Source organism: Treponema sp. R80B11-R83G3 (assembly GCF_054786115.1).
Window position 1 is genome coordinate 1 of record NZ_BDHF01000002.1, and the last position, 53386, is coordinate 53386.

Annotated in this window: 36 protein-coding genes, 1 other RNA gene and 1 pseudogene; 14 read left to right on the plus strand and 24 right to left on the minus strand. The window is 42.1% G+C overall.

What is annotated here, in order from left to right:
- Positions 1-392 precede the first annotated feature (392 nt).
- Positions 393-975: RNase P RNA component class A (gene rnpB, locus ACYVRH_RS00500), an RNA gene on the minus strand.
- Between the two features lie 314 nt (positions 976-1289).
- Here rnpB and ACYVRH_RS00505 point away from each other — a divergent pair.
- The 7 genes from ACYVRH_RS00505 to ACYVRH_RS00535 are packed head-to-tail and all read left to right on the plus strand — an operon-like array spanning position 1290 to position 10189.
- The gene (locus tag ACYVRH_RS00505; RefSeq protein ID WP_461254973.1) at positions 1290-2147 is read left to right on the plus strand and encodes a tetratricopeptide repeat protein; all 858 of its coding nucleotides are present in this window, start codon (positions 1290-1292) and stop codon (positions 2145-2147) included.
- Positions 2148-2158: 11 nt separating this feature from the next.
- Positions 2159-3187, plus strand: a complete 1029-nt coding sequence (locus tag ACYVRH_RS00510) for a rod shape-determining protein (RefSeq protein WP_461254974.1) — start codon at positions 2159-2161, stop codon at positions 3185-3187.
- Between the two features lie 4 nt (positions 3188-3191).
- Positions 3192-4103 carry a rod shape-determining protein MreC gene (mreC, locus tag ACYVRH_RS00515; protein ID WP_461254975.1) on the plus strand — a complete coding sequence of 304 codons (912 nt, stop codon included), beginning with the start codon at positions 3192-3194 and terminating at the stop codon, positions 4101-4103.
- Positions 4096-4596, plus strand: coding sequence for a rod shape-determining protein MreD (mreD, locus tag ACYVRH_RS00520; protein ID WP_461254976.1), 501 nt, complete (start codon positions 4096-4098; stop codon positions 4594-4596). The genes mreC and mreD overlap by 8 nt, the downstream gene beginning before the upstream one ends.
- Before the next feature lies 1 nt (position 4597).
- Positions 4598-6475, plus strand: coding sequence for a penicillin-binding protein 2 (gene mrdA / locus ACYVRH_RS00525; RefSeq protein ID WP_461254977.1), 1878 nt, complete (start codon positions 4598-4600; stop codon positions 6473-6475).
- A gap of 4 nt (positions 6476-6479) precedes the next feature.
- On the plus strand, positions 6480-7790 hold the full coding sequence (rodA, locus tag ACYVRH_RS00530; RefSeq protein WP_461254978.1) for a rod shape-determining protein RodA: 1311 nt from the start codon (positions 6480-6482) through the stop codon (positions 7788-7790).
- A complete protein-coding gene (locus ACYVRH_RS00535) occupies positions 7790-10189 on the plus strand; it encodes a TIGR03936 family radical SAM-associated protein (RefSeq protein WP_461254979.1) in 2400 nt (799 codons plus the stop codon). The genes rodA and ACYVRH_RS00535 overlap by 1 nt, the downstream gene beginning before the upstream one ends.
- Positions 10190-10329: 140 nt before the next feature.
- On the opposite strand, the gene ACYVRH_RS00540 is transcribed toward ACYVRH_RS00535, so the two are convergent.
- From ACYVRH_RS00540 to recA, 8 genes and pseudogenes are all read right to left on the minus strand, one after another.
- Entirely contained in the window at positions 10330-11067 is a 738-nt protein-coding gene (locus tag ACYVRH_RS00540; RefSeq protein WP_461254980.1) for a hypothetical protein, read from the minus strand.
- Complete coding sequence (locus ACYVRH_RS00545; protein ID WP_461254981.1) at positions 11064-11735, minus strand: tetratricopeptide repeat protein; 672 nt, start codon at positions 11733-11735, stop codon at positions 11064-11066. Before ACYVRH_RS00545 ends, ACYVRH_RS00540 begins: the two co-directional genes overlap by 4 nt.
- Entirely contained in the window at positions 11735-13249 is a 1515-nt protein-coding gene (locus ACYVRH_RS00550; RefSeq protein ID WP_461254982.1) for a sigma-54-dependent Fis family transcriptional regulator, read from the minus strand. Before ACYVRH_RS00550 ends, ACYVRH_RS00545 begins: the two co-directional genes overlap by 1 nt.
- Positions 13250-13257: 8 nt before the next feature.
- Positions 13258-15672, minus strand: a pseudogene (gene rpsA / locus ACYVRH_RS00555) (30S ribosomal protein S1).
- Positions 15666-16409 (minus strand): pseudouridine synthase, encoded by a 744-nt coding sequence (locus tag ACYVRH_RS00560; protein WP_461254983.1) that lies wholly within the window; start codon positions 16407-16409, stop codon positions 15666-15668. Before ACYVRH_RS00560 ends, rpsA begins: the two are co-directional and overlap by 7 nt.
- Positions 16375-16929, minus strand: coding sequence for an SMC-Scp complex subunit ScpB (gene scpB, locus ACYVRH_RS00565; protein WP_461254984.1), 555 nt, complete (start codon positions 16927-16929; stop codon positions 16375-16377). The genes ACYVRH_RS00560 and scpB overlap by 35 nt, the downstream gene beginning before the upstream one ends.
- A gap of 20 nt (positions 16930-16949) precedes the next feature.
- Positions 16950-17687, minus strand: a complete 738-nt coding sequence (locus ACYVRH_RS00570; protein WP_461254985.1) for a segregation and condensation protein A — start codon at positions 17685-17687, stop codon at positions 16950-16952.
- Between the two features lie 141 nt (positions 17688-17828).
- Positions 17829-18965, minus strand: coding sequence for a recombinase RecA (gene recA, locus ACYVRH_RS00575; RefSeq protein WP_461254986.1), 1137 nt, complete (start codon positions 18963-18965; stop codon positions 17829-17831).
- Between the two features lie 166 nt (positions 18966-19131).
- Here recA and prs point away from each other — a divergent pair, with 166 nt between their 5' ends.
- A complete protein-coding gene (prs, locus tag ACYVRH_RS00580) occupies positions 19132-20217 on the plus strand; it encodes a ribose-phosphate diphosphokinase (RefSeq protein ID WP_461254987.1) in 1086 nt (361 codons plus the stop codon).
- Positions 20218-20267: 50 nt separating this feature from the next.
- Here the strand turns inward: prs and dtd are convergent, their stop codons facing one another.
- From dtd to rpe, 5 genes are all read right to left on the minus strand, one after another.
- Positions 20268-20729 (minus strand): D-aminoacyl-tRNA deacylase, encoded by a 462-nt coding sequence (gene dtd / locus ACYVRH_RS00585; RefSeq protein ID WP_461254988.1) that lies wholly within the window; start codon positions 20727-20729, stop codon positions 20268-20270.
- A gap of 109 nt (positions 20730-20838) precedes the next feature.
- Positions 20839-21945: a tetratricopeptide repeat protein gene (locus ACYVRH_RS00590; RefSeq protein WP_461254989.1), complete on the minus strand. Its 1107-nt coding sequence runs from the start codon at positions 21943-21945 to the stop codon at positions 20839-20841.
- Positions 21946-21956: 11 nt separating this feature from the next.
- The gene (locus ACYVRH_RS00595; protein ID WP_461254990.1) at positions 21957-23153 is read right to left on the minus strand and encodes a hypothetical protein; all 1197 of its coding nucleotides are present in this window, start codon (positions 23151-23153) and stop codon (positions 21957-21959) included.
- Positions 23153-24097: a tetratricopeptide repeat protein gene (locus tag ACYVRH_RS00600; protein ID WP_461254991.1), complete on the minus strand. Its 945-nt coding sequence runs from the start codon at positions 24095-24097 to the stop codon at positions 23153-23155. Before ACYVRH_RS00600 ends, ACYVRH_RS00595 begins: the two co-directional genes overlap by 1 nt.
- A gap of 215 nt (positions 24098-24312) precedes the next feature.
- Positions 24313-24963 (minus strand): ribulose-phosphate 3-epimerase, encoded by a 651-nt coding sequence (gene rpe, locus ACYVRH_RS00605; RefSeq protein WP_461254992.1) that lies wholly within the window; start codon positions 24961-24963, stop codon positions 24313-24315.
- Between the two features lie 71 nt (positions 24964-25034).
- Between rpe and ACYVRH_RS00610 the strand changes: the two genes are divergently transcribed.
- From ACYVRH_RS00610 to ACYVRH_RS00625, 4 genes are read left to right on the plus strand one after another with little or no spacing between them, the layout of a single operon-like run.
- Positions 25035-25970, plus strand: a complete 936-nt coding sequence (locus ACYVRH_RS00610) for a hypothetical protein (protein ID WP_461254993.1) — start codon at positions 25035-25037, stop codon at positions 25968-25970.
- Between the two features lie 17 nt (positions 25971-25987).
- Positions 25988-28765, plus strand: coding sequence for a transcription elongation factor GreA (greA, locus tag ACYVRH_RS00615; protein ID WP_461254994.1), 2778 nt, complete (start codon positions 25988-25990; stop codon positions 28763-28765).
- A 27-nt stretch (positions 28766-28792) separates the two neighbouring features.
- Positions 28793-30415: a hypothetical protein gene (locus ACYVRH_RS00620; protein ID WP_461254995.1), complete on the plus strand. Its 1623-nt coding sequence runs from the start codon at positions 28793-28795 to the stop codon at positions 30413-30415.
- A gap of 4 nt (positions 30416-30419) precedes the next feature.
- Positions 30420-31760, plus strand: a complete 1341-nt coding sequence (locus ACYVRH_RS00625; RefSeq protein ID WP_461254996.1) for a dihydroorotase — start codon at positions 30420-30422, stop codon at positions 31758-31760.
- 209 nt (positions 31761-31969) lie between these two features.
- On the opposite strand, the gene ACYVRH_RS00630 is transcribed toward ACYVRH_RS00625, so the two are convergent.
- The 8 genes from ACYVRH_RS00630 to ACYVRH_RS00665 all read right to left on the minus strand — a co-directional run bounded on the left by ACYVRH_RS00630 (position 31970) and on the right by ACYVRH_RS00665 (position 49329).
- On the minus strand, positions 31970-32686 hold the full coding sequence (locus ACYVRH_RS00630; protein ID WP_461254997.1) for a double zinc ribbon domain-containing protein: 717 nt from the start codon (positions 32684-32686) through the stop codon (positions 31970-31972).
- A gap of 711 nt (positions 32687-33397) precedes the next feature.
- A complete protein-coding gene (locus ACYVRH_RS00635) occupies positions 33398-34537 on the minus strand; it encodes a GLUG motif-containing protein (RefSeq protein WP_461254998.1) in 1140 nt (379 codons plus the stop codon).
- A 74-nt stretch (positions 34538-34611) separates the two neighbouring features.
- Complete coding sequence (locus tag ACYVRH_RS00640) at positions 34612-37425, minus strand: hypothetical protein (RefSeq protein ID WP_461254999.1); 2814 nt, start codon at positions 37423-37425, stop codon at positions 34612-34614.
- A gap of 190 nt (positions 37426-37615) precedes the next feature.
- The gene (locus ACYVRH_RS00645) at positions 37616-38908 is read right to left on the minus strand and encodes a uracil-xanthine permease family protein (protein ID WP_461255000.1); all 1293 of its coding nucleotides are present in this window, start codon (positions 38906-38908) and stop codon (positions 37616-37618) included.
- A 60-nt stretch (positions 38909-38968) separates the two neighbouring features.
- Entirely contained in the window at positions 38969-41692 is a 2724-nt protein-coding gene (gene mutS / locus ACYVRH_RS00650; RefSeq protein ID WP_461255001.1) for a DNA mismatch repair protein MutS, read from the minus strand.
- Between the two features lie 6 nt (positions 41693-41698).
- Positions 41699-42229 carry an OmpH/Skp family outer membrane protein gene (locus ACYVRH_RS00655; protein ID WP_461255002.1) on the minus strand — a complete coding sequence of 177 codons (531 nt, stop codon included), beginning with the start codon at positions 42227-42229 and terminating at the stop codon, positions 41699-41701.
- Between the two features lie 33 nt (positions 42230-42262).
- Complete coding sequence (gene bamA, locus ACYVRH_RS00660; RefSeq protein WP_461255003.1) at positions 42263-44806, minus strand: outer membrane protein assembly factor BamA; 2544 nt, start codon at positions 44804-44806, stop codon at positions 42263-42265.
- An 8-nt stretch (positions 44807-44814) separates the two neighbouring features.
- Positions 44815-49329, minus strand: coding sequence for a hypothetical protein (locus ACYVRH_RS00665; RefSeq protein WP_461255004.1), 4515 nt, complete (start codon positions 49327-49329; stop codon positions 44815-44817).
- A 235-nt stretch (positions 49330-49564) separates the two neighbouring features.
- On the opposite strand from ACYVRH_RS00665, the gene tmk reads away from it, so the two are divergent.
- Together tmk and ACYVRH_RS00675 are read left to right on the plus strand one after the other, a co-directional pair.
- Positions 49565-50191, plus strand: a complete 627-nt coding sequence (tmk, locus tag ACYVRH_RS00670; RefSeq protein WP_461255005.1) for a dTMP kinase — start codon at positions 49565-49567, stop codon at positions 50189-50191.
- Entirely contained in the window at positions 50191-50820 is a 630-nt protein-coding gene (locus ACYVRH_RS00675; protein WP_461255006.1) for a hypothetical protein, read from the plus strand. Before tmk ends, ACYVRH_RS00675 begins: the two co-directional genes overlap by 1 nt.
- Before the next feature lie 19 nt (positions 50821-50839).
- Here ACYVRH_RS00675 and ACYVRH_RS00680 read toward each other — a convergent pair whose 3' ends face one another.
- Entirely contained in the window at positions 50840-52636 is a 1797-nt protein-coding gene (locus ACYVRH_RS00680) for an extracellular solute-binding protein (RefSeq protein WP_461255007.1), read from the minus strand.
- Between the two features lie 163 nt (positions 52637-52799).
- A partial coding sequence (locus ACYVRH_RS00685; RefSeq protein ID WP_461255008.1) for a BRCT domain-containing protein occupies positions 52800-53386 on the minus strand: 587 nt, incomplete at its 5' end.

Here is a 53386-nt window from a genome sequence, read left to right on the forward strand (position 1 = left end):
AATAAACAGTTACGAGAACACAATCAAAGAGCAAGAGAACTTACTGGCGGACTTACGGAAACAACTAACCGCAATGTCAGAAACCTACAAGAAGCAGTCGCAATTATCGGCGAGATACGCGCAAAGCTCAAAGTTCTGAAGGTAACTGTTACCGCTTTTTCGTAGTACGCTGTAACAACTAATACTTTACATAAATTATATCCAGAAGATTTCACACAAAGAACACAAAGAGGATTCAGGGGGTTTTTGTCCGTTATCTTATCGTGAAATTTCAAGATCAGCTTTGAAACAACTCCTAATCCCCTTTGTGTTCTTTGTACCTTCGTGATCTTTGTGTGAAATCTTCTAAAAAAAATCCAAATTAACAGTAATATATCTTGCTTTCACTAAGAAAAAAAAGCGATGAACCATAAGCCGGGTTCTGTACTCAAAAGCTCAAGCTTTTGAGGCTGCCATCTGTCTAAAAGAGCCGTTTTCGGCGCTTTTTTGCAGTCTACCCGCGCTTGACCGGCGGGCCGCCGGCGCGCATATTCGACTTTGCTCCTGATGAGGCTTGCCGTTTTCCAGTTTCGCCGGGAAACGGCGGGGAAGTTTTGCCTGCGGCAAAACTTCTGCCCATTACCCATAAAAACTGGAATCTTGCCGGCATTGTTGCCAATGCCGAGGTGGGCTTTTACCCCGCCTTTTCACCCTTATCTGACCACCTAAAATGCCAAAAACGCAAAATACTGAAAATATTAAGGTAACGATGATTTTTTAGTAATTTAATCATCATTTTCTCAGCATTTTAAGTGGTCAGACGGTATATTTTCTGTGGCGCTGTCTGTCCTGACCACCTGACCGCTTAAAATACCAATTTAATGAATAACTATCATTTTCTTAGCATTTTAAGCGATCAGGTGTTCAGTCCCGGGCGTTACCCGGCATCATGCCCTGCGGAGCCCGGACTTTCCTCCCGACTAACCTGACCACTTAAAATACAAAAACGCAAAAGATGAAAATATTAATGTAAATGATGATTTTTTAATATAATAAATCAACCATCATTTTCTTAGTATTTTAAGTGGTCAGGTGGTCAGGCGGCAGCCAGGTTCATCGCTAATAGAATATATCCCTTTTTTCGGTTAATTTCAAGCTAAATTTATCAGTTTTTATAAAATTCATTGACACTATATCGAAATTTCTGTAGAATTTCCGATAATAGAACAATGTTAGACAGTAATACTTGGTCCAATTATGGAAGACATATATACAGGCTCAAAAGACTTCGCTCGTTTGGAATCGCTTTTTTGTCCGTAGCAGTTATTATTATCTCTGTATTTGTAATTTTGCAATTTAAAAACAGCACAAAGAATGAAAGAAAAGAATTTTTACGCATATGGAATGAAGGCGATTATGAGCAGGCGTATAAACTCAGCAAGTTGGCATTAGAAGAAAAACCTTTAGATTATTTTTTGCTTACCATTAACGGTTTTTCCGCGTATCAAATGGGAATAGCGCAAATTAACAGCCAGAATACCCTTATCTTTATTAACGAATGCATATTCTCACTTAGAAAAGCGCTTCTTCAAAAAGAATCAAATAAAGACGGGAGGCTTTTTTACGTCCTTGGAAAAGCATACGCGTATAAAGGCGGCGAATATGCCGACCTTGCGGTAAAGTATCTGGAAAAAGCCAACAGCCTCTCTTATGACGCTTATGACATACATGAATATCTTGGCCTCGCGTATGCGTCTTACGGCGATTACCGCGGCAGCGTAAAAGCGTTTACCCAGGCTTTTGTACCGGGCAAACAGCCTTCTGATAATCTTTTATTGTCAATCTCGCGCTCCTATATCGCGATGGAAGACTACAATATCGCCATTGATTATCTTACGCGATGCAATGAATTTTCCGCAGATTCAAAATCAGTTATTGCATCACGCTTTATGTTAGCTGAAATTTCCAGAAACCGCTCCGATTATGACAGGGCGGAAAAACAGTATTTAAGCATTATAAATGACTTTGGCGAGAACGCGGAAGCCCATTATCAGTTAGGTGAACTTTATAGCCAGAGGGGCGATACGACAAGGGCGCGTTCGGAATGGAGAACGACTATTAGGCAGGATCCGGCTCACGCAAAGGCGAGAGCGCGGCTCAATATATAACGGAGGTAGCCATGTTAGGCGGCATATCATCAGATTTTGGCATTGATTTGGGAACTTGTAATACTCTTATTTACATTAAAGGAAAGGGCATAGTATTGGACGAACCTTCCGTGGTCGCGGTTGAGCGCGGCACAAAAAAAATTGTGGCGGTTGGCACCGACGCAAAGAGGATGCTTTGGAAAACTCCGGAGAATATTATAGCCATAAGGCCGATGAGAGACGGCGTAATCGCTGATATTGAATCAACGGAAAAAATGATCCGCTGTTTTATTGACCGCGTTTTTCCGCGTTACCGTTTTTTTAAACCCAGAATGGTTATAGGAGTGCCTTCCTGCATTACAGAGGTGGAAAGGCGCGCCGTGGAAGAAAGCGCGTATAAATCAGGCGCGAAGGAAGTTCGCGTAATAGAAGAAAGCCTCGCTGCGGCGATTGGCGCGGATATACCGATAAGGGAGCCGGCAGGGCACATGATTCTGGATATTGGCGGCGGAACTACGGAAATTTCAGTCATTTCACTGGGAGGCATGGTTGTTACAAACGCTATCCGCATAGGCGGCGATGAATTTGACGAATCTATAATTAAACATATTCGCAGCGTTCATAACTTGATAATCGGGGAACAAATGGCTGAAAAGCTAAAAATAGAGATTGGAAACGCGTCTCCTGAAAAAATGATTGATAAGATGGAAGTTAAAGGCAATGACGCGATTACCGGTCTTCCCCGCAGGCTGGAAATAGATTCAGTAGAAGTAAGGGAATCGCTTAAAGACCCCATCAATCAAATTATTGACGAGATAAAAATAGTGCTTGGAAAAACTCCGCCTGAGCTTGCCGCAGATATAGTAGATCGCGGAATTGTAATGACCGGAGGCGGCTCGCTTCTTAAAGGGCTTGACAAACTTATTCAAAAAGAAACGGGCGTTCCCGCGATAATAGCGGAAAACCCCCTGCTTTGCGTAGCCCTCGGAGCCGGCAAGTATTTTGATTATATAAAAGGCGCCGACCTTACCAAGAATATTTATGACAGATTAAACGGATAACGGCATGAATCGTGAATCCTTTGGTAATTCATCGCGAAGGAGCGGCAAATTACCGAGAGCGCAGATCAATTCTTCCGTATTTGTATTTGTAATTTTAATTATTATTTCAACATTATTGCTTTTAATTTCTAGCAGGAATTTTATTTTCGGGGTTAAAAACGCGGGATTGTCATTCTTTTCCGGAGTCAGGGGCGGAATTTATGAATTGTCATCGTTTGTTTCAAGGACGGTGCTGTCAATCAAAGAGCTTACAAATTTAAGAAAAGAACACGCGGATTTATTAAAACAACTTGACCGTTATCAGGAACTGGAACGGAGCAACGCTGAAATTTATCAGGAAAATAACAGATTAAAAGAACAGCTTGATTTTTCAAGAACGCTGCGGTACAGACGAATCCCGGCGCAAATATCGGGAAGGGATCCCCATAATCTTTTCTCTGCCCTTGTAATTAATAAAGGCGGCGCACATGGAGTTTCGAATAACATGACTGTCGTAGCGTGGCAAAACGGCACTCAGGCTTTAGTAGGAAAAGTAATACAAACAGGCGCTCTTGAAAGCCTTGTCATGCCCGTTTTTGACGTTAATTCCCTTGTATCATGCCGTTTTTCAGTATCGCGTTTTGAAGGAATTGTGGAAGGCCAGGGCAGTTCTGAAAATACTTTAATAATGAAGTTTGTCCCCCGCAGAGCAAGAGACGAAATAAATATCGGAGATATAGTCGTTACAAGCGGCATGGGCGGAATATATCCGCCCGGCATTAATTTAGGGCGCGTCAGCAGCATAAATATTCTTGAATATGAAACTACTTTGGAAGTGGATATTATTCCAATGATCGATTTCTCAAGGCTTGAGTATGTTTTTGTCATAGAAGCCGAAAGTCCTGATTTTGATTTTACGGGAACAATAGATGATTAGAAGTATTATTTGGACTGTAATTATATGCGTTGCCATGGCAATTTTACAATCAACATTGATCGCTAAAATCGCTATTTTAAACATTGTTCCCGATTTGGCCCTTTGTGTTCTGGTTTTTTCTTCTTATGTAAACGGAACAATGACTGGACAGATTTCAGGATTTTTGTCTGGATTGTTAATAGATTTTTTGTCAGTCGCTCCGATTGGCATGAGTTCCCTTATCCGCACGTTTATTGGCGCGTTAACGGGGCTTTTTAAAGACTCGTTATTTCTTGGTTATGTTATTATGCCGATTATTCTTTGCGCTACCGCGACTATCTTAAAGGCATTAATGATGTTTGTGCTTCATTTAATTATGGGATCGGCGATTCCCGCCTATTCATTTGTCAATACGGATTTTTGGATAGAGTTAGGGCTTAATTCAATATGCGCTCCATTGTTATTCTTAATATTAAGGAATTGCAAGTTTATGTTGATAGGCCGAGGTCAGTAAAATGCATGAAGATCAAGGAAATAGGATAAACGCTTTTAGAATTCTGCTTATTATAGTTTTTTGCGTATATTCCGTAAGGCTTTTTGGAATGCAGATTCTTTCCGGTGAAGTGTACCGTACAAGAGCGCAGGATATTTCCCGAAGGACATATTCCATCCCAACTCAGAGGGGGGAAATTTATGACCGTAAATATACCAGCCCTCTTGTCGTAAACAGGGATACTTTTGCCGTAAACATTACGCCTGCGGAAGTTCCGCGCGGCAGTATGGATGAAGTTATAAATTCAATTTCAATAATATTAAATCTGCCCTCTGATGAAATAAAGTTAAGGCTTCCCAGCCAGTATTTACAGCTTTATCAGCCCGTTGAAATAGCGTCTAACGTTCCGTTTTCAACAATTGCCGCGATTGCCGAAAGGAAAAACACGTTGCCCGGCATTTCATGGAATATCAAATCTGTGAGAAATTACGTAAATGTCGGAAGTCTTTCGCATATCCTAGGTTATGTTGGCGATATTACCCGCGATGAACTTACGTCTCTTTATAACCAGGGGTATCAACAGGGGGATGTAATAGGAAAATCCGGAATTGAAAAGCAATATGACCAGCTTTTGAAAGGCAAACCAGGCATGGAAACAAGAACCGTAGATTCAAGGGGCAGGCGGATTACGGGCAATGAGAATATAATCCGCGTTCCTCCCGAAATAGGAAGAAATCTTGTTTTAACAATTGACGCTTCATTGCAGACGCTTGTTGAAAAAGCGATAGGTTCCCAAATAGGGGCCGCCGTCGTCATGAAACCGTCAACGGGGGAAATTCTTGCCATGGTTTCTTACCCGTGGTATGATCCGAATGTTTTTACAACCGGGCTTAATTCCGTTTACCGCGCGTTAGTTGATGATCCGGCGAAACCGTTCATTAACCGCGCTATTCAATCCGGTTATCCTCCGGCTTCCACTTTTAAAATAATAATGACTTCCGCAATCCTCAATGAAAATCTGTATTCGCCGGATCAAACCGTAATGTGCAGAGGGGTAATGAGGTACGGCAACCGCGATTGGCATTGCCACCTGCGCTCAGGGCATGGCAGAATGAATTTAGCGACGGCTTTAAGCCAGTCATGTAACATTTACTTTATGACGGTTGGAAGGGATTATGTGGGGGCGGAAAGAATCGTGTCCTACGCGAAAAATTTTGGTTACGGTGAAATAACGGGAATAGATCTTCCCGGAGAATATTCAGGATTTATACCTACGCCGCAGTGGAAAGAACGCCGCTACCATGAAAAATGGGTGTTAGGCGACACTATGAATATGTCAATCGGGCAGGGGTATACTCTTGTAACTCCGCTTCAAATGAGCAATTTGGTCAGCATGATTGTTAATAATGGAAAAGCGTACAAACCTTATATTTTAAAAGAAGTGCGCGATCCTGCCACAAACGCTATCGAAAAAGTTATTTTACCGGAAGTGCTTCACGAAAGTAAAAATATAAGCCCCGCCGTTTATGAAACGGTTCGTCAGAATATGAGGTATGTAGTCAGCCAGGGGACGGCGCAATATCCTTTAAATATGAGAACCGTGCAGATTGCGGGAAAGTCAGGAACGGCGGAAATGGGGCTTGTAGACAGATGGCATTCTTGGTTTACGGCTTTTGCCCCGTATAACAGCGTTAATCCTGATGAGCAAATAGTAGTGACCGTAATTATTGAAGCGTCCATCTATCAGGTTTGGATGGCTTCCGCCGTAAGCGCGATTATTTTTCAAGGGTATTTCGCAAATCAGGATTACGAGACGGCGATACGCTCGCTTGGATTTCAGTATATGTTAAACCAGCAGGGAACTCAAGGAACACTGGGTACCCTAGGTACACAAGGATAAAAAATTGAGATTACGCAATATTCTTGAAATTGATTATTTTTTACTGCTTCCGGTAATTATTCTAATGGTGTTAGGCGTTCTTTTTATTTATTCATCAGGAATGACATCGGCTGGCGTGCAGGTTTCAAACGAGTATTACAAACAAATTATATGGGTGTCCGCAGGTTTGGTAACGGCTGTTCTGCTTTCATTGGTAAATTACCGAAGACTTTATAATTTATCGTTATATATATATTTGTTTTCACTGCTGCCGCTTGTCTATACATTATTGTTCGGCCATGATATTTATAATACTTCCCGCTGGCTTAGAATAGGTTCTTTCGGAATACAGATGTCGGAATTTGTAAAAATTTCCGTTATCATTATGCTTTCGCGTTTTCTTGCGGACACCGACCGCAACAAAGAGTCATTTTCCCGTTTCATTGTTTGCTGCATAATAACATTTATTCCAATGGGCATAGTCCTTCTTCAGCCTGATCTTGGAACCGCGTTGGTATATATAATGATTCTTATAACAATGATATTCATGGCCGGAGTGCCTATGCGTTATGTGTCATTTATGGTTTCATGCATCGCTTTAACGGGAGTCTTGATGGTTCTTCCCTTTTGGCAGACTTATATATTGCGTAAGACGCTCGCTTTTCTTACGGCATTGACGAACTTAAAAATAATTATTATATCAATTACATTTTTTGTTATAATCGCTTCCATCGCGCTTTTTGGATATTTAAAGTACAAAAAAAGGTACTTTTTCTGGCTTGTTTACATATCGGCTATTATTGTTTTCTCACTTGCCGCCTCATACGGCGCGCGCAAAGTGTTAAAAAATTATCAAATGATGCGCCTTATTGTTTTTCTTGATCCGAATGTTGACCCGCGCGGCGCGGGCTGGAATATAATCCAGTCTGTTACGGCAATTGGCTCCGGAGGAGTGATGGGCAGGGGCTTTTTACAGGGCACGCAAAGCCATTACCGCTTTCTGCCCGAACAAAGCACGGATTTTATTTTTTCCATATTCTCGGAAGAGGCTGGTTTTATCGGAGGAATATTTGTTTTCGCGCTATTCCTATTTATATGCTACAGATTGTTATTGACAATGAAGACGGTTATAGACCCTTTTGCCAAATATTTTTGCGCGGGTCTTGCCGGGATGATATTCTTTCATTTTATAATTAACGTTGGAATGACAATGGGAATTATGCCTATTACGGGCCTTCCGCTCTTATTTATGTCATACGGAGGTTCTTCCGTTATGACTTCTATGATAGGTATTGGAATTGTCTTGAGCATTTACATAAGAAGGTTTAACCGTTAATGCCTGCCGTAAGGTATGTTGACCCTATAAAGGAATTAGGCGGACTTCTTTTAAATGTGGAAAAACCAGAGCGTTATACAGGCGGCGAGTTTGGGCGGCTTGCAGCAAATAAAAAACTTTCAGATAACGATTTATGCGCTATAATAGCGTTCCCTGACCTTTATGAAATAGGGATGGGAAACCATGCCGTGCGGATTATTTACAACCACATGAACCGCGAAAATAATTTATTTTGCGACCGCGCTTTTGCGCCAGCGCCTGATTTTGAAAAATTGTTACGTGAAAAAAATATTCCTATTTACGGGCTTGACACGGGAATAAGCGCCGCTTCCGTAGATTTGCTTATGTTTACCCTAGGTTATGAGCTTGGTTTAAACGGCATACTTACAATTCTTGACGTTTCAAATATTCCGCTTCACTGTGAAAAGCGGAATAGTACTCATCCGATTGTAATCGCGGGTGGGCCGGCAGTTTCCAATCCATTGCCATACTCGCCTTTTATTGACGCTTTTTGGATAGGGGAGGCAGAAGATAATTTTTTTGATCTTGCATCTGAATTATCCGTATTAAAAAAAAGAGGGCAGGGCAGGGCAGGGCTCCTTGAAAAAATCGCCTCCCATCCCAATGTATGGGTTAAGGGGAAAAAAAATGCCCGGCGCGCGATTGCTACGGGTTTTTCACAAAGCGCGTATGTGTTTCCTGTTCCAAGCATGAAAATTACGCACCATCACGGTACAGTAGAAATTATGCGCGGCTGTCCCAATGGCTGCCGTTTCTGCCACGCCGGTTACTGGTACAGGCCGTACAGGCAAAAGGAAGAAGAACTTATCGCCTGTCAGGTAAACGAGATGGTGACAAAAGGCGGATGGCAGGAGATCAGCCTGTCTTCCCTTTCTTCGGGCGACTATGAAGGAATTACGGAATTAGTTGAAAATCTTAACGAGCGATTCAGAGGTTTGCACGTTTCATTCCAACTGCCCTCGCTTAAAGTCTCAGGTTTTTCACTTTCAATTTTAGAACAGATCGCCGTAACAAGGAAAAGCGGATTAACATTTGCCGTTGAAACGCCCAAAGAAGCATGGCAGGAGGCAATCAACAAGGAAGTGACAAAGGATTCAGTCGTTTCTATTATTCAAGAGGCAAAAAAGAACGGATGGAAAGGGGCGAAATTTTATTTTATGATAGGGCTTCCCGTGCCTGTTTTTGACAAAAAGGAAGAAGAGGAAATAGTTTCATTTATCGCCGATATTGGCAGAAGAACCAGAATGCACTTTAACATTAACGTAGGAATCTTTATCCCAAAACCGCATACCCCCTACCAATGGGCAACACAGCTTGACAGCGAAACGGCTATAGAAAAACTTAATTTTATCCGCTCAAAACTAAAACCTTTAGGGCATAAGGTAAGCATATCAGACGCCCTCATTTCACAAATAGAAGGCTTGTTAAGCAGGGGGGATGAAAGAGCGGGATTATTATGCGAACAGGCGTGGTCAGCCGGAAGCAGGCTTGATCCATGGAGCGAATTTATTAACAAAACGGAATGGCGCAGGGTACTGGAAGATAACCGCAGCGTCGTAGATTCAATTTTATCGGGAAAGAATAAACCGTTTCCTTGGGAAAATATTGATTCCCATATAACGCCTGAATACATTAGGCAGGAATTTGAAAAATCAGAAAACAGCCTTAGTACTTCCTCATGCAAGGAAAAATGCAATAATTGCGGAGTATCATCTAAAATAGCGCCATGTCCGCCAAAAAAGTTAGAAAATCAAATAAGCAAACCATACTCTTTTGTTAACCGCAAAAACACAGAAGTTAACGATAATTCTTTGCATAAAACCGACCCGTCAATATACAGGGTATTGTTCAGTTTCAGCAAAGAAGGGAGTGCGGTATTTCACGGACATTTAAGCCTTATAGAAATTTTTTCATTGTCATTCAGGAGAGCGGGAATTTCAGTAATGTATACAAAGGGCTTTAACCCCCTAATAAAAATGGAATTTGCGTCCCCGTTATCAATTGGCGTAAGCGCGGATTGTGAAATTGCCGCTGTGGATTTCACGGAAGAAATACCGATGGAACACTTTGTTACTGATTTAAACAGCAGTTTACCTCATGGGTTTTCCATTAAAAAAGCGGAATCCTTTTTAATAAAAAGCGGCATGAAAAAACACTCATTGTCATCGTTATTGTGGGGTTTTGAATATGCGCATAATGACGGAGTTGATTATGTTAACCAAAAAGAAGAAAAAGTTTACAGACAAAACCGCATAAATAAAGGCGAGACCTTATTTTCATTAAAACGAAACGAAGTCCTTGCGCGAAATATAACAAACGAGAATGCAAACCAATGGATACCGTACTTTAACGCATACCGCTTTTTATACCCAAATTGATCCCCTTGAGGGGTTAGCGTTAACTGCATAACACCGCTACACGTTACTATTCATAACGCGTATTCTGTCTACCAGCGAATATCTGCTATTATGTTCGCGCTCCTGTTCGTGTGGTTCGTGGTAAAAAATAAGAAACAATATTAATTCTCCTGAGGCAATTTAAAAATACTGATATGCGTGGGCTTGCCGTAAAGCCTTGTAAAATTTCTTGGATGTCTGCCTACGGCGACAATATACATTGAAACAAAAGCATTTTGAGGAATACCGCTTTCTCCTGAGACATCGGCATTAATAGTTGGATTTCTTTGAGATGACTTTTCATAATCTTTTAAATCATCGGTACTGAAAAAATATCTGTCCTCTGGTTCTGGATTAAATTTCCCCTCGCCATTTGAACGTAAAAGTATAAGTTTATTTCCTCTATATTCAATATAAGGCTCTACGCCGGGTATTGGGTCAAAATTAATGCTAAAAGAACCGCCATTTATTGAAAGTACCGTACCGATATTTATCCCATCAAGTTCATAATATCCCCTGCCGCTGAATGTGGTTGAAGAAGGAATTGATGTGGCATTTGTCCTGTCCGTATATGAAGATAACCCGGTGTAATCAGATGATATTCTTGGAAATCTTTTCAGTATTTCAATACTATCGTTGTCATCATTGCTGGTATATATCTTGTAAAAAATGACATACCCTGTCGCATAATGAGAAACATCATTGAGCAAATTGGGTGGAATGTTTATTACCGCTTTAGTATTTTTTTCACTCGTAATAACTTCTTCCGGCACTTGAGGAATATAATAGTACTCGTCAATTCCGCAGGTTAATAAAAAAAAACAAAATCCAAATATTACCGATGTTTTAAGATAATTCATTTAACATCAATGACTGCAAGCCTGCTCCTTGCAAGGCTATGCCAGACCGGCATTTCAGGCCATTTAATCAGTACTTCCCGATACGCTTCAACTGCGGCTGTAGAATTGCCAAGAGTTTCATAAAGCCTTCCAATTGAAAATTGGGCGCGTGGAGCCGCCGGAAACTCAATCTTTTGGGCTAGGCACTGTTTTAAAAGCTCAATCGCCTGTTCAAGATTCCCTTGTTCTTCCGAGGCGGCGGCTGCGTTAAATAACGCTATCGGGGCAAGGTAGGTATTATTACCGGTTTTTACTGCGGAAAGCCATGCGTCTTGAGCAAGACTCCAGTCCTTTCTTCCGGAATAAATCTTCCCGATAATAGACCATGCTTTGCTTCCCGCAAATCCTTTGTTTTTTTCCGCAAAAGTTTTAAGGTCGGCAAGCAGATTTTCCAAATCTTCAGTATAAAAGTCTTCATCACTATTTAAAGTTAATTCATCATACCTGCCGTATAATTCGTCAAGTTCTGCGGTCGCTTTCTTGTTAAGCGCGTCGCTTATTGAAAGAAAGGCAATCAATCCAATAAACAGGAAAAGCAGTATGCCGATGGTTATAAATATCGCTTTTCTGTGGTTTTTAATAAAATCGTTGATTTTTTCTCCGACATTATCATTCTCGTTGTTTTGCATTATATCTCCTTGGGATTACTTATTTTAAGCTCTTTTATCAATCTTGACAAGTAAGTACGCTGTATAACAAGAGCCTTAGCGGTTTCCGTTTGATTCCAGTTATTTTCATCCAGTACTTTGCGAATAAAGTTGGATTTAAACACGTTAAGCGCGGTTTTTAGATTACGCTCCGTTATTTCTTCCTCGCCTTCGCGGGACGTTGATTTTAAAAATAGGTCTTCAGGCTCAATCCATTTATTTTTGCCGATTACGCACGCCCTTTCTATGCAATTTTGCAATTCCCGGACATTGCCCGGCCATGAATAGGAAAGCATCGCCTGCAGCGTTTCGTGTGAAAATCCGCTGAATTGTTTCTTGGTTTCCCGCATAAAATTTTTAAGGAAAAAATGCGCCAATTCGCCAATATCTTCGGGACGCTGGCGCAGGGGCGGAATATAAATAGGCAGAACGTTAAGGCGGTAGTATAAATCGCTTCTAAAAGCGTTGTTTTTTACCTGTTCTTCAAGGTCTTTGTTGGTTGCGGCTATAATACGCACGTTTACGTTTACCGTAACATCAGAGCCGACCTTTTCAAATTTTCTTTCCTGTATAACGCGCAATATTTTCGCCTGCAGCGACAGAGGCAAATCGCCTATTTCGTCAAGAAAGATAGTGCCGCCGTCCGCCATTTCAAAACGGCCTTTTCTGGAAGAAATGGCGTTTGTAAACGCGCCTTTAACATGGCCAAAAAGCTCGCTTTCCAGCAAGCCTTCGGGAATGGCGGCGCAATTTACCCTTATAAACGGCGCGTTTTTTCTTGCGCTGTTTAAATGCACCCTCTCCGCGAATAATTCCTTGCCTACCCCGCTCTCCCCTAAAAGTAAAACTGAAGAATCTGTTTTTGCAGCCCTGTCAATAATTTCCAATATTTCAAGAACAGCCGGGTTTTTTGTTATAATTGTTTTAAACTGATCGTCTTGCAGCCTGTCCTGCAAGTTTTGAATTTCACTGCGTGCCTCTTCCATGATTTTTGCGTTGACAACGGCCAATGCCGCCTGATTGGCGAAAATCTCAAGCCATTCAAGATCTTCCTGAGTAAAATCCGCTTCATTCTTTTTATTAATAACTTCTATAACGCCGATACAATCGTCTTTAACCCTCATGGGAACGGCCAAAATGGTTTTTGATTTGTAATTAATTTCTTCTCCGATATTGTGCAAATGCCGCTTGTCATTTTCAACGTCGTTGACAATCAGAGATTTGTTGTTTTGCGCCACCCAGCCCGCGATTCCTTCTCCGGTTTTAACTGTATACTTTTGAACTTCATGGCCCTTTGAACCCAGCGCGACTTCAAAATAAAGCTCGTTTTTTTCCCTGTCCATAAGCAGAAGGCTTGACGCTTCAGCTTCAGAAAGACGAGTCGCGGATTCCATAATTTGGGATAACAGGCTATGGATATCCTTGTAATTGGAATTTATTAGAGCGTTTATCTCTATAAGAGTATGAAATTTTTCAACATCGATCTTTGACAGCATAGCCGTCTTTAGCCATTGTCCTTTGAATCTCCTGAGCCGTTGTTTTTAGATTTTAAAACGGCGCCCAGGGTATAAGTGGAATCCGATGATTCCTCCTTAGCCATATAACGGGATAACTCGTCACGCTGCATTTTTTTCTGATAATCGCGTATTGAGAAAGCCGCTTTTTGCTTGTCGCCTTGAATTTCAAGGACGATAGCTTTTATTTTATCTCCTACTTTATATTTTTTTAACGCTTCATCGGGATTATCGTCGCGGTTTTCAACAAGATTTGTTTTATGTATAAGCCCTTCGATGCCGCCGGGAACTTTTAAAAACAGGCCAAAGTCCGTAATGGAAACAACTTCACCTTCGATGGGAGAACCCGGTTTGTAATTATCGCTGAAATCTTTCCATGGGTCTTCTGATAGTTGCTTAATTCCAAGTTTGATGTTTCTGTTTTCTGCGTCTACGGACAAAACCATAACTTCAATTTCCTGACCTGCCGTAAGCCCTGAATTTTTGCTTTTCTTTGTCCATGATATATCGTCAGTATGCAGAAAACCGTCGATGCCTTCTTCAAGCTCAATGAAAGCGCCCGCGTTTGTCACCTTAACAACTTTTCTGCTGATTCTTGTTCCTACCGGGTATTTTTCTTCGATAGTGACCCAAGGATTATCCTTAACCTGCTTGAGCCCCAAAGACACCCTGCCCGCCTGAAGATCGTAACCTAAGATCATACATTCAACCATGTCGCCGGCTTTTACTAAGTCCTGCGGTTTTTGGACTTTCTTTAGCCATGAAAACTCCGAAATATGCGCAAGCCCTTCGATGCCTTCTTCAAGTTCAATGAACGCGCCAAAGTCGGTAAGTTTTGTAACCTTGCCTTTTACAATGTCATTAACATGATATTTTTCTTCAAAGTGAACCCACGGATCGTCCGTGTAATGTTTGAGCGAAAGATTGATTCTTTTTTCATTACGGTCAATGCGTATAACTTTTAGTTTTATTTCCTGGCCTTTTTTTACAAAGTCTTTAGGGCGCGTAACGTGCCCCCAGCTCATATCGTTAATGTGCAGAAGGCCGTCAAAACCGCCAAGGTCGATGAACGCGCCAAATGAGGTGAAACTTTTTACTATTCCCGTTACATCGGCGCCAATGGGAGTTTTCTCGAAGAATTCATTGCGCTTGCGGTCAAGGTCTTCTTCCATGAACTTGCGCCTATTAACGACAATATTAATTTTACCGTCAGAATAAAGGCGTTCGACAAAAACCTTAATTTTTACATTTAAAAGTTTTTCAGGCTTATCAAGTTTTTGCACGTCTGCCTGGCTTACCGGGAGAAACGCGTGCACTCCGGTTCCAAGGTTAACGTCAAAGCCGCCTTTCACCTGTTTTTCAACGATCCCTTCTACGGGTTTTTTATCCTTGAACGCCTGGTGCAAATTTTTCCAGAAAATTTTTGCGTCAGCTTTTTGTTTTGATACAATAACTTCGCCGTATTTGTTTTCCTTTGTAATAAGGATAACAGATACATGGTCACCGATATTCGGAATCTCGGAAAATTCCGTAATGGGAATTTTTCCTTCCGATTTGTAACCTACGTCGATGAATACCTGATCAGAGGTAACTTGGATTACCTTGCCCTCGACCAGCTGACCCTCTTCAAGCTGTTCGAGTGTTTTTAAGTATTCTTCCTGTAATTGAGTTTGAATGTTTTCTCCGTCTTTTGCCGGACTCGTGTCCGCGCCCACTTCCCTATCAGCCATTTTTGTTTCTTCCCTTAATTATTGGTTATTATTTATTTCTTTTATTAATCTCTCATAAACTTGAATAATGGTCAAGCCACTAGTGTCTAAATATTTAACGCCTTCCGCGATTTTTAAACTGCCTTCAATTTTGTTCTTGTCAATCTCATCCCGCTGTAAAATGGCGTTTTTTATTTCCGCAAGGGGCAAATTTGACACCCCCTGCTCAAAGCGGCGTTTAGCCCTTGAATCTGGAGACGCGTCAAGATAAAAGCGGTATTTTGAGTCAGGGAAGACAACGGTAGTCATATCCCTGCCCTCAACGACAATATTCCGTCCTTGCGAAAGGTTGCGGATAAGGTCGTTTACAATGTGCCTGACCGGGACAATCGCGGAAAGGGGCGCGGAAAATCTATCAATTTCATCGGTATGAAGGAGTTCCGTAACATTTTCACCGTTAAGGAAAACTTCCGTTTTTTGATAGGAAATTTGAGCGTTTTTGGCAAATTCGATAACTTTTTCACTGTCATTTATATCGATTTTAGCCCGTAAACAGCCTAAAGTAATAGTTCTATACAAATTTCCCGAATTAATGTAGGTAAATTCTTTTCCGTCCTTGTCCTTAAGTTTTTCCGCCAATAATTTGGCTATGGTGCTTTTACCTGAGCCTGCGGGGCCGTCAATCGCTATTACCATGTATTTCTCCTTTTTGGGCCGCAGTGCAGGGCTGTTATTTCGCTGTCTGACAGGGGTCTTGAGCTTCCTTGTGACAAATCCCCAAGCAAAACGGGGCCTATTCTTACCCTGCGCAGTAGAGCCGGGTGCAAATGAAAGTGCGAAAACACCCTGCGAATTTCCCTGTTTTTGCCCTCGACAAGAACAATACGCATTGTTTTCCGCCCGGTTTTTTCGGCTTTTTTCGCCTTATAATACTCATCCTCAACCGTAATACCGTTATTAAAAGCGTCCGTTACTTCATCGGGAATAACGCCTGTCGCTTCTACGATGTATTCTTTTTCAAGCTCAGAACTGGGGTGTCCAAGACGGCTTGCGAAATTGCCGTCGTTTGTAAAGAAAATCAAGCCGCAGGACATAAAGTCAAGCCGCCCTACATTGTACAGGCGTTCCTGTGTTTTTGGAAGTAGGCTGAGAGCCAAAGGCCGCCCCTGCGGATCGTTTGAACTGCAAATATAACCCGGCGGCTTATTAAGCGCGAGGTACAGTAAACGCGTTTCCGTTTGGACGGGTTTTCCGTCAAGAAGGACAATATCGCCGTCTTCTACTTTACTTCCCTGAGAAGTAATTGTAATCCCATTTACGGATACCCTGCCCTGCGCGATTATTTCCTCAGCCGCCCTCCTTGAAGCGATTCCGGCATGGGAAAGATAAACTTGAAGCCTAATCCTTTTCCCCCTCAAGCTCAAATTTTTCAATATCGCTTTCGCCGAGTTTTGGAAGCTCAGAGATAGAGTTCAGGCTGAATTGTTTTAAAAACTCCTTTGTAGTGCCGTACATAACGGGACGGCCTGGAATGTCTTTTTTTCCCACTTCGCGGATAAAGCTTTTTTCAAGAAGCAGGCGGATCATATTGTCCGCAGATACTCCCCGGATTTTTTCTATTTCGACCCTTGTAATCGGCTGTGAGTACGCGACAATAGCGAGCGTCTCCATTGCGGCGCGGGAAATTTTCCCCTCGTTTTTTCTGCCGTATCTTTCTTTTAAGTTATCCCAATATTCGCGTTTTACGGAAATTTTTATTCCGCCTCCTACGCGGGTAAGTTCCAAAGCGCAGTCAGCGTTCGCGTAACGCTCGCTTAAATTATCCAGAGCGCCCGTTACGGCTTCTTTTGAAAGGCCGCAAATACGCGAGATCATCCCTTCATCAAGAGGGTCCCCTTCCATGAAAAGAATCGCTTCGACAAGCGCGGTTTCTTTTTCTATATTTTCAATCACAAAAAACTCCGTCCGTAAAATTATGAATTAGCGGATATTTCCTGCCTGTTCGGCCTAATCAGAATATCACCAAATAGGCGGTTTTGATAGATCACTATCATGCGTAATTTCGCCGCTTCAAGAACAGCCAAAAAAGCGCAAACTACGTCAAGCGTGCCAGCCCTTGTAATAAGTTCCGTAAACCTGCACTCCCCTTTATTTTCCAAAAATTCGTTAAGCAAAGCGGTTTTTTCATTTACCGTAACTTCCTCATAAAGATCGATAATGCGCTCCGCTGGAAGGTTAATCGCCAATGATGAAAAACTTTTCAGCAAATCCCAAATATCCGCTTTTTCCCACATATCTTCATCCGCGAACGGCAAATTGTGCTGAAGCCTTTTGCGCTCTATCAGCCACTCGTTCTCGCTTTCCTTTTCTTCCATGAGTTCGGAAAGTTTTTTATATTTCTGATACTCAATCAATCTTTCAACAAGTTCCGCCCTTGGGTCTTCTCCTGAATCCTCAGTTATTTCCACCGGCAGGAGAGTACGGCTTTTTATGTAGAGCAAAGTTGTCGCCATCGCGTGGAAACTTGTAAGGTCTTCTATGTCCATCGTTTGCGCGTTGTAGAGGTACTCTATGTATTGCTCCGTTATCTGGGCGATGGGGATGTCGTAGATATTTATCTCGTTTTTGCGGATCATGTATAGCAGTAGATCTAGGGGGCCTTCAAATTCGCTTACTTTGAAATTGCGGGATGCTTCGGGCTTTACTTCCATAGTAGGGGTATTATAGCATAAATAAAATAAAGAATTCTACCACGAACCAATACGAACAACTACGAACAACTACAAGATATGTACTAAAAGTTCGTGAAAGTACCGAAGGTACTATTCGTGTGGTTCGTGGTAAAGAAATTCCTATTCCGCCGTCTTACCCTCGTCCTTCTCTCCCTCAGTCTTCTTCGCCTTACCGCTCTTTTGTGATGCGGCGGCGGGTTTGGGCTGTTCCCTGCCGGGGAAAATTTGCGCTCTTAGTTTTGCATCCAGTTCTTTCATAAAGTCGGGGTGCTGTTCAAGGTAGTCTCTTGTGTTGTCCCTGCCCTGCCCTATTTTTTCGTCTTTGTAGGAATACCATGCGCCGCTCTTTTTAATAATGTCGTACTTTACAGCGCAGTCCAAAAGACTGCCTGTCGCGGAAATACCCTTGCCGAACATCAGTTCTATTTCTGTTTTTCTAAACGGCGGCGCAACTTTGTTCTTTACAACCTTGACGCGCACCCTGTTGCCAATCGCGTCCGCGTCCTTGCTCACTTCGATTGTTTCCGTCTTACGGACTTCAAGGCGTAATGATGAATAAAACTTTAGCGCGTTTCCGCCTGTGGTGGTTTCCGGGTTACCGAAAAAGACGCCGATTTTCATGCGGATTTGATTGATGAAAATTAGAATTGTGCGCGATTTGCCGATGGTAGCCGTAAGTTTGCGCAGCGCCTGGCTCATTAAACGAGCCTGCGCTCCCATTTGCGCGTCTCCCATTTCGCCCTCGATTTCCGACTGCGGGGTAAGCGCCGCGACCGAATCCACTACGATTACGTCTATCGCGCCTGAGCGGACAAGATTTTCGGTGATTTCCATCGCCTGCTCTCCGTTATCGGGCTGGGAAATCCAAAGCTCATCGATGTTTACGCCGAGATTTTTCGCATAAACGGGGTCTAGCGCGTGTTCCGCGTCGATGAATGCCGCATTTCCTCCCAATTTTTGGGCTTCGGCGATTGCATGAAGGGCAAGAGTCGTCTTCCCTGACGATTCAGGGCCGAAAATCTCGATAATTCTGCCTCTGGGATAGCCGCCAATACCAAGCGCCTCGTCCAAAAGGATCGAGCCTGAAGGTATTACCTCGATGCCTTGGGCAGCTTCGTGCGTCCCCAGTTTAATTAATGATCCCGCGCCAAATTGCTTTTCAATCTGAAGCCGGGCCGCTTCCAGGGCTTTTGCCTTTTCCTCGCTTGAAGCGTTAGGATTGCCCCTGGTTTTTTCCGTGTCATTTGATTTTGCCATAAAATCTCCTCCCCTATATATGGCGCGCGGATTCACAGCGCTTTACCGAAACATGAAACATTTTATCTTTTTTTTAAAAATTTGTCTATAGACAACTACATATCTGTCAAGTATTTTTTTGACCAAGATTCATTGAATTAACCAGATAAATAGGTGATAATGAATTATGAATCCATTTATAGTTTGCGCCACGCGTTCAATGCGAAATTACGCTTCCCAAGTAATCGGGTGTTTATCCAAATATTTGAGTTTCTCTAAATTGACGGAGCAAATTAACGGCCTTGATTTGCTGAATACCGATATTTTCGCCAACGGCGAAATGGAAGTTACAGTCAATTATTCGATTCGGGGAAGGGACGTTATCCTCTTTTCATCTTGCGCGCGAAATGATGCCGGTATTAATGTGGGTGAAACAAAAATTGAATTGTACCACGCTATAGACGCGCTGGTACGCTGTCAGGCGAACAGGGTTATCGTTTTTGAACCGTTTATTACCTGTTCGCGTTCAGACCGTACTACGCATAGAAGTTCCGTAGGTTTATGGGTCCATTTTAAGACGCTTTCCAGTCTTGGAGCGCGGCACATTATTACTTTTCAGCTTCACTCCGACAAGTCAAAAACCATGCTGGATCCGTCTGTCTGCGCCATTGACGACATACCCGCCTTAACGCTGTTAAAAAAATATCTTTGCGACACGTATATTAAAACGCTCGATAACCTTGAAAATGAAGTAAGAGGCAACTGGGCTTTTTGTTCCGTAGACGCGGGCGGAGAAAAAATCGCTCGCGGTTTCGCGAATTCATTTGGAGCGCCATTAGTTGTCGCCCACAAGCAGAGGGATTATTCCAAACCAAATACTGTGGAGTCAATTAACATTTTAAGCGCCGATCCGTTGGAAAATAAAAGCCTTTGGATTGTGGACGATATGATTGATACGGCCGGCTCAGTAGAAAAACTTATTCGCGCCCTTTCCGCGTTAAAACCAAAAGACATAAATATAATCTCAGTCCACGCGCTTTTCTCTACGCCCGCCGTCCAAAAACTTGACGCGCTCATTAAAGACGGACTGTTAAGCCGTATGATTGTAACGGACACCGTATGCTGTTCCGGTTACAAGGAAAAACTTCCATGTCTTGAAGTCGTGCAGTCCGCCGAACTCGCGTCCGGTATTTTAAAGGCGATTATAAACAATGAATCCTTAGGCAATCTTTTAAAGCCCTTCAGCGCAAGAGAGTATCTTGGAGCAAAGTGATTATTTAAAAAGAGTTCACACTAAGATCACAAAGAACCCTTCCCCGTTATTTAAGTTTCTTCTGTATCCAATAAAATCGTAACAGGTCCGTCATTAGTGTACTTTACCATCATGTGCGCTTGAAACTCCCCACATTCGCAGACAAGTCCCGTCTTTCTTACCGCATCCATAAAATACTCATAGAGTTGTTTCGCTTTTTCAGGCGGGGCAGCCCCATTCCATGAAGGGCGCCTTCCTTTTCGCGCGTCAGCTAACAATGTAAACTGCGAAACCGCAAGAACTCCCGCCTGACTGTCAGCAGAAGCCAAGTCTTTCAGGGACAGGTTCATCTTTCCGTCTTTATCGTTAAAAATCCTTAGATACGCTATTTTCTCAGAAAGCCAGTCCGCGTCAGCCTCAGTATCGTTATGCGCAACTCCCAGATAAACAAGCAGGCCGCTCTTAACGCTTCCCTTCACAACCCCGTCAACGCTGACCGTCGCGTCTTGAACCCTTTGTACCACAGCTTTCATTCTTACATCCTAACCCAAATTTCTACCACGAACCACACGAACCAAAGCGAACAGCGACAAAATTTCGGACAAAAAGTTCGTGGTGTTCGTGTGGTTCGTGGTAGAATTCTTATTCCAATTTCCCCGACTGATGTATCGCCACGCCTTCCAATTTAATGTCAGAAGACGAATCAAACGTTATCCTTCCCAGCACTTCAAGCGGTTTTTCCGTGTTTATCGAGACGGGGCCGGAAAAAATAACAGGAACAATTCCTTCAAGAGTTTTGCGGGTATCATAGCCTACTAGAAGATCAAAGGTTGTCCCTTCATCCGTTACCGCTACATTTGTCGCCATGCCCTTCCAAATAACGTGTACGTTTCTGTAAATGGCGCTTTCGTTTTTTACGTCGGCAAACGAAGGATTATCCGCCCTTTTAAAATTGTCAAATCCGGGAACTTCCATGTTGTCCAATAAAAGCCGCGCCCTGTTTTTAATTCCCTGTGACGCGTTGGATTCCAGAATGCGGTTAATGCTTTTTTTCGCTTCCTCGTCGCGATATGATGTAAAAAGAGATAATGCTTTATCGTAAAGATTTACCGCCTGATCGCGGGTTAGAATGTACCTGTAGTTGCCTCCCACCTGAACACTTTCGCGTTTGTCCTGATCTGACAGGTTAAAATCAGCCGTAGAACGCTGATTTTTCGATTTAAACGGGTTGGGCAGTACTTTTACAGTTATCAATATTCCAAAAACAAGAATAACCGCCGCGGCAAATATTAAAGAAATATTTAATATTGTTTTTGGCGTAACGGAAGGGGCGGGAATGGGAGGAAATAATTTTGAGAGATTTTCCGTCATCCAGTCAGACAATGCTTCGCCTGCGGAATATTTTCTGATAACGGCAAGGGCTTTTTTCGCGATTTTGTTTTTCTGGTCAAGTTCCTGCACTTCAAGATAATAATGTACGGCCTGAACCGTATCCATCCGTTTCAGATAAAGAACAGCAAAACAAAGCATTAAGTCGGGATCGTTTATTTTTATTTTTCTTGCCAAATTAAAATTTTCATGAGCCTGCGCGTAATTGCCGGAATAAAGGCATATTATGCCGTACAGGTAATAGTATTTAAAAGAACCGTAATATCTTTCTTCTTCATCTTTAAGAACATTTAACGCGCCTTCATAGTCGCGTTTTTTTGCAAGAATAGCCGCTTTGTTCAAAAAAGAATCAAGTTTCATTGTAAACGCGTTTAATTCCTGATTTTATGCCTGTCAATGGCTTGTTCAATTTCCGTAAGATCCTGTTCACTAAGATATATTTGACCTTCAATAAACAAATTAAGAATTTCCTGCAATTTTATCAGGGTAATTGTATCGGAGCTTTCATTTTTTGCGGACGCTTCATTCTGCGCCTGAGCTTCTATAGCAGGTATATTAATTGTCGATTCTACAGTGTATATATTATACTCAGGGGAAACTAGGAGTATTATCTGTTCGGATTGCTGTGTTTCATTTGGTTTTGAAGCATCTTCCGTTGTTTTTTTATCCGCTATATGGGAAGGCACGGTTGTCAATTTATACCATGCTAAATCTTCCGTTGTAAGGAATACCGTATAAGTTAATGTTTTATCGCGATCAAGTATTTCAGGACCAAAGTAATAACATACTGCGGAATCGCCGACGGAATAGGGCAGATTATTAAAAGAGCGGCCTTGTAAAGGGGCAAGCTTCCATGGCGCGTCATTTAATCTTTTCCAGTTTGCTATGTGGACAAGTTCAGGGCCTTTTCCTAAACCGTCTTCGGGATTAACAATGCTCCCCATTAAAGAAACTTTGTTGCCGCGTGAAATCCAAAATAACTCGCCTGAACGGTTTTCTAAAAATGTTTCCGATGTAATAACCTGCGTGTTTGTAAGAAACGGAACCTTCTTTCGCCCTTCCCCCAAAGTGGTATCAAGCAACATTCGCACGCCTATAGCGGACTTAACTGGCGAGATATTCTGGACTTTAATTGTTATCATAATTCCGTTTGTGTTTTCAGAAGCGGTAGTTTTAATCGGCGTAAAAAGTTGCGTTACTCTTATAAACTGCGACTCAAATACCAAAGCCGGGTCTCCGTTTAGCCTCTCAATTCTGGTTTTAAATTGCCTGGTGTTGCCAAGACGGTAAACTTTGCCGTCTATGTTAATCGACAAAAAGCTGGCTATAGGTTCGTCAGCGTTAAATAATGGCTCATAACGTATTGTCTTTGTATCTGAAAGACAATAAAGCGAAAAACTGCCCGTTTTTTCATTAAGAACCAGCCTGATATATCCGTCATCGGGAGGTTTCGGCGTATTGCGGCTTTTGTTTTGCTTGTTATCTTCTCCCTGTCCTAAAGTTTTACAACTGCCGAATGTGAGAATAATTAAAAACAAGGCAAAAGTAATAACTCTGCGGGAAAACATCATCGCCCTCCGGTTTCATTATTATTTAAAATTTCTTGAACGTCGTTTCCAAGTTGCTTTGCCCTTTCTATTAAATAATCATTATAGGTATAATCTGCGCTTTCAGGTTCCTGTACTCTTCTTTCAGGCGTGGTAACGTCTTCAACTATTTGTTGTTGGTCTTCGTTTTGCTTGAATTCCTGATTGTTCATATTTATGATAACGTTTTCATTATTTGAAAGTTCGGCTATGCGCCTTTGATACATATTAAGGGTATATTCATAAGTTCTTATCGTTCTTTGGTAATCTTCGCTTGTGCGCAGGGCTTCTTCATGACTCCACTGTAAAAGCGCCAAAAGTTCGGATTCTATTTTCTTTTGCTTAATTAAATCAATGCGGTAAGCGGCCGCTTCCACCTTGGGGCTGTCAGTATATCTTGCAATTACCCACGCGTAAAATTTTTCCGCTTCTTCATACTGCCCCATCGAGTATAAACATTCGCCCATCCAGAAAAAAGACGCCGCCCTTCTGTCAGCAGACTGGCGATCCGCGTCCGTTGTGGATTGATTGTAACGGTTTAGATAAAACAGAGCTTCTTCAAAATAGCCTTGGTTATAATAAACTCTGCCGCGGTGGTACAGCATATCCCTTGTATATGGCGAATTAGGAGAAATTTTAGCGAGGTCTTCCATGTCCCTTATTGCTGAACCGAAATCGGAGTATGCCAGTTGGCTTAAAATGACCCAATAAAGAGCGGCGGCTTTGTCATTGACAGTTGGAGCAATTTCTTGCGCTCGGCGGAATTCAATGGCCGCTTCTTGATAACGAGCCAACTTGTAAAGTTGTGTTCCGTTTTGGTACCTTCGCGTATATTGCGCCTGCGGGCTTTCCTGCGCCCCCAGAAAATCCGCGCAAATCAGCAGTAATAACAAAACAAACGGTAAAACGCATCTTTTTTGTTTCATACTCATATTATATTGAATTTCGGCTAGAATTTCCAATAAAAGATGTGTTCAAAAAGAAAAAAATCCGAAAGAGTTCACACAAAGAGTACAAAGAAGGGAAATGGGAGTAGGGAGTGGGGTTTTTGTCCGTTATCTTATCGTGAAATTCACGCTTATCCTTAGAACAAAGACCCCATTCCCCACTCCCCTCTTTGTGTGAAATTTGGCCATAAAACTTAGCCTTGAAGTCTGCCTACAAGGTCTTTTTTATCGTTATTTCCGAAAAAAGCGGAACCCATAACAAGCGTGTCAGCACCCGCTTTTATGGCGTTTTGGGCTGTTTTTTCGTTAATTCCGCCGTCAACGGAAATCCTGAATTTATACCCGGCTTCTTCCCTCATTTTTGCTAATTTTTCAACCTTTTTAAGACATTCGGGAATTAATTCCTGTCCGCCAAAACCGGGGTTTACGGTCATAATCAGCGCAATGTCTATAAAGGGCAGAACTTCCTCCAATACGGAACAGGGCGTGGAAGGGACAATCGCTATGCCGGCAAGCACTCTAAGTTCGCGTAATTCCGTTAAAAATTTATGGGAATGAACCTCAGATTCATAATGGAAAGTGATAGCGTCGGCTCCAGCGTAGGCAAAATCCTTTAAAAAATGCCCCGGATTGACTGTCATTAAGTGAACGTCAAAAAAAGCCTTTGATTTTAAGCGTAAAGCGCGGACAAGCTGAGGTCCGAAGGTTAAATTAGGAACAAAAGAACCGTCCATTACGTCCAGATGCGCCCACGGCGCGCCTGAAGCTTCAATCTCTGAAACCGCGTTGCCAAAATTGGCAAAATCCGCTGATAAAATTGATGGTGAAACGATAATTTTGTTCATTTTTAACATCATACACTTTTAAGACACTATTGTCAAACCTTAAAAAAATGGTATACTGAAAAAAGGAAAAAATGGAAAATGGGCAGGCTGCGGGGCTGTTGAAAAAAGCCTATGAAAAACTGAAAGCCTCTGATCCTGCGGCGGCTTGTAATTTTTTAGAACAAGCTATGGATTGTGACTATGAAAACGAAGAAATCAAACACGCGCTTAAATGCGTTAACTGGTGGCTTCAACACATCAGGAGGATTGACGAGATAAAAAACCCTTACGAAAAAGGAGCTTCATTAATCTCAATGTTAAAACAATACTATGTTTTTTTGGAGCAACTAAATCAAAATTTTGAACAGTGCCAGTATTCCATACGGTACTTTGTTTATTCAAAAGCGCTCTTTTTTTTTGAAGGATTACTTTCAAACCCGGCAAACCAGCATGACGGCGGTTTATTGCTTTTGGCAGGCCGCTGTTATAAGGGAATCGGCAATTATGACGAGGCGCTTAACTGCCTTGAGCAGGCCGTCAGAATAAAAAGGGACGATGCCGAGACTCTTGCCGAAGTGGCCGATATTAACGCTTTATTGGCGCAGACAAAAACTGCCAAAACATTGTTCAGGGAAGCTTTTTTCATAGACCCGTCAAAGATTGACATGCGGTTTATGGAATCAGCTTTTATTTTGAAACTTCGTAACAGCGTTTCACAGCTTGGTTACAAAGACGAAGAATTAAGCGAATGGATACCTGTTTACGGATATTTATGGGGGGTATTTTCCGTAAAACGCGAATTAAAACAAACTGAAGCGGGAAGGCTTAAACAGTCGATTTTCGCGCTGGAAGCCGAATATGACTCAAATCCCGCAAAAAAATCAATTTTAAAGCCACGGCTTTTAAACCATTATTTTTGGCTTATTGATTATTATGAAAACAGCCATGAGGATCCTTCGTTGATTGAAGAGACCTTATTAAAAATAAAAGTAACCGATCCGGATATTTACAGTATGTATGCCCGGTAGGACAGGAGAAAAATTGTATGAATAATGCTGATACGGCGGTAACATTGTCAGAAAACGCGCAAACCCTTTTAAAAAATTTACATGAAACGTTAAATGAAGAAAAATGGACCAGAGCGAGCTTGAGCAATTACTCGACCAACCAATTCAAGGAACTTGACGCGATTCTTAAAACCGCGCGTGAAGAAAAAGCGCTTGACGAGCTTAAAAAAGACTGCGACGAACATTTAGTCCACACAAGGAACAGTTTAATCGCCCTTTACCTTTCAGGCATGATCGCCTTATCGCGCCAGATTATCGACGATTCGGCTATGATCAACCTTGTATCGATTTTTTTAGATAACCACAAATGGGGTATCGTCAAATATTTGTGCGATAGAATTCTCGATCACGGCGAATCAAAGTACGCCCTGCGGACGTTAGCTGAATGTTATAAAAATGACAATGAGGAAGACAAAATATTGGGCGTTTGGGAAAGGCTTGTAAAAGTGGATTTTGAAGAAGCCGACATTACAAAATCACTTGCCGAGCATTATGAAAAACAGGGTAAAAAAGAAGAGACCATTGATTACTATAAAAAAGCCCTTCACCGTTACATTAATAAGGGGAACTTCGCAAGCGTAAAGGAAATTTGGGAAAAACTAATCAGCATATCTTATGAAGACATTGATTTTTTCCTTCACATTCAAAAAAAGATAGCGAAAGCCATAAGCGAGGACAAGACCGTAAGTTTGTTAAATGAACTTTACGCAAAATACAAAAACATTGATATTGACATAGCGATTAACATTTTAAAAATTATACTTGAATACGACGAGAAAGACGTTCATGGGCGAAGGGAAATAATCGAGTGCTTCAGGAAAAAATACGCCGCCCACAGCCAGCTTGAAGAATATATCCGCATTTCCAATCTTTCCCAAAATTACCGCGCCGTTCATCAGGCGATTGCCGATTTTGAAAAACACATAGCATTTGACAAAGGCAATTTCGTGTATCACCGCACATGGGGGGTCGGGCGCATCGCGAGCATTGTAGGCGATGAAATAAAAATTGATTTCTCCAAAAAACGCGGCCATTCAATGTCGCTTAAAATGGCGGTGGACGCCCTTCAAACGCTTTCAAAAGATCATATATGGGTGTTAAAAGCCACAAAGAAAAAAGAAGAAATCCGCGAAAAAATTAAAGATAAAGACGAAAATATTATTTGGACTCTTAAAACAATAATTAAGAGTTTCGGCAACGCATGCGACATGAAAAGGATCAAAGCGGAGATCTCCCCCGCCCTGCTTTCCGCAGGCGAGTGGGCGACGTGGAGTTCCAAAGCGCGTGACATTTTAAAATCAAATCCCGATTTCGGAGTAAGCCCCGAAAACAGCGATATTTTCATCGTGCGCGACAGGCCGGTAAGCGTTACGGAAAAACTCTACAACGAATTCTGCGCTCAGAAAAATTTTTATGACAAAGTATCGGCGATTCGCGATTATGTCAATAATAAAAACGCCTCTGCCGACTCGGAAATGTTTATGGAGATGTTCTCTTATTTTACGGCTTTTCTGCGGCTTCCTTCCCGAACAGAAGCGGAAGATTCACGCAGATCCGCCGATACCGTGAATCAAAATGCCGAATACGCGGTAGCCTCTTATTTATTGCTGAATGAACTAATCGCGAATAAAAATTATTCTTATCTTAAATCGTCTTTTTCTTCTGACTTTGCGGAAATATTTTCAAATATTAAAGACGTTCCTTCACTGTTTAAGAATTTAAAAGATACAAAGTTAAAAACGGAACTGCTTGCCAATGTAAAACTTTTTATCGGTAATTGGCCTGACATTTATATTAAATTGTTTCCCTATTCCCAACTTGTCTCCATTACAGAACAGCTTGAGGAAGCGGGTTTTGAAAACAAACTTTCCGCTCTGTGCGTTGACTGTTTCGACCGCTACCGTGAATGTCGCGAAGCCGTCGTCTGGCTTTATAAAAACGCGATGGAAAAACCATGGTTTAAGGCGGCTAACATCGGCAAAGAAAAACAGCTTATCACGCTTATTCACATTTTAGACGTTACTTTCCGCGACATAGAAAATTCCAAGGACACCGTAGAAAACAGAAAAATTAACAAACTGGTTCAAAACATACTTTTTAAAGACGGCGAATTAAAATCATTTATAGATAATTCAGACGAAGACGCGATTATAAGGATTTTCACATTTATTAACGACGTTAAAGACCTTGATCCGCAGGATAAACTCAATCTGCGCTCAAGAATTATTGATAAATATCCAAACTTTAAATTCTTTGGCGATACTGAAAAAAAAGTTTCAAGAGGTCTTTTGGTTACACAGCCAATGTACGAAGAGAAAAAGAAAATCCTCGCCCACATCATGGAAGTGGAAGTCCCCGCCAACTCAAAGGAAATCGAGTACGCGCTTTCTTTGGGAGACCTGCGCGAGAACGCCGAATACAAGGCCGCGAAGGAAAAACAGGAACAGCTCAATTCACAGGTTGCAAAGCTCAAGGAAGAAATTGATAGGGCGCAGCTTTTCGACCCGAATTCCGTAAATATTTCCAAGGTGTCTTTTGGCACAAAAGTCGTTCTTTTCAACGAAACTGCCGGCAAAAAGGAAGAATTTACCATTCTGGGGCCGTGGGAATCTGATCCTAACAAATTTATTATTTCCTATCTTTCCCCGTTCGGCAGCGCTATACTTAACAGAACGGAAGGCGAGAAATTTGAATTTGCCATTAACAAAGAGAAAATTTCCTATTTAATTGAGAAAATATCGGCGGCGGAAATTTAATGTTTATGTTATTAGTGAGGTGAATTTATGAAAAGAAACTTTTTAATTTTTATATTACTTCTAACTGCGGTTTTTTGCGCTTACGGACAAAATAGTTCCCCTATTGATCTTGTACTGCTTCTGGACACATCGTCAGGAATGAGTTCATCTTATGATAATGTAAATAATTATATCACCGGCCCTTTCCTTAACGAATTCCTGCGTGTAGGCGACACTTTTCACTTAGTCACTTTTTCAATCAATCCAAGACTTGACTCCGCAAGGATCATTTTGGGAGTAGGCGATATTGAAACAATAATAGGGCGAATGCTCATTCAATACCCGATAGAAAATGGCAGTAATGTTACAAACGCGCTAACTTTCGCGGAACGTTACGTTACTTCCCTGCCCTCGCGCGCGAAAAAAATAGTCCTAATTACCACAGGCGGTTCCGATACAAACAACCTTGTAAACGCTTCAAAACAGCGTCTTATTTCCAGAAATACTACGCTGGATTATATCCAAGTAACTCCCGGCCGTCCTCTTTCCAATTTGCCAAAATCAGGCCGCCCTGAAGCAACTATGTCTGCCGTCAAAACAACACCGTCAACCGCTGCGGCAAAATCGCCTTCTTCTCAAAATGAAACAAAATCGGAAACACCTTCTCCGTCAGGTAAAACTTCAGGGACAAGTTCAACAGGTACGGAGGCATCTGGTACAGGTTCGACAGGGACAAGCGCGGCTTCTGAAACAAATAAATCTTCAGGAACAAATACTGCATCCGAGGCAAATTCAACTACCGGTACAAGTTCAGCCGCTACGGCGGGTACGGCTTCCGCAGAGGGCGCTTCCTCAACTGCGGAAACAGGCTTAAGCGAGGCAGGTCAAGTTTCTGCAGACTCAGGGGACTCAAGCGATTCACAAACATCAAAGACGTCATCCGGCGACAACGGCGCTTCCGTTTCTGATAACGCGGACACGGGTTATACGTCCGATGTTACAGATAAAAAGAAAGAGAGAAGCAAATCATTTTCCGCCTCATTGCCGTTTATTCTTTTAATAATTATTATTGCACTTGTAGTTTTAGGCCTTATTATTTATTTCGCCTCACGCAGGCTAGGCTCAAGCCCCAATCGCGTGATGGCCGAAGTCTCTTCTTCCGAATCAAAAGACGTAACAAGATTTAAGGATCACAGCAAAGATCTGGCGAGTTACGCGGCGGGTCAGAGCAGGAGAACCACGCCATACGAAGACAGGCATGTAAAACTTGATAAAAACAAACAGCCTGTAATTAACGCATCAGGCCCGCTCCTTTTAAATTTTGTCGTTGACGATCAAAATACGGAAATAGGAAAAAGGAATATCCATTCTTTAAAATCAGGTTACAGCCTGTCGATCGGCGGCGGAAAAGCGGACGACTTTCTTATTTTCCTTGTCCCAATGCCCGCGCATATTGGTGAAATACGCAGGAACGGCGGCTCGCTTACATTTATCCCGCAAAAACCGAAATATTTCCCCGATATTGGCTCTAATGAGGTAAAGGACTGCATAAACAAAACAATAAGGGTTATTTCAGATAAAAAATACGAAATGCGTTTCAGATTTGAAATGTATGAAGACCCTCTTGTCGCGCTGAACCGTATGCTTATGTCCGTTAAAGTGCCGGGCTGAAAATTTGCATTACGACCTGATTATAAGAAACGGGATTTTTGTTACCTCTTTAAGAACTTATAAGGCGGATGTTGCCATAAGGAACGGAATAATTTTTAGTACGGGCGAATTACACCGCAACGATACCGCCGACGACATATATGACGCTGAAGGAAAACATATACTGCCAGGCATAATCGACGCCCATGTTCATTTTCGCGACCCCGGGCTAACGGAAAAAGAGGATTTTGAAACAGGCAGCATTGCCGCAGCTTTTGGCGGCGTAACTACAGTCGCTGATATGCCGAATGTAATTCCCGTTACGTCAACACCGGAAAGTTTCAAGGAAAAAATAAAAATAGCGCAAAAAAAATCATATATAGATTTCGCGCTATTCGCGCTATTAACAAATGATAATTTAGACGAAATGGATAAATTAAAAAAATTGGGAGCTTTAGGTTTTAAAGTTTTCTTTGGGACTTCAACCGGCGACATCGCTTGTCCGTCAACCGCGATTCTGATTCAACAGATGGAAAAAAGCGTAAAACTTAATTTGCGAATAGGGTTTCATTGTGAAACAAGCGAAATAAATTCATACTTTACAAGCATCTGTAAGAATAAAACCAATTTAAGCGAAGGACAACTGCTGTCTCAGGCAAGACCCGTAATGTCGGAGGCGTTGGCAATTCAGACTGTTATTTATTACAATGAATATACAAAAGCGAAAATCCATATACATCACATAACGTCCAACAAGGGGCTTTTGCTTATTGCGGGCGCCAAACAAAAAAAAATGGACATATCAACGGAAGTCTGCCCCCACTATCTTTTATTTGACGAAACTCAAGCCGCGCATAAGGTATACCCTCCGATTCGCGGGCAAGAAGACAATAAAGCCATTTGGCAGGCTTTAAAAAAAGGCGAAATCAATTTTATTGCAAGCGATCACGCCCCGCATACCGCTGCGGAAAAATCTCTTCCTCTTTGGGAAGCGCCGGCGGGCCTTTGCGGGGTTGAAACTTCTGTTCCCCTTATGTTGAACGAAGTAAACAAAGGAAACTTGACTCTTAACGACTATGTGCGCTTTTCAAGCGAAACGCCCGCAAGAATTTGGGATATGTATCCTCAAAAGGGAAATCTTCGAGACGGCGCGGACGCTGATATTACCATTGTTGACATGAACATGAAAAAGGTAATCAGGGCAAGCGAACTTCATTCAAAAAGCAAAACAACCCCTTATGAGGGAATGGAAGTGCAAGGCTGTCCTATAGCGACAATAGTAAGAGGAAAATTTGTAATGAAGGACGGCAAGCTCACCGGCGTTAAAGGACATGGAATACACGTTAAACCAAAAGGCTTGCGTTAGTAGATATTTTTATAAGGAAGATGTTGAGGCTATCCGATAAGTTTGAAATTTACCACGAACCGCACGAACAAGGAGCGAACAAAGAGGGTTTGCGTTAACTACTTGTAAAGCGTAGTAGAGAATGGATGTTAAGAGATTCTTGTTCGTTATCTTATTTAGTTCGTGCGGTTCGTGGTAGAAATTTTTCTTTTGGCTCACTTCCAACAATTTTAGTCATAAAATAAACAAATCCCATAAACTTTTTGCGCCCCGCCCTCTTTTAGCGCGTCAGAGCAAACTTCCATTGTAGAGCCTGTTGTAATTACGTCGTCAATTACAAGCGCGGCATCCGGCGCGTCGCCGTTTATGACAATTCGCCCTTTTAAGTTGTTAAGGCGGTCATTGCGGTTTAACTCTTTTTGCACCTTGGATTTACCGCGTTTTAAACAATGGCTAACGGAAACTTCCGGCAAATATTTTTCCAATCTTTTCACAAGATGTTCAACCTGATCCCATCCCGCATCTTTTATTTTTCCGGGTCTTGGCGGAACCGGAACAATTACCGCATTTCGCAGGAGAGGCTCATTTTTAATAACTTCCGCAATTTTTTCCGCAAAAAAATCCGCGACAGGCAGTTTTTTCCCGAATTTATACGCCGTAAGAAGCTTGCGGTATTTTCCGGCATACGGGAAAAGCGTCCATAACCTGTCATAAGAACGCTTCGCGTCACGGCAGGACAGGCATGTTTCAAATTCGCTGATCAGAGGTTTTCCGCATATAACGCATTTGCCATTGTCAGCCGGGACTGAATCAAGCGCTAATACGCAGTCCCTGCACAACCCCAACCGTATTTCATCGCTTTCAATTAACGCGCTTTCGCAAAGAGCGCAGTTTTCCGGAAAGAGCAGGTTTTTCGCCTGCAAGATGATTTTCATAAAAGTTTTCATTACTCTATATGGGTGCGAGGTATGCGTTTTGCTTGACCGAAAACAAAAGAAATTTAAAAAATATTTTCATAACCCTATATGGCGCCCAAAGATGCACCGCGCTAAGTGGTGTAGATGAGTAATTCAACACGGCGTGGCGCTTGACTGAATTTGAAAGAATTTCGAAAAAATTTTTTATAAACAGTCAAGCAAAATGGCACTATCCCGCCGGATACCCCCATCGACATTAACACGCTAACGGACATTCTTTACAAAGATCAAATTAACGACGTGTCTTTCATCATCGACAACCGCCTTGTCGTGCTGATCGAACACCTTAATCGTACATGTCTACAACGTAAACCACGGGCATAATCCCGAAATTTTTAAAAAATGCGAAACCTTAGCCAACTACAGTATTTTTGTGGACAAGATTCGCGAATACCAGAAGAAAGAAAATTGCTTGAAAAAATGAAATCAATATGAGGCGATAGAAGTCGCGTGTGAAGAGGCTCGTGAAGAAGAGAGGAATTATTTTCTTGAATTATTAAACAAAGATTTAACTAAAGAAGAAATTATAGAGCGGCTTCAAACGAAAGAAGAAGATACAGAATAGCGAAGCGAGAAACTATCGCCCAGTTGTGATGTTTTTGCAATGAGCAATGAGCAATGTTGTTGTACGTTAGCTTCGCGTGTTGCCAACTTGTTATGCTCACTAACTTCGCTCTTTTATTACTGCTCCCACGCCAGCTTAGGAAGTCCTGAGCTGGTGTTCCAGACGGTTGAGGAGAAGCCCATAGTGCTTGTCCAAAATGCAGCATTTGTACTACTGATATCACCGCCGTTTACGGTTGCTGCGCCAACTGGGGACGCGGGGCCTTCCTGGACAACATCCCCGTACTTTTCGGCTTGACCAATCACCATGTTGCTTGAAGCATAATTGTTACTAAGGTTTGCGGCGTTGCCTACAATCCGTCCCGTATATGTGTAATCTTTGTTTCCGCTTGTTTTTACATAAAGCCCGAGTGCGACATTATTATTTACGCTGTTGCTGCCGTATGTGGATCCTACAATACCGCCCACGTAATTTTTAAAGCCAGTGGAAGCAGTGGGGGGAGTCTGGTTCTCAAGGGCGCTTTTGATCTCTACCCAGCCTCTGGCATAACAATGATCCGCGAAACCCTGCCCGACAAGACCGCCTGCAATTATGACTGACCAATACGGAGTGTAAGTACGCGGGTTATCAACCAGTACGTCTCCCAGCGCATAGCAATTTGACGCACTGCCGGCCCCTATCAGTCCGCCGATATTAACTTCAATAGGTATGTTTTCAAATGTAATACTAACCGAACCTGAAGCCCATGATTCTGTTGCAGAACCCTGCCCGACAAGCCCGCCGATATTAAATAGCTCCGTCCCCCCCTTGAGCACAATATTCAATCCGCCTGTCGCGTAGCACTTGGAAATAGTGCCGTAACTTTGTCCGACAAATCCGCCAAAATGAGCATCTGTCGATGACGACAACGCCTTGCCACTTATCGATCCCTCGGAGTAACACTTATTTACTGTACAATTAGTAAGCAATCCCCCGGCAAAACCGCCCATAGCTCCACCGTAAGAAAATAACGGGCTCGTATCTTTTATCATAACCGGGCTGACGTTGGCACATTCAGTAAAATCGGAATTTTGCGCGAACCCGACAAAGCCGCCGATATAAGAAGCATAATCGACTGATCTTATCTCAATCTCGACTTTCAAAGCGCGGGAATAGCAAGACTTGAAATATCCGTTGTCTGCATAGCCGATAACGCCTCCCAAATTTGGGGAACTATGATTTGTATCCCGGACAAAGATACTTCCCAATTCATACACACAGTTCTCCAGCCTGATCTTGTTGGCAGAAAGGGAGGGAAGGCTGCTGTTAGGTGCTACCCCGATTACCCCGATTATTCCTCCCGCGTAAAACCTTGCATACTCCTCAAGTCCAGATTGCCCCGGCTTGAACAGTTGGAGAGTGACTGCCCCGCAGTAATGCCACCCTTTATACTGCCCGCGATGCCGCCCGCGTACACAGAATATCCGCCGGTAACATTCAGACTGGTATTCGCCGCAAAGACACAGTTGGTCAGGCAGTTCGCCCCGCTGTTATCGATATAACCGGCTATACCCCCGGCATAGATTCTATTATTTTCTCCTCCCCCTACTGATTTTGAAAGGCTGAGGTTCAAACCGCCGTACACGTTCTCAAGCGTTGTAGCGGTTCCGTCCATGTAACCTACAACCCCGCCGTAATGCCTCGTGGTTGTGGTGTCGGAAACACTATGGCTCAACGCGCCCTTTACAATAATGTTCGTGAATTTCGCGCCGTTAGCGGCATTACCGACAAGAGCGCCTGTGCGGGTCGCGTTTGCCCCGGCTGTACCCGTGTAATACACCGACAGGTCGCGGATCACCGCGCCGCTGACACTGCCGAAAACGCCTGTATAAGCGGCATCGGCAAAGCCGCCATTAACAGTGATCGTATGACCAGTCCCATAAAATTTTCCGGCAAAGGGGGTCGAGTCATTTCCCACCGGGGTCCATGTTGAGTTAATAGTGATATTTTCGGTTACTATAAAGTTTTTCCCGCTTGAACCGTCGGCGACTAACGCCGTACTGAAATTGCCATTGTCAAGCAGCACCGTGTTGTTTTGATTTACATCCATGTCCGGTATGTTCCAGACGGAAATCTCCTGCGCCGCCCTGCCCGCCGCGCTGTACGCTTCCACGCGGATATTATAGCGAATAATATTGCCGACCGCCTGTCCATCCATCACGCCGGAAGAGTTTATTAAAGGAACCGTAAAATTGTTGCTCTTATTTCCCGTGCCGTTTATTAAAGTTTCAACGCCGTTTACATACACATACGCTCCGGTCATAGTCGTTGGGGTAGTCCAGCTTACCGTTACCGAGTTACCAGTATCGTTGCATGCCGCGCGTAAACTTGTAACCGGATTAGGTTCTCCTTCTATCCGTTGAATACGGAAGCCGGTCTCAATTGGGGGATTAGATTCGTTGCCCATCGTGTCGCGGAACTGTACCCAAACAGCGTATTCCGTATTTACCGCCAGATCGGAAATGTCCGTGGTAGACACATTCAGTACAACCCCGTTTTCTTCTACGTTAAGCCACCCTGAATCAATCACGTCCCCGACAAGAACGCGCCACTGCAGGACTTTGCGCTCGTCCATTGTCCATGGGCGGTTCCACGCCTGGCTTGCGGGAATGCCGCCCTGCGCTCCGTTGTCGTTTAGAAATGAAAGCCGGTTTAATGTCAGCGTCATGTCAGTGTTTTGCCTGAACGTATACAGTCCCGAAACTGCTGATACATGGCCGCTTATCACCGCTCCCACATCGCTCAGTCCCGGCGGCGCGTTGTCCATCACTACTGTTACATACAATCCCTGCGCTATAGCGTTATTCACTTCCAAATATTGAAATACGGCCTCTCCGTTTTCTTCATGCCATGGCAGTACAAGAAGCTGTATTATGCCGGATACTCTGGTTTTCAGTTCATGGCTAATGGTATACCAACCGCCTGACGGGTTTGTATTTGAATAGATGGTTTCAACGCTGCCGCTTGCGGAATAACCGCCCAAATCATAACCAAGCCGTTCTATAATGGTTATCCGATTCGGCACTGAGGGAGCGCCTTCCGGGACATTTATCACCGGAATGGCAAACCTTATTTGTACGCTTTTGTAATCGTCATTGGCGTAATTGAAACGCCGGTCTTTGAGGGGATTATTCCAGTCCCCGTCCTGAAACCAGTCTCCGTCATATCTTTTCGCCTGTATAGTCGCGGGACGGTAAGCCTTCTGCGCCTCGCTTGTGTCTGTTTGATAGCTTATTACCTGCGTCTCCGCCATTGAAACGCCGCCCTCTGTTTCAATCCCCGGTCCAACGCTTACGCTGATACTCAGCAGTTGAAGATGGGCGGAGGGGCGTTCCGCCGTGCTTTTGGGGCGAAGCTCGACATATTCTACAAGGCCTTTGACATCCGCTTCATATAACAATTCAAAATAATCCGTTATTCCGTCAGCGCCGCCGAAAAACTGCCCCCTCTGCCCACGCTCGTCGTCGGTCAGCATTATCGCGCTTACATGGATGTTATCCCGCAGCGCGTTCGCCTTTACAGGCATGGTAAACCAAATACTGACAATCTGGTCAAAAGGAAACGGAGCCTGAATGGAGTTAAGCGGCGGGTTCGTCTGCTGGGAAAGGCGGGGCCTGTTGCCGCACCATGGTACGAGCGTTACAGGGTCAATAGTGTCGATTTTTACCTTCGCGGTTCTAGCGCCGGTTTCGCTTATGCTTTCAGTTATCGTTACCCCGTCGCCGTTAAGGGCTAAACTTTCAACCTCGTTTGAACTTTTAGTCTTGTCCAGACTGGCATAATCGGTCGTTTTAAAGGCAAGCCACTTTTCAAAACCATAGCCGGAAAGCGGGGTAAACTCCACGCCAAACTCGTATCCCTTACGGGTGTCGCCGCACTTGCCTTCCCCGCTTTGAGGGCTGTTCCCCCATTCCGGCGGGAACGCCACAGTAACGGTCAGTTTAGGCGCGTTTGCCCAATCCACCTCATCGCTGATCTGTTTAAACAGGTCAACTTTAGTACCGGTAAACAAATCGCAAGCAATAAAATTGATAATTATTAACAAAAAACAAACGCTCATTATGTTATTATTTTGACTTTCTTTGAAGAATTTATATATTTTCATAATAATATAATAACGCGTTTTAGAAAAAATGTCAAAAAAAAGGAGTCTTTGTCACCTATCCCATCATGAAACCCACGCTAAGATAACGGACAAAAACTCCCTCTTCCCTCTTCTTTGTGTTTTTTGTGAAAACCTCTTCTCCCCTATTCGTGTTGGTTCGTGGTAAAATTCTTCGTGAGAACCCCGCGAACTACTCCGCTTTCTCCACCTGTTTAGTCTTTGGAATTACCAGGTTAAGAACAATGCCGACAACTGTGGCAAGGGCTACGCCTGAAAGCACAAAATGCAAATCTTTTGTAATATTAAAGGCAAGGCGTCCGCCGCCTATGCCGATTACTAAAATTACCGAATTAATCGTTAAATTTCGTTTGTCCTTAAAATCTACGCCGCTTTCTACAATTGTGCGCAAACCGCTTGACGCGATTATTCCAAAGAGAAGCATACAAATCCCGCCGAGAACAGGAGATGGAATTGTTTGAATTAACGCGCCTATTTTTGTAAAGAACGAAAGAAGTATCGCTATTACAGCCGCTCCTCCGATAACCCACACGGAGTAAACGCGGGTAATCGCCATAACGCCGATATTTTCTCCGTAAGTAGTGTTGGGAGGGCCGCCAAAAAGGGAAGCCCATGCCGTAGCAAGACCGTCTCCCAATAAAGTGCGGTGAAGTCCCGGGTTTTTATAAAAATCCTGACCGACAATTTTGCTTGTAACAAGCACGTCGCCCAAATGTTCGCAGATTGTGGCTAATGAAATAATTATAAATGTTAAAACAGGCACTAAACTGAATTTTGGAGCGTAGAAAGTGGGAAACCCAAACCATGGAGCGTCTTTTACAACCTGAAAATTAATAATTGCGTAAGCCGGAAAGATTAGTCCCATAACATATGTAAATAAATATCCCAAAACAAGGCCTATTAAAATCGGAATTGTGCTGAAAAACCCTTTCAGTATAACATTCGCAGCTATTATAGTTAACAATGTAAAAGCGGCTATTGACAGATATACAAGACTGTAATTCCCGTTTCCGTCATTCATTGCCATACCTATTGCCGTAGGGGCAAGACAGAGTCCGATTACTATGATAACGGAGCCGATAACGACGGGAGGAAGCGCCTTATCAAGCCATTTTGTTCCGACAAACCGGATAATAAACGAGACTAAAGCATAGAACAAACCTGCCGCAAACGCGCCGCCAAGGGCGTAAGGAATGCCGTATTGCGCGCTATGGCCAATAGCGATTAATGCCGGAATAAAAGCAAAGGAAGAGCCAAGAAAAGCCGGAACTTTCGCCCCCGTACAAAGAATGAAAATTAAAGTGCCGGTGCCAGCCGTAAATAACGCAGATGACGGCTGCAATCCTGTTAAAATAGGGACTAAAATAGTCGCTCCAAACATGGCAAAAACATGTTGTAGCGATAAGGGAATCCATCTTGCCAGATTAGGTTTATCCTGCGGACGCAGTATATCTTGATTTGTCATATTTTCCTCCGAAGACCCATTATATATTAAAAATTGATAATTGTATATAACAAAAACAAACTAATCAAACAGGGAGGGAGATGCGGCTTCTTTCCTGTTTGATTGACGTGGTTTTGACTGTTTTTCGGAAATAAATGAAATTCCGGAATTGATAAGTTTTTTCCATTGACATAACGTGTTTAACGCCTCAAGAGGGGTCATTTTATCAGGTTCTATCCCCTGTAACATCTTTTCAAACCTGTCATTATCAATATTTTTTTCTTCGTTAACCTTATTTTTGTTATGGTTAACGATATTCTTTCCAAAAGTATCGCTCAAATCGGCATCTCGTTGTTTTAAAAGCTTCATTATTTGTCCCGCCCTTTCAAGAACGTTCCGAGAAAGACCGGCAAGCATGGCGACAAACAAACCGTATGATTCTGCGGCGGGACCGTTTTTTAGTCTTCTTAAAAAGACAATTTTTTCCCCCTGTTCCAGAACTTCCATCGAATAGTTCGCAAGGCGCGGATGAGATAAAAGTGAAAGCTCGTGAAAATGAGTCGCAAAAAGAGTTCTGCATCCGACTTTATTAAGCAATTCCTCGCTTACCGCCCACGCGATTGACAGCCCGTCATTTGTGCCGGTTCCCCTGCCCACTTCGTCCATGATTACAAGGCTTTTTTCAGTAGCGGTATTCAAGATAAAAGCGGTTTCATTCATTTCTACAAGGAAGGTTGACTCTCCGCGAGCGAGGTTGTCACAGGCGCCTACCCTGCAATAAATACGGTCGCAAAGCCCTATTCGCGCCTGTGAAGCGGGCACAAAACTGCCGGTCTGCGCCATTATTGTTATAAGGGCTGCGGAGCGCAAATATGTTGATTTTCCCGCCATATTTGGGCCTGTTATCATAGCGAAGGATATTTCTGTTGAGGGCGTATTTAAAAGGATATCGTTCGGGATATATTCGCCGCGTCCAAGATGGGCTTCTACTACGGGGTGCCGCCCTTCATAAATTTCAAGGCAGGGGCTTTCATCAAGTACGGGGCGCGTCCAACCCCGTACAGAGGCCGCTTTTGCAAGAGACTGCGCAGAATCAATTTCCGCGAGGCGGCGCCCTGCTGCGGACAGAAGCTCAAGGCTTTTTTTTGCGTCTTCCCGTATTTCTAAAAAGAGTTTTTTTTCAATCTCGATTATTTTGTCAGAAGCGCCGTTAATTTCCGATTCAATTTCGGCAAGATGGTCTGTAGAATAACGCTCGCCGTCAGCCATTCCCTGCCGCCTTATAAAATGTTTTGGAACTTTATCAAGGCTGTTTTTCTTAACTTCAAAAAAATAGCCTATTAACCTGTTGTAACGGATTTTTAAGTTTGACATTCCCGTTCCTGTTTTTTCTTCTTCCAGATACTGTTCTAGAATCTGCCTGCTGTTGTCCCTCATTGAGCGCAAGTCGTCAAGCTGTTTATTAAAACCGTCTTTAATAAGGTTCCCTTCGTTAAGCAAGACCGAAGGCTCTTCAAGAATTCCCTTTTCAAGCAAATCCCTTATCTGTAACAAGCTGTCAAAGTTAATATTATTTTTACCGTCATCACTCTCAAAACAAATTTTGCCATCGTTTAAATCTTCGTTAAAAAGTTCAATTACTGAAAAAAATGAGGAAATCGCGTTTTTTATGGCAAGCATATCCCTAGCGTGGGCTTTATCCATCGCGAGCCTTGAACAGAGACGCTCAAGGTCGGGAGTTCTTCCCAAAATATCGCGTAACTTGCTAAGCCGCTCCTGTCTGCGGTACAAATTTTCTACCATGTCAAGGCGGCTGTTTGTTTTTTTCACGTCGCAAAGCGGGTGAAGAATACGCCTTTTTAAGAGTCTGCGCCCCATTGGACAGCGCGTTTCATCCATTACTTCCAAAAGCGAGAACCTTACGTCCCCGTCCCTTTGGTTGCATAAAAGCTCGAGATTTCTCTGGCTTGATTCGTCAATGCCCATATATTCGCTATCACGGTAAACTTTAATCGTCCTTATGTGCGGCAAAAGGCTTTTTGAAGTTGTTTCAAGATAGTCAAGTAACGCTCCTGCAGAAATAATTTCGCCTGAAGTTTCTTCCATGCCAAAACTTTTTAAGTTTGCAAGACCGAATTGTTTTTCAAGCCTTGTTTTTGCCTGCGCGGGATCAAAAAGCCAGTCCGCCCAGCGGTTTAAAACAATTGAAGGGCGGTCATAAACCGCCTGCGCCACTTCTTTGTTTTCTTCCAAAAGCGATTCCTGAACAAGCATTTCTTTTATCGACAGGCGCTCCAGTTCCTGGCGCAGTATTTCACCCCCGCTTGAAAAACAGGTTGAAAAAAAATCCCCCGTTGAAAGATCAATATAAGAAAAAGAAAGTCTGCGCGTAACGTCGCTTCCGCCTTTACCCTGTCCGCAGGAAGCAAGGCAGCAAAGGTAATTTGAGCTTCCTTTATCAAGAAAATCATCGTCAACAGTCGTTCCGGGAGTTATAATTTCTATAACTTCCCTTTCAATTACTTTTTGCTTTCCGGGCGCCGTCAGTTGTTCGCAAATAGCGATTTTTTTTCCAAGTTTTAACAGCCTCGCTATATACGTTCTCGCGGCGTGATACGGGACGCCGCACATTGGAAGCCCGTTACGGCTTGTTAGGGTAAGGTTTAATAAAGCAGAAACTTCTATGGCGTCTTGCGCGAACATTTCATAAAAATCGCCCAGCCTGAAGAATAGTATATTCCCTTCCTGTTGTTTTTTTATGCGCCTGTACTGTTCTAGCATGGGACTGGTTTTTAACTCGTCCATTTTCAGCTAACGTCTGTTTTTTGCTTGTAAATTTTGAATTAATTTATCAGTTATATCAATCATCGGGCTGAACCAGATAATGTTAGGATTGTTTTTCATGTTTAAAACCATTGTGTAGCCTTCACTCTCCGCGATATAGCGTATTTCATCATACACTTGTTTTAGGAACGCGTCAGATTGCATCAGCTTACTTCTTTGATCTTCAAGTTCCGCCGTTTTTACCTGATAGTATTCCTTTAAAAACTCGGAATTTCTGTAGATTAAGTTTTCCAGTCTAAGAACCTCAGCTTCGTTGTTAGCAACAACGGCATCGGCATGCCTTGATTTTAGGCTTTGAATATCCTTGGTTCTTTTATCAATCTCCGCCTGAATCTTGGCGCTTTTTTCTTCAAATTCCTTTACCGCCTTTGAATCACGTGAAATAACCGTATAAACACGCGGCAAATCCACAACCGCAAAACGGGTAATTTGCTGTCCAAAAACGCACGAAAGGCACAGTACGTTTAATGATAAAAATAAAATAACACGTTTAAACATAGACACTCCTAATATGGCTTAAATATTAATCTCCTAATATGATAATACGAAAGACATAACTATGTCCATACCCATCCATGCTTCATTGGGTTTTGAAGAGCCAAAAATAGCTCCCGGTTTCCATATAATATTTTCATTTTCCACTTGAAAACACTTGACTAAACTTATGCGGATTGGGAATTGCGGCAATGTAAACCGAAATCCGCCGCCATAACTGAACCGCATATTTTCAATTGTAAAATTGCTTTCGTCTTTAGAGTTCTTTCCAAAATAAAAGCCCTGTTCAGTTTCAATGCCGGCTGAGTCAAAGAAAAAATCAAACGCGAGAATTCCGTTAACAAGGGGGAATCTTAATTCTACCCAACTGTCTAGAAGCAAATATCCTTTGTTTCGGTACGCGCTGTTCCATCCTCTTCCGATAAACATGCCGTCTACGGCAAGCTTGTTTACGTCTTCAACCAAAAACAAGTCATATCGTCCCGGCTGCCAGAATATTGTTGACAGCCCGGCATGAAAGGCGAAGACGCTTTTAAAATTCCATTTTTCCGTGACGGGAAAATTAAATATTGTAAAATAATATTGCGCTTTTATGTCATTGCGTATATAATGCTCCCTTTCAAGATCAAGAATTCCGTAAAAACCCATTCTGTTGTACAGGTAATAGCCTTTAGACGGATCATAATAAATGTCGCGTTGATCAAGGGATAATGAAAACCACATTGAATTTTTTGGATTCCATTCGTTATTGCGTTCCCTAAGGGCGGGATCAAAAGGCCTGAACAATTCAGCGTCGTATGAGTTTTGAATTATACCAAAACGCATTCCTCCGTTTATGCCAAAAATACCCATAAAAGTAGTCCAACGGTAACCTGTTGAAAAGCCCAATGACAAATACCACTGTTCATATTCCATCAAGAAGTCCCTTGTTGGCGTTTTATTTTTATTTATGTAATCGCCATAAGAAGAAAAACCGTCGGGGAAAGCGAAATTAGTTTCATTGCCGTAAAAGAAAGGAGGCTGGTTATCCATTGTAGCGTATCTTTTTGAATAACTTGCCGATAAATCAGTTCCTAGCGAAAGAGGGAGGCCCATTACCCATCTATGCAAATAATTAACGGACAATGTGGTTGAATCAATAACGGATGAATTTAATTCAATTCCCAATTCATTGCCGCTTCCGGCGATATTGCGGTCATTCCATTTTAAAAGGCCGGATATGGGAAACGTATCGGGATCCGCGCTGCCTGAGAAAGTAAAGCCAAATTGAATTTCGGTAGTCGGCTGTTCTTCCACCGTAAAAACCAAGTCCATTAAATTTTCCGTGCTGCCTGGCAGAGTGTCAGGAATAATATTGGAAAAATATTGCAGGTTATAAAGATTGCGCATGGCTTCCATTATTTTTACTTTAGAAAAAATATCGCCGCTTTCCATGGGTATTTCCCTTAAAATTACGCTGGTTTTTGTTTTATTGTTTCCTATAATGACAATATTTTCGATATAAGCCCTGTCTCTTTCAACTATTGTTATGTGATAGGAAATAGTATTCGTCTGGTAATTACGGGACGGATTTCTGATTATTGAATTAAAAATATATCCGTTTTCATAATAAAGGTCGGCAACGCGCTGTAAATCCATTTCCAGCCTTGTCATGTTTACAATTTCGCCTTTTTTTGAAGTTACAAGCTTGTCCAACTGAGCCGTAGTAAAAATCACATTTCCTTCAAATGTTACGCCGCCAAATCTGAATTCAGCGCCTTCCTCTATCATAAAGGTAAGAATTAAGTTAGTGCCTTTATCATTTCCAACTACGGTTCGGGTAACGTCCCTTACAGCCATCTCTATGTATCCGCGCTCATGATAATACTTTGTAACTGCCTCCCTGTCCGCAAGCAGTTTTGACTCCTGAAAAGCGCCGTCATTTAAAAGGGATTTTGCTTTTAACGACAACTGCCCTCTTAACGTGTTACTTGGAAATCTGGTATTGCCTTGAAATTCAATCTTTGTTATTGAAATTTTTTCATTTTCCGTTATTTGAAAAACAAGCAAAATGGATGAATCGCCCGATTGGGTTTGTGAAGAGGTGACGCTTACATTTGGATAGCCTTTTTCTATGTATTTATTTTTAATCGCCTCAATATCAGTCCTGACTTTAGCCTGATTAAAGACATCGCCTGTTTTTATTGTAATTACGTCATTCAATTCGGCGCGCCGCAGTCCCGAATTCCCGGTAAAATTAATGCGCCCAACAACAGGCCGTTCAACTACCGTAAACTTTAAAATTACTTCGCTCCCTGCGGCGTTATAGCGCAGAATGCCAGGTTCCAATCTTTCAAAATATTCAAGGGCGTATAATTTTCCCTGTATTTCCAGAAATACGTTATTGCTAAAAACACGTCCTTTGTAGGGGTTCATAAGCGCGTCAAGTTCCGATTGCTGTATGTTTCTTAAACCGCTAAAAACTATTTCCCTTATCGGTTTGCCCTGATACCATTCATCAGACGATTGTCCGTCTGCTTCTTGAGAATACCCTAAAACTGCCATAGTGAACAAAAGTAAAGCAAATACTCTAAATCTCATCAAAACTCCTAAAATGACTTACTCCAACTTAGAGTAATTGAATTACCCACCATCAAGTTTTCCGGACGATAGTGGTAAAGATCCGGGGAAAAATCCCATCGTATATTAACAAAAGGACTCTGCAATTCTATTCCAAAATCAGGTTCCAGCCTTAAGCCGCCAAGTATTTTGTCATTTTCATCGTATTTCATCGTAACCATACCCTGAAAAAACATATCCTGGCCTATATACTTACCTATAAAAACAGTCGTATTATCGAAATAGTTACCTACTTTGTTGCTCCTGGTGGTCCTGTCTGTAAAGTCCTGCCCCGAGTTTTGTCCCAGCCCCATACCCATAGCTCCCGTTACAAGCGCATTTTGAAAAAAACGCGTTCTGACGCTGAACACATCCATCCTTAAGAAATTCCTCGCGAACCTTTCAGCTTGCCGTAAAAAAACAATTTGACCAAAAACATCCGAACTTGCAAGTAATTGCGTCACAAGATCGGCCCCTGAACTCCATAAAAAACGTTGAGCCAGTTCAGCGTTTTCTTCCCCTTGGATATTGTTGAAATTCTGCCCTAAAATAGAATAAATTTCAAGCTGCGTCATGCCCGGACTTGCTTCAAAACGCGGTTCAAAACTAAATAAAGGCTGATTTTCTATAACCATTGTTATTGTCACGGGTCCCGTATCGGATCTGTCGCGTATTTCAGCCCTTGCGCTTATTCTAGGTTCAAATTTGCTTTCATTTTCCCTAAGGATCATGCTTCCCTGCCGGATAAAGAAACTCCGATCAAAGTAATACAGTTCGCCCGAACGAATTTTTATATTGCTGTTCAATGAATACTGGGCCGTCTGCGTATCTGAAGTAATATTAATAACAGTCCCCATTTCCGGAGTCGCCCTTAAAATCGGGTTTGATGTCGGCCATATAAATTCCACTTTTGATCCTGCGGTTACTTTTAAATCTACAACGGTATTAAAATCATTTTCAGTTTTCTCTTTCTCCATATTTGCCGTAAGCTCGTCCATATTAATGCTTAGATCCGCCTCATTGGTAAAAAGCTCGCCTTTTAATTCCATTAATTTATTCGCAAGACCTATGTCCATATTAAGCTTTCCTGAAGCGCTTCCATTTGCGATAAAACCCATTATGTTAACGCCGTATGGAAAAGGAGTTTCATGCGGAATTGAAATGTTAAGACCGATGTTTGCAGGAATCCAATTTTCAAAATTAAACCAGCCGCTTACCGTCCCGTTTCCGCTTCCTGATAATATCGCTACGGGGCCAAAAGTCATTTCATATCCTTCGGCAAGAACGTCAAAAGGCGCGACCCTAATATCTTCCGCTATAAAGTTTGGAGCTTTAAAACGCATGCTTTCGGCTTTGGCGGTGCCATGAAATTCAGGATTCCAAAAGGGGCCTGTAAAATCAGCTTTTCCCGTAATATAACCGCCTGTAATAAGAAAATCATTATTGGCGGAAAAAATGTTGAATAACATCGGCATGTCAATATAAAAATAATTTGTTTTAGCGTCCAGAATTCCGTTTTTATACGTCCCCACGACATTGCCGCGAATAAACATTGGAGCCGATAATCCCAAGAAAAACATTCCATTGGCGTCCATTTCAAGCCTCATCATATCTCTTGGACCGCCTTTAACTGAAACAACCCCATTGTTAACTGAATATTCAATTTTAAATTCTTCGTTATTAATTCCTCCATAAGTAAAATTTTCAGCCGTCAGTTTTCCGTTGAAATGTTTTAAAATTTGCTCCAAATCCAGCCATGAATTTATTTTGGCGAAATCCGCGTCAATATTAATATTTCCTTCCACTTTTTTTTCAAGAAAAACGCCGTTAATATCCGCTTTAGCGTTTACGGCTCCTTCCGCTATGTTAAAATTTAATTTAGGCATATTAGTTTTTAATTGCGCATAATCCAGTTTTAAATCGCTTACAAACAATTCATTATTGTTAAAATTAACATTAACGGCTGCGTAAACGGCGTTACCGTTTATTCTTGTGCGTAATGAAGAAAGATTAATTTTAGCGTTAAATAAATCAATGGAATTCCACGAGACCTCGGCCTCAGCGCTTGCGATTACGGGATAATTTAATTTTAAAAAACGGTTAATATGCATTTCAGAAACTGAAACATTGACGTCAAAATTGTCTTTTTTATACTTTCCGTCAACGTAATAATATTCGCCAGTTTCACGCCCGTCCGTTATATTTAATATAAGATTACAATATGAAAAATCTGCATCCCAGAAAAGATTCGCGCTTCCCAAAAGCATGCCTACATCGTCCGTATAAAATATATCCCTGAAACTTGCGCCATCTTGATCCGCCAAACCTGAAATCTTAAAAAAGTCCGCATCATCAGTTGAAGACGCATAACGGGCGGAAAAATGCTCCACGTCAAGATGCCAAAAATCATAAGAGTTATAACGTAAAGAAAGGTAAAAATTAAGGTAAACGGTCTGTGAATCTGCCAAAATTGGATAATTTATGCCTTCAATATAGCCTGATAAAGCCCCATTATTTGAAATGTTTCCATATCCATGAAATCCGTTTTGATCGTTTATAATCAATGTAGTCCTGTCCAATATTTGCCCTTCTATATTCCACACGAGATCCTTAAAACCCGCGTTTAATGTAAACGTCAAATCCATCGTATTTGAAAAATTAATGTTAGATGAAAAATTTAATTCGTTTTCATCCTGTTCATCCTTAAATAAAATCCCTTCACTTAACGTAATTTGACGGTCAGTGCCTGATAACGACAACAAGCCGTTTGTTTTTCCAATATAAAAAGCGATACTCGGAGCGTTATATACGATATTGTTAAAATCAGTAGTAAAGAAAATATCAGTCTTTATTGACGATTCTTTTAATATTTCCCTTGTTGCGGCGGGAACGCTTAATTTTTCTGAAAACGGGCGAAAAACTTCCGTTATTGAAAATAGGGATAGCGAATCAATGGAAAGGGACGCTTCTATTTCTCCCGGATTTCCATTAAATACGGCATCTAGGTAAACTGAGCCTCCTTCAATAAAAAAGCCGGAAACATTGACGCCAATTTCCTTTTTTGCGGGAGACAAAATAATCGAAAAATCGTTAATAACGGTTTGTGCGATTTTTACTTCGTCGCTTGAAATAAGCATGCCGTCTTCATGGTTTGATATGCTGAACCCGGCGTTTATTTTTTCATATCCAGTTAAGCTGAAACCGTCAAAATACGCCGTCCCCTGCGAAACAAGCGGGGCAAATTCAAAATTGCCTGAAATTCCCAAACTGCCTGAAAATATGTCTTTTTTGGGATTTACAGACGAGATAAAAAAATCATTTACAATGATTTCTTTTTCATTTCCGTAAACGTCAATAATAAAGGAATCTTTGTTAAGAGGCGATACGTTGTTTTCGCCCCCTTTAAAATTTACATTATAATCAAAAAAACCATTTTCATAAACAAATGACGAATTTCCCGTTATCTGCACAAAAAGCAAATCAGAAGCGTTCTTTAAGTATTCTGAAAAATTAATCATGTTTTCAAAATTAAAGTCATCAAGCTTTATTCCGGCGTGAATGCCGCCTGACTCGGTATTGAAGTTAAAATAATAATTATTAAGCCCGTTTTCCGTTTGTGATTTTACATTTAACATTCGGTTATCATAAGAAAGATCGGTTTTAAAAGGAAGCATATTAAAGAGTTTTCTTTGAGCGCCGCTGTTATTCGAAAGAAGCTTGAAAAAAGAAGATGTTTTTTTTGCCTCATCCTGTTCCGAGCAATTCAAATAAAAAACTGAAAGTTCAGCGTTTCCCCTATCCAAATTCTTGGAACATATTCCGCTAATCCCTGAATCCGCCCCTAAAATAATTATTTTGTCAAAAAGGCCGGTATTTTTAAATTCCGCGTAAAATCTCGCGAAAAACGTTATCTCTCCATCGTTTTCTTTTATATTAAGATTCATGTTTTCTATTTTATAAGAAGTCTTTTGGTCCGTTAAATTAAAATTTAAATGCCTGATTTGATAATTGGCGTTAAGCGGCAGGAATTCCGTTATTTGCTGAAAATTAAATTCATCGCCGTTCTTTCTGTTCTCATTTAATGATTTAATAAAATCCAATACTTCCGCGTCATCAGCCGTATCAATGCTAAGTTCAGGTCCGTCAATTTGAACGGTATGTATAAATGTTTTTTTATGCAGCAATAATTCCATTATTGAATAATGAATTTTTATCTGTGATACCGAGAAAAAAAGCTTTTCACCCCTGAAAAAACTTAAATTATTAATATTAAATGAGCCAAAAATTGATGGACGGATTGAAGAATAACGGACGGTAAAACCGGTAAAATCCTCTAATTTTTCGATTAAACTCCCTTTAATTTTTATCATTTCCCGGCCAAAAGCGTATTGTACAGGTTTCATAACAAAAGCAGATATGGTTATTAACCACAAAAAAATGAGAATTTTTACATATATCGAACCGGGAAGCGTCTTTTTCCCATCCTTTACGATAAATATTGACATTATTTTACTATATTATAACACATTATACGCCTAAAAGTATCACTTTTTGATGAATTCTTGTAAATTTCTACCACGAACCACACGAACTGTACCTTCGGTACATGCACGAACAACGACAAGATGTGTGCTAAAAGTTCGTGAAAGTACCGGGGTACTAAATTAAAGTATTAGGTTCGTGTGGTTCGTGGTAAAATTCTTAATGACATTTTTTTTTTCTTATGATAATTTGTCTTGTATGGATATTATTCCTAATTTTGTCGTTTTTGAAGGCTGTGATGGGAGTGGGACTACAACCCAGTTGGCAATGTTGACAGAACGCCTAAAAAATATTGAAAAACCGGTATTTTTTCCCACTTTTGAGCCTACGGATGGACAAATAGGCAAATTAATACGCTCAGCGTTAAAAAAGGAATTGATTTTAAAGCCTCAAACTCTCGCCATGCTCTTTGCGGCGGATCGTAATGAACATTTATACGCCCAGGATGGCATTTTAGCCCATGTAAATCGCGGAGAATTGGTTGTAAGTGACAGATTTGTGTTGTCTTCCCTTGTTTATCAGGGAATTGAATGTGGCGATGAATTGCCAACCGCCCTTAATTCGAGCTTCCCTGCACCGGAAATAACGATTTTTTTTGACATAGACCCGAAAATAGCCATAAACAGAATGAGCAAGCGCGGTTCTTTGGAAATATACGAATATCTTGAATTTCAAGAAAAAGTGCGCCTTAAATACAAATCCGCTCTTGCTCAATATTCTAAAAACGGCGCAAGGGTGGAAATACTCGACGCTTCAAAAACCGCCGAGGAAGTCGCCGAACAGGTATGGAGCATACTCTCCGTATTGCCGATATTCAATGTATAGTGAAAACGATCTTTAAAATAACAGCCGTCCTCGTTTTGCTTGCCGCCGCTATTCCCGTAAACGGATATTTTGTCACTTACAAGGAACAGTATTACAGGCTTTTCCATTTGCATTATATCCAATATCCCGACGACAGCATGGAAAATATCTACTGGCTTGAACAGGCGGTAAAAGCCGAATTTGCCAATCCGTTATTCGCTCTTGCCCTAATAGAAAATGAAACCCAATGGGAAAAATACCGTTATCTTTTTTCAATGCACATAAACATAAAACTGATAGAACAATATCTGTTATTGGGCAACAAATGGAACAAACGCAAAGCCTATTTTTACAACGCCCCATGGAGGGATCAAAACCTTGAAAGCCTTGAAACTGCGGAGACCTGTTACCGCGCCGCCCTTTATTATTGGGATGAAGCCCTTGCGTGGTGGAAAAAAGCCAATGACAGAAAGTTCAGATGGATTGACCTTCCTAAAGTGCAATTTTGGCAGGACGAGGCGTTCAGGATAGAAAACGGCACGTTGAACTACGCAAGGACAATTAACCGCGAACTTGAGTCCCTGCAAAAAGTGCGCGAGAAATTTAAGGCGATGGAAAAATATTACACAATACAGGATTCGTTGCAATAAAAACTTTTACCGCTCTGAATCACTTCCCCCTAAGAAGATTGTATTCCACTTTTGCCCTAAAATCGGCAAGGGCTTTGGTTTTTGGTTTTTTTTCCCATAAAAAAGCGTTTAACTCTTCATTGAAATAACTTTGAATGTCCCCATCGTATCCCGTAGTAAGTTTGCCGTTAACATTCTGCGCCATTTGCGCGAATTCAATATAATGATTCTGGTTTTTCAGGAAAGGTTCCTTAAAGTCCCCGCTGATATTGTTGACGACGTTAATATCGCATACCAGATCACCTGTAGTTTTGGCCCACCCTTCAAGGAAATTATCATCGGTAGTTAAATAGCGGATTAAATCCTTTGCCGCCTCAGGGTTTGGGGTATCACTCCACGCGGCAAGCCATGTGCCGCCCCAGCGGTATGTTAACGGGCCGGGGATCATTGCCCAATCGCCTTTTGTTTTTGAAGCATTGTGCTTGAGAACATAGTGCAGTCCCCATGTGGGAAGGAAGTAAGAGAATATTTCCGTTCGTTTCCCGTCCCACCTTTTAAATTCACCCCTCATGCCGGCAAACCATTTATCTGTCCATGACCATCCCTCACCTTCGGTATAATGGTTATCGAGCATCGTTTTACAAAAATCCATATATTGTTCAATAGCCGGATCAATAACCAGTTTACGGTCTACAACCCAGGGACTTTTTCTGTTGTAGAGGAAAGGATAGTAAAGACTGTCAAAACAGGGAACCACAAAGCAGGTATCTTTTGATTTATCCTTGAGCAGCTGCGCCGTTTCGAGGAATTTGTCCATATTGGCAAAATAAGCCTGTACTGCCTTGGGATCGTCCGTTCCCAGATATTTTTTGGCAAGACTGCGGCGGTAGAACATGGCTCCGGGGGTTGCCTGCCATGATAATCCATATACCCTGCCGTTATACGATCCTACTTCCACCGGATATGCCATTAGTTTATCGCGGTTGGCTTCATAAATGTCGGTAAAGTCCAACAAAAAGCCCGACTCTACATATTTGCGGACAAAGGCGTCTTCCAAAGCAAAAACATCAGGCGCACCTTTGCCGGAAAAAAGAGCCTTGTCCAACTTATTTTGGAATTGCTCTGTTACGGTTTCGGATATTGTAACATTTACCCCTTTATATGGGGGGTTGTAATAATTGCTTTTTATCATCTTTCCCAATTCATCGGTGAATGTCCATAAAGTTAATTTGACGGAAGAGTTGGCATTGGTACTGACAGGCGTTGTTGTTGAAGTCGTTGTAGCGGCAGACGTTGCAGTAGATGGCGTTACTGCGGCAGGTTTTGCAACAGAAGGTTTGCTGTTCACTGTTTCCGTCAATGCCATTATGCGTTTATCCCGCGTCACGTCAACATTCTGCATTCCCAGTATTTGGGAAGTCTCTACCGATATTGCCTTAATGCGCAGACGGTAGGTATTGCCGACTGCCAACACCGCTCCAGAAATTAAAATTTGCGCTCCCAGTTTTTTTCCAATAGATAACGCCGTTTCATCGCTTACTTCGCCCGACAATTGAAAATCCATTTCTTTGCTTATTTTATCCAAATTGGCGCGGTCAACAACAGTTAAGGCATTATCGTTGACGATATAGCCGATTAATTCCTCATTGACGTAATCAGACAATTTAGGCCAGTCTGAAGTGAAATTTAACACGGCAACTCTGGATTTTGGCGGTATCTTCCCATTCAAATAAAAAATTGAATTGTTTAACGCCGAATCAATTGTATAAGAAGTCTGCGCAAAAGCGAATACCGAAATAAAAAGTGCAAGAATACAAAAACACGCTGTCTTTTTCATTGTTAATCTCCCTACAAATAATAAAATAACACAAAATATACATCATGTCAATTAAAACGCAATACTGTATATCTATGTTCAATTCGCCTTTCACTGCCAAAGTAACTTATCGCCAATTCCCGCACTTCACGCCTTTGTTCGTGTGGTTCGTGGTAAAAAATTCTTAAAACAATTCGCCTTGTTTCGGAGCGGATTGTTTTTTAGGTTCAGATAACAAGGCAAGAAATTGCTCTTCGCCGATAATGGGGATTCCCAGTTCCAGCGCTTTTTTGTTTTTTGAAGAGCCTGAGGCGGGATCATTGGTAACAAGGTAGGAAAGCCCCTTAACTACCGAGGACTTTGACTGCGCGCCCAGCGATTTTATTTTCTCTTCCGCCTCTCCCCTTTTCATAGACTTTAATTCTCCCGTAAAACAGAAAGATAAACCGCGCAGGGGCTGTGATTCTTCTGATGGCGGAGACGCTATCGTTATAATTCCGGTCTTTAAAACTGAGTCAATTTCGTCTGCACATTCTTTTAAACCCTCTACAATTACAGAGGCGGTTATTTCTCCAAGACCGTAAACGGAGGCAAGGTCTGCCACGGACGCCGCGCGAAGTTTTTTCAGAGTGTCAAAACCGGCGGCGGCGGTTTTTTCCATTGTGGTTTCGGCGACTCCTTCAAAGTCAAAACCGGCGATAAAGACGGCAAGGGATAATTCGCGTTTTGTTTGTATGTGGCGGATTACTTTCGCCGCTGACAGTTCTCCCA

Bases quoted from the DNA above. Each gene is read 5' to 3' on its own strand.
- ACYVRH_RS00510 (WP_461254974.1), top strand. From the start codon at position 2,159: ATGTTAGGCGGCATATCATCAGATTTTGGCATTGATTTGGGAACTTGT.
- mreC (WP_461254975.1), top strand. From the start codon at position 3,192: ATGAATCGTGAATCCTTTGGTAATTCATCGCGAAGGAGCGGCAAATTA.
- mreD (WP_461254976.1), top strand. From the start codon at position 4,096: ATGATTAGAAGTATTATTTGGACTGTAATTATATGCGTTGCCATGGCA.
- mrdA (WP_461254977.1), top strand. From the start codon at position 4,598: ATGCATGAAGATCAAGGAAATAGGATAAACGCTTTTAGAATTCTGCTT.
- ACYVRH_RS00535 (WP_461254979.1), top strand. From the start codon at position 7,790: ATGCCTGCCGTAAGGTATGTTGACCCTATAAAGGAATTAGGCGGACTT.
- ACYVRH_RS00540 (WP_461254980.1), bottom strand. From the start codon at position 11,067: ATGAATTATCTTAAAACATCGGTAATATTTGGATTTTGTTTTTTTTTA.
- ACYVRH_RS00545 (WP_461254981.1), bottom strand. From the start codon at position 11,735: ATGCAAAACAACGAGAATGATAATGTCGGAGAAAAAATCAACGATTTT.
- ACYVRH_RS00550 (WP_461254982.1), bottom strand. From the start codon at position 13,249: ATGCTGTCAAAGATCGATGTTGAAAAATTTCATACTCTTATAGAGATA.
- ACYVRH_RS00570 (WP_461254985.1), bottom strand. From the start codon at position 17,687: ATGGAAGTAAAGCCCGAAGCATCCCGCAATTTCAAAGTAAGCGAATTT.
- recA (WP_461254986.1), bottom strand. From the start codon at position 18,965: ATGGCAAAATCAAATGACACGGAAAAAACCAGGGGCAATCCTAACGCT.
- prs (WP_461254987.1), top strand. From the start codon at position 19,132: ATGAATCCATTTATAGTTTGCGCCACGCGTTCAATGCGAAATTACGCT.
- dtd (WP_461254988.1), bottom strand. From the start codon at position 20,729: ATGAAAGCTGTGGTACAAAGGGTTCAAGACGCGACGGTCAGCGTTGAC.
- ACYVRH_RS00590 (WP_461254989.1), bottom strand. From the start codon at position 21,945: ATGAAACTTGATTCTTTTTTGAACAAAGCGGCTATTCTTGCAAAAAAA.
- ACYVRH_RS00595 (WP_461254990.1), bottom strand. From the start codon at position 23,153: ATGTTTTCCCGCAGAGTTATTACTTTTGCCTTGTTTTTAATTATTCTC.
- ACYVRH_RS00600 (WP_461254991.1), bottom strand. From the start codon at position 24,097: ATGAAACAAAAAAGATGCGTTTTACCGTTTGTTTTGTTATTACTGCTG.
- rpe (WP_461254992.1), bottom strand. From the start codon at position 24,963: ATGAACAAAATTATCGTTTCACCATCAATTTTATCAGCGGATTTTGCC.
- ACYVRH_RS00610 (WP_461254993.1), top strand. From the start codon at position 25,035: ATGGAAAATGGGCAGGCTGCGGGGCTGTTGAAAAAAGCCTATGAAAAA.
- greA (WP_461254994.1), top strand. From the start codon at position 25,988: ATGAATAATGCTGATACGGCGGTAACATTGTCAGAAAACGCGCAAACC.
- ACYVRH_RS00620 (WP_461254995.1), top strand. From the start codon at position 28,793: ATGAAAAGAAACTTTTTAATTTTTATATTACTTCTAACTGCGGTTTTT.
- ACYVRH_RS00630 (WP_461254997.1), bottom strand. From the start codon at position 32,686: ATGAAAACTTTTATGAAAATCATCTTGCAGGCGAAAAACCTGCTCTTT.
- ACYVRH_RS00640 (WP_461254999.1), bottom strand. From the start codon at position 37,425: ATGAAAATATATAAATTCTTCAAAGAAAGTCAAAATAATAACATAATG.
- ACYVRH_RS00645 (WP_461255000.1), bottom strand. From the start codon at position 38,908: ATGACAAATCAAGATATACTGCGTCCGCAGGATAAACCTAATCTGGCA.
- mutS (WP_461255001.1), bottom strand. From the start codon at position 41,692: ATGGACGAGTTAAAAACCAGTCCCATGCTAGAACAGTACAGGCGCATA.
- ACYVRH_RS00655 (WP_461255002.1), bottom strand. From the start codon at position 42,229: ATGTTTAAACGTGTTATTTTATTTTTATCATTAAACGTACTGTGCCTT.
- bamA (WP_461255003.1), bottom strand. From the start codon at position 44,806: ATGAGATTTAGAGTATTTGCTTTACTTTTGTTCACTATGGCAGTTTTA.
- ACYVRH_RS00665 (WP_461255004.1), bottom strand. From the start codon at position 49,329: ATGTCAATATTTATCGTAAAGGATGGGAAAAAGACGCTTCCCGGTTCG.
- tmk (WP_461255005.1), top strand. From the start codon at position 49,565: ATGGATATTATTCCTAATTTTGTCGTTTTTGAAGGCTGTGATGGGAGT.
- ACYVRH_RS00680 (WP_461255007.1), bottom strand. From the start codon at position 52,636: ATGAAAAAGACAGCGTGTTTTTGTATTCTTGCACTTTTTATTTCGGTA.